We start from the raw sequence: 57,671 nt of genomic DNA on the forward strand, positions 1-57,671 counted from the left end.
TGTGTGACTTCGCCCACGCCCGCGCGGGGGACAAAGGCGACATGCTGAGCGTGGCGGTGTTCGCCTTCGACCCGAACCACTATGCCTGGCTGGTCAGCGAGCTGACCGCCGAGCGCGTGGCCGGCTGCCTGGCCCACCGGCGCATCGGCAGGGTGCGCCGTTACGAGCTGTCGAACCTGGGCGGCCTCAATTTCGTGGTGGAAAACGCCCTGGAAGGTGGGGTGAACGCCAGCCCAGGTATCGACCGACACGGCAAGAGCCTCAGCTATGCGCTGCTCGACCTGAGGCTGCCGGCCCCGTCATAGTGCCCACGCTGCCAGCCCCGCGACTCCAACAATAATAAAACCGGAGAGATCGTCATGATCACCGCCCTCGGCTTCACCCTGATGTTCACCATCGTCATCCTCATTCTGATGCGCCGCATCACCCCGCTGGTCGCTTTCGTCACCCTGCCGGTCATTGCCTGCGTGATGGCCGGCTTCGGCCTCGGCGAAATCGGCAAATTCATCAGCGAAGGCCTCAAGGCGGTCGCCCCCACGGCCACGCTGTTCATCTTTGCCATCCTGTATTTCGGCGTGATGCGCGAGCGTGGGCTGTTCGCCCCGTTGGTGACCTTTCTGCTCAAGAGCACTCGCGGTCGCCCGCTGGCGGTGGCGATGGTCACCGTGGCGGTGACCGCCGTCACCCACCTGGACGGCATCGGCGCGGCAACCTTCCTGCTGGTGATTCCCGCCCTGCTGCCGCTGTACCTGCGCCTGGGCATGAGCCGGCAGATGTTGCTGTGCCTGGTGGTGCTCAGCGCCGGGGTGATGAACATGGTGCCCTGGGGCGGTACCACCGCACGCGCATCGGCGGTGACCGGCATCGAAGCCTCGCAGCTGTGGATCTCGCTGATTCCCATCCAGGTGGTCGGTCTGGTGCTGGTCATGGCCCTGGCGGTGTTCCTGGGCCTGCGCGCCCAGCGCCAGCATGCCACCCAGGGTGTACTGGCCGGCCAGGCGCCAGCCGACGAATCACCTGCCGACGACAGCGGCCTGCAGCTGAGCCCCGGCGACTGGCGCTACTGGGCCAACCTGGCGCTGACCCTGGCCATTCTGGTCTGCCTGTTCACCGGTGCCTTTCCGCTGTTCGCCTGTTTCATGGTCGGCCTGGGCGTGGCCCTGGTCGTCAACTACCCGAATCTGGAACAGCAGAACAAGGCGGTGCTGCGCCATGCCAGCGACGCCATGCAGATGGCCCTGGTGATGCTCGCGGCCGGCATCCTGCTCGGCGTACTGTCGGGTGCCGGCATGTCCGACGGCATGGCGCACTGGATGATCAACATCCTGCCCGAGGGCTCGGCCAACTGGCTGCACGTGATCATCGGCGCCTTTGGCGTACCGCTGGGCATGCTGTTCTCGCCGGACGCCTACTATTTCGCCCTGCTGCCAGTGATCCGCGACGTCGCCGTGGCGGCCGGTGTCGACCCGGCGTCGGTGGCCAATGCCATGCTGATCGGCGAGAACACCGGTTTCGGCGTAAGCCCGGTAGTGCCCAGCGTTTACCTGGCGATCGGCCTGGCCGGCGTCGAGCTGTACAAGCACATCCGCTACACCGTGCTGTGGGCCTGGGGCATCAGCCTGATCATGCTCGCAGCCGCGGTGCTGCTCGGCGTGGTGACGGTCTGATAGCACTCGTGGGCTGAAACGAAAAAAGGATCGCCGAGGCGATCCTTTTTTCTTAACGACGCTTATCCACGAGCTTGCGAGCTAGAGCCATGCAAGGCGACCCCAGGCGAAAAGCGGTCGGAGTCGCGGGCGACTGTACTGCAGTACATGAGCACTTTGAGCCTGGGGTCAACGCAGCAGGGCCGACGCGCAGCTGCTCGCTGCCATCAAACAACCTGGTCCCAGGGACGATCACCGTGCTCATCTTTGATACGCGTCGGCAGGCCCATCACGTCCAGCGCCTTGAGGAACGGCTCGGCCGGCAACTCTTCGACGTTGACCATGCGCTTGGCATCCCACTCGCCACGGGCCACCAGCAGCGCAGCGGCGACTGGCGGCACGCCGGCGGTGTAGGAGATGCCCTGGCTGTCGGTCTCCGCAAAGGCTTCTTCGTGGTCGGCCACGTTGTAGATGAACACTTCGCGGGGCTTGCCGTCCCTGGTGCCCTTGACCAGGTCACCGATGCAGGTCTTGCCGGTGTAGCCCGGGGCCAGGGAAGCCGGATCGGGCAGCACGGCCTTGACCACTTTCAGCGGCACCACCTGCAGACCTTCTGCTGTGGTTACCGGTTGCTCGGAGAGCAGGCCGAGGTTGTTCAGCACGGTGAATACGTTGATGTAGTGCTCGCCAAAGCTCATCCAGAAGCGCACGTTGGGCACGTCCAGGTTCTTGGAAATCGAGTGCACTTCATCGTGGCCGGTCAGGTACAGGTTCTGCGAGCCGACCACCGGCAGGTCATCGGTGCGCTTGACCTCGAACATGCGGTTGCTGGTCCACTGGGCGTTCTGCCAGCTGTAGACGGTGCCGGTGAACTCGCGGAAATTGATTTCCGGATCGAAATTGGTCGCGAAATACTTGCCATGGCTGCCGGCATTGACGTCGAGGATGTCGATCGACTCGATCTTGTCGAAATGCTGTTGCTGGGCCAGGGCCGCATAGGCGTTGACCACACCCGGGTCGAAACCGACGCCGAGAATGGCCGTGATGTTCTTCTGCTGGCATTCCTCGAGGTGTTTCCACTCGTAGTTGCCATACCAGGGCGGGGTTTCGCAGATCTTGCCCGGTTCTTCGTGAATGGCGGTGTCCAGGTAGGCCACGCCGGTATCGATGCAGGCACGCAGCACCGACATGTTGAGGAAGGCGGAACCGACGTTGATGACGATCTGCGATTGGGTCTCGCGGATCAGCGCCTTGGTCGCCTCGATATCCAGTGCATTGAGCGAGAAGGCCTGGATGTCGGCGGGTACCTTGAGGCTACCCTTGGCCTTGACGCTGTCGATGATGGCCTGGCATTTGGAGATGTTCCGTGACGCGATGGCAATACGACCGAGTTCGTCGTTGTGCTGCGCGCACTTGTGGGCCACCACCTTGGCGACACCTCCTGCACCAATGATAAGGACGTTCTTCTTCAATTGTTTCACCCCCAGGGTACTGCGCTCGTTGAGAAAGGTGCTGCGGTATCACTACACGTGACTTGTAGGGTGGACGTCGCTCCATCCGTCCACCACACGGTGGACAAAAAGCGTTGTCCACCCTACATCCACATTCCAGCTATTACGACAGGCTCGACAGGTAATCGTCGAAGCCGAATTCACGAACCACCTCGACGCTGCCGTCGAGCTGCTTGACCACGATGGCGGGCATCTTCAGGCCGTTGAACCAGTTCTTCTTGACCATGGTGTAACCGGCAGCGTCGACGAACGACAGGCGGTCGCCGATCTGCAGCGGTTTCTCGAACCGGTACTCGCCGAAGATATCGCCGGCCAGGCAGGATTTGCCGCACACCATGTAGCTGTGTTCACCCTCGCTGGGCGCCAGCTTGGCGTTGAGGCGGTAGATCAGCAGGTCGAGCATGTGCGCTTCGATGGAGCTGTCCACCACCGCCAGGTGCTTGCCGTTATAGAGGGTGTCGAGCACGGTGACTTCCAGGGAGGCGCTGCCGGTGATCGCCGCTTCGCCCGGCTCCAGGTAGACCTGCACGCCGTACTTCTCGGAGAAGTTCTTCAGGCGCGCGCAGAAGGCGTCCAGCGCATAGCCTTCGCCGGTGAAATGGATGCCGCCACCGAGGCTGACCCACTCGACCTTGTGCAGCAGATGACCGAAGCGCTCTTCGATGTGCGTGAGCATCTTGTCGAACAGGCCGAAGTCGCCGTTCTCGCAGTTGTTGTGGAACATGAAGCCGGAGATCTGATCGATCACCGCTTCGATCTTGGCCGGGTCCCACTCGCCCAGGCGGCTGAACGGGCGCGCCGGGTCGGCCAGCAGGTAGTCGGAGCTGCTCACCTGCGGGTTGACGCGCAGGCCGCGCACCTTGCCCGCGGACTGCTCGGCGAAACGCTCGAGCTGGCCAATGGAGTTGAAGATGATCTTGTCGCAGTTGGCGAGCATCTCCTCGATCTCGTCGTCGGCCCAGGCCACGCTGTAGGCATGGGTTTCGCCGGCGAACTTCTGGCGGCCGAGCTTGAGCTCGTACAGCGAGCTGGAGGTGGTGCCGTCCATGTACTCTTGCATCAGGTCGAAGACCGACCAGGTGGCGAAGCACTTGAGGGCCAGCAGCGCCTTGGCACCGGAGTGTTCGCGCACATAGGCGATCTTCTCCATGTTGCCCAACAGCTTCTGTTTGTCGATGAGGTAGTACGGCGTTTTGATCATTGCGCAGTCCGTAATAAAGGTCGGCCAACAGGAGCCCGCCAGCCTCCTGAAAAAAGCGGACGCGAATTGTGCCGACAACGGCCACAGATCGAAAGGCCGTTGAGCATATTTTGTCCATTTACGGATATTTCATGGCGTACTGCGCACCATGAGCCGGTGATCTACCGCCGAGCATGCCGCCCGCCAATGACGCCTGCGTGACAATGCAGGGGCGGGTCGGTTTCCCGTACAATCGGCGTTTTTTCCCAAGCGAGCGACCGTCCCGCGATGATCGACCCCAAACGCGTATTGCGCGCCCTCGCCGAGCACTGGGCCCTGCTCGAACCGCTCGGTGAACGCTTCGACGCCGGCACCCTGAGCCTGGTGGAGCTGCGCAACCAGCTGACCGCTCAGCTGCCGCCGCAAAGCACGGCGGTGGATGTTACCGCCCTGCTCGACCAGTGGATCCGCCTGGACATCCTGGTGCCGGTGGCCAAGAGCCCCAACCGCTTCGAGCTCAACGCGCAGATCCACGACTTCCTGTCCTACCTGCGCCGCGAGCACCGCCTGGGCCTGTGCCTGGAGATCGAAGCCTACCTGCGCCACCTCGAGCGCCTGGCCGGCTACATCCAGGACGCCTTCGAGATCCGCGACGGCAACGACCTGGCCCGCCAGCTGCGCCTGCTCGACATGCGTGTGCGCGACGTCCTCAAGAAACTCAACAACGACGAACAGGCGCTGATTGGCGTGGCCGAACGGGCCAAGACCAGCGACCGGCAGATCCCCCTGCGTCAGCGTTACGCCGAGGTGTTGGCCACCTGGGACGAATACGTCGAGCCGATGATCCAGCTGGTTGCCGCCGACGGCGCCTTCGAACAGGGCGTGCGCCGTGTCGAGCAGGTGCTGCTCAAGCTGCTCGGCGAACAGCAGCGCCTCGGCCAACTGGTGGACGACGACCTGCTGCTGCGCACCCACGCACGCATCCTGGAAATGCAGACCAGCGCCCAGCTGACCCTGCGCAAGGCCCGCGAACTGCTGCTGCCACTGCGCGAGGAAGCGCGCCGCCACAACGCCGTGACCCGCGGTGCGGCGCTGGCCCTGTCAGTGATCCGCAAGAAAGGCATCGACGCTGTGCCGCAAGCCGCCTTGCCGCTGTTCACCCGGCCGCAAAGCAACTTCCTCGGCAGCGCCTCCCAGGTCGAAGCCTACGTTTATGCCCTGGCGCGCTTCGAGGCCAAGCCCAACCACTTCCCGAAAGCCAGCGGCAAGCGCAAGGGCGACAACCCGCGCGCACCGAAAACCGCCCGGGAAATGATCGACCGTTGCGAACAGTCGCTACCCCTGCCGGACCTGATGACCTGGCTGCTGGAGCAGGAGCCCGAAGGCGCCACCGATGAGCTGCTCTACTGGTTCTCGCGCCTGTCACGCGAAGGCCGCTTCCAGCGCGACCGCCTGGAGCGCCAGACCTACCTGACCCGCGAGCATGAGATCAGCATCAGCTCCTATGCCCTGGTGGGCCGTCCCAGTGCCTGATTACAGCGTAGGGTGGACAACGCGAAGCTTGTCCACCATTGGCCACATCCTATTTTCGGCTGCAGCAACGGTTACAGCTGCCAACGAGCATCCGCTATGAATATCGACCTGAAAGAAATGACCCAGCTCGCGGCCGCGTTCCGCGACCTGTTCAAGGGCTACCATATCTCGCGCAGCGAGCCGGAGTGCTACGCCCAGCTGTCCAGCATGCAGGATCAGTATCGCGCGCTGTTCCGCGCCCTGGGCTTCGAGCTGGTCTGCGATCCGCGCGGCTTCTACTACTTCGTGCCCGAGCAGGCTGCGCCCCAGGTCAACAAGACCGCCCAGCGCCTGGCGCTGTTCACCTTCATCCTGGTCGAGCATTTGGCCGACCAGGGTCGTGACCCACTCTCCGTGCTCGACGGCGGCACCATCGGCCGCGACGAGCTGCCGGCACTGCTCGACAAGTACCGCGACCTGTTCCTGCAGGCCGAAGTCACCACCCATGAAGAGCTCGAAGACAAGGTCATCCGCCGCCTGACCCAGCTCGGCTTCGCCGAGGACAGTAACGGCGTGTACCGCTTCCTGCCGCCGATGCACCGCTTCCTCGACGTGTGCCTGGCGGTGCAACACGACCGCGACCTGGCCGCCAGCCTGCACAGCACCGACCTGCCGCTGCCGGCCCCGGTGCTGATCGACGACGACAGCGGTGACCCGATCATCAGCCTCGACGACGCCGAAGAATCCGAAGAAGACGCCATGGCCCGCGCCATGGCCGAAGAGCGCGCCGCACAGGAGCAAGACGCATGACCCAGGAACGCTACGGCATCCGCCGCTTCGCGCTGCTCAACACCGCCGGCTACAGCCTCGGCCTGTTCCCGCTGGAAAACCCGCTCTCGGTGTACGGCGCCAACAACCTCGGCAAGTCGGCGTCGATCAACGCCCTGCAGTTCCCGATCCTGGCGCGCATGTCGGACATGAGCTTCGGCAAGTACAGCCTCGAGCAGTCGCGCAAGTTCTACTTCGCCACCGACACCAGCTACATCCTCGTCGAAGTCGCCCTGCCCCATGGCCCCCACGTGATCGGCGTAGCCGGTCGCGGTCCGGGGGGCGGCTTCGGCCACCAGTTCTTCGCCTACCAGGGCGAGCTGGACCTGGATCACTACCAGCAAAACGGCACCTGCCTGCGCCAACGCGAGCTGTTCAAGAATCTCGGTCAGGCCGGCATCATCGCCTATGAACTCAAGCCCGACGAGCTGCGTCGCCTGCTGGTGGGCGGGCATACCAGTATCCCCCTGGACCTGACCCTGATCCCGCTGCGCTCGACCAGCGAACAGAGCCTGAAGACCTTTCGCGCGCTGTTCATCAACCTCCTGCATATGCGCGAGATCACCGCGGCGAAGCTCAAGCAGCTGTTCCTCGATGCCTTCGAGCACAGCCTGCGCTCGGGCAGCGTCGACTACATCGCCGCCACCGAGGAAGCCTTCCGCGACGTGCGCCGCATGGAACAGGACTACCAGGCCCTGGTGACCGCCGGCCCGCTGATCGAAGCCCTGGCATCCGGCGTCACCCAGCGTGAGCAACTGCGCGGCAAGCTGCATCGCCTCTCGCCCTTGCTCGATAACCTGCTGGGCACCTGGCACGACTACGCCGATGCCCGCAAGGAGGAACTGGTCATCCAGGCCGAGCACTACCGGGGCGAGCAGGACAGCCTGCAGAACGATCAGCGCGGCGGCACCCAGGAGCTGATGCGCATGGAGCGCGAGATCAGCGAGATCCAGCGCTGGCTCGGCGAGCTGGCGGTACTGAAGAACCGCTTCGCCCTGGTCGACGACGCCAAGGTACTGGAAGCCCAGTTGCTGGCCGCCAAGGATGCCCACGACGAGCTGGCCGGTGCCCTGGCGCAGTCCCGTCAGTTCTCCAGCGAAGACCTGGACGAGCGCCTGCGCGACCTGGAAAAACGCCTCAAGTCGGTCAAGCAGCAGCTCGACCATGCCGACAACAACAGCTACTCGCGCCTGCGTGAAGAGTTCTCCCAGGCCGATGTTGATCGCCTGATGCGTCTGTTCAACGGCCAGCTGTTCAGCCTGCCCCTGGGCGACAAAGGCATCCAGCTCGACGACGGCGATCTGTGGGTGAAATCCCTGGAGGCCATTCTCGACGGCTTCAAGGGCGAGCGCTTCCAGGTGCCTGGCCTGGATATCGACCTGTCGAACATCGAGCCGCCGGCCCTTCAGGCCCTGGCCGACCGCGCCGCCCTGCGCGACCAGAAGGATCGCCTCGACCGCGAGCTCAAGCAGCTCAAGACCCAGCAATCGGTGGCGGCCGACCGCGCCGCCAGCAAGGCCCAGGCCGAGCAGCTGTACCAGGCGGTGCTGGATGCCCAGAAGGCCCTGGAAGACTTCCGCAAGAGCCAGACGCTGAGCGCCGAGGAGCCGCACAAGCTGGAGAAACTCGCGCAACTGGAAGCCGCCCAGGACGAACTCAAGCGTGCCAGCGATGCGTTCACCGAGCGGGTCCAGCAGCTGTCCGCCAAACTGCAACTGGTTGGTCGGCAGATCGCCGACCTGGAAGCCAAGGAGCGCACCCTGGAAGACGCCCTGCGCCGTCGCCAGTTGTTGCCCGCCGACCTGCCGTTCGGCACGCCCTACATGGAGCCGGTCGACGACTCCCTGGACAACCTGCTGCCGCTGCTCAACGACTACCAGGACACCTGGCAGGGCCTGCAGCGTGTGGACGGGCAGATCGAGGCGCTGTACGCCCAGGTGCGGCTCAAGGGCGTCGCCAAGTTCGACAGCGAAGACGACATGGAGCGCCGCCTGCAGCTGCTGGTCAACGCCTATGCCCACCGCCAGGACGAAGCCCTGACGCTGGCCAAGGCGCGCCGTGCGGCGGTCACCGACATCGCCCGGACCCTGCGCAACATCCGCAGCGACTACGACAACCTCGAGCACCAGCTGGCGCTGTTCAACCGCGAGATCAACAAGCGTCAGGTCTCCAACCTGCAGAGCTTCCGCATCGTGCTGGCCCCCAACAAGGATGCCCTGCGGCATATCGACCAGATCATCCACAGCGCCGGCCAGTACGAGGAAGGCGAAACCCTGTCGGTGTTCGACCTGACCCAGAATGCCGAGCAGGACGCCAGGAACGAAGAAGCCAAGGACTACCTGTCGCGCCTGGTCGCCGCCAACGGCAACCAGCTGGGCCTCAAGGACCTGTTCGAGCTGGCCTTCGAGATCACCAAGGTGCACGGCCAGCCGGTGATCCACACCGACATCGACGGTGCGGCTTCCAACGGCACCACGATGACCATCAAGGCGCTGACCAACATGTACCTGCTGCTGCACCTGATGGACCGAGACCTGGCCGGCCGGGTACGCCTGCCCTACTACCTCGACGAGGCGGCGGACATCGACGAGCGCAACCAGCAGGCGCTGATCGAAACCAGCCTGCAGCTCGGCTTCGTGCCGATCCTGGCTTCGGTAAAGCCCCAGGTGTCGGCCACCGTGGCCATCGACCTGGAAGGCGGCAGCGGCCCCAACGGCATCTACATCGACGAAGCGGACTGGAAGTACATCAAGCGCCGCGAGCAGGCCGCAACGCCTGTCAGCAGCGAGCAGGATGCGGCCGAGCTGGCGTGATCCTGCCCCGGTAACGCAAAAGGCCCGCGGAGTACGCGGGCCTTTTCATTTCACATTATTTGAAGGCTTGCGAGCTAGAGCCTGCAAGGCCTAGCCGGCCGCAAACAACAGGCGAGGAAGCGGCCAGGGTCGCGGGCGACTGTACTTTTGTACATGAGCATGACTCGCTTCGCTCACCCTTCGGGCCACGCTAAAGCGCGTTAGCCGCAAGCGGCTGCCCGACCGGGCTGGCGATCCAGTCTGTTTTTAACGCCCCAGGGCCGACGCGCAGCTGCCTTCATTTGGGCAAAGCGATTTTCGGCGCCCATTGCAGCCACTCCGGCTGCGCCTCGTCGAACAGCGCAAAGGTCTGGCCCGGCCTTGCCGCATTGCCGGTCGGTTCAGGCGTAGCGAAGGCCACCCCACCGGCGACCAGGGTCTCCACCGACTCGGTGCGCACCTGTACGCCCTTGAACAAGCCGAAATCGACGCCGAACCCGGAGCTGTTCCAGAAGCGGCTGCCGGTATGCACCAGCCCGGCATAACGGGGCTCGATCAGGATATGGATCAGCACCCGGTCGGCCGTGGCGCCCAGCTCGTAGCCGGTGACCCTGCCGACCTGCACCTCGCGGTAGCTCACTGGCGAGCCGGCCTTCAGCGAGCCGCGCCGTGGCGTGCTGAGGACCAGACGCAAGCCCGCTTCCTCGACCGCCTGCTCGGGCGCCTGCTTGAGCGCCACGAAATCGGTCTGTCGACCGTTGCCTTGGCTCGACGGCTGCACCTCGATGTACTGCCCGCCAATCAGGGTATCCAGGTTGGAGGCACCGGTCAGGCCGATCTCGGGCTTGACCACCCAGAAGCGCGAGCCGGGGCGCAGCACCTGCTGCGCCGCGGTGGTGATGCGCCCATGCAGCATCACCGCCTGCAGGTCGCCAGTCAGTTCGACCCGCTCGATCTTGCCGACCTGCAGACCCTTGTAGCGAATCTCGGTGCCTGGCGACAGCCCGTCGCCGCGCTCCACCCGGATGCTCAGCGCATCGCCGTTTTTCAACGAGGCTTCGCGATCGGCGTAGAGGTCGAAGCGCTGCACACGCTTGGCCTCGGCGGGCGCCTTGAGGTCATCGGTCTCGAAGGCGATGCCACCGGACATCAGGGTCTGCAGTGACTCGCTCTTCACCTCGATGCCGGACAGCCCGCCCTTGAGGGTGATACCGCTGACATTCCAGAAGCGCGTGGTGCGGTTTACCAGCCCGGCATACTCGGGCTCGATATGTACCCCCAGCACCACCTGCTTGTTGTCGCGCGAAAGCTGGAAGCTCTGCACCGAACCGACCTTCATCTGCCGGTAGAGAATCGGGCTGCCCACGTCGACCGACCCCAGGGTGTCGCTGAACAGCACCAGGTGCAGGCCCTCGGCACCGAGATCCAGCGGCGGTGCCTTGGCACGGGCGACGAAATCGCGGCGTGGTGGCCCACCCAGTTCACCTGGGCGAATGGCAATGTAGTTACCCTTGACCAGCGCCTCCAGCCCGGTGATGCCGGCCAGGGAAATCGACGGCTTGACCACCCAGAACTGACTGCCTTCGACCAGGTAGTCCTCGGCCAGCGGGTCCATGGCCAGTTCGGCGGTGGCGCTCTTCAGGTCCGGATCGACCTTGAGGGTCTTCAACAGACCGGCCTGGATGCCCTTGTACATCACCGGTGTGCGGCCGGCCTGCAGCCCTTCGAAATCGGTGAGCTTGACCACCGCCTTGATGCCGGCCTGGGCCGCGTCGAAGTCCTCGTACAAACGGAAGGGTTTGCTGGGGTCGGTAGGCGGGCTGTCCTTGCGGTGCTCCGGCGTGGCGAAGGCGATACCGCCGGCGACGATGCTGGCCAGCGACTCGCTACGGAACTTGACCCCCGAGAAGTTGGCGTCGACGCTGATCCCACTGGCGTTCCAGAATCGCGTGTGCTTGCGCACCAGATGGGCATAGGCAGGCTCGATGAACACCTTCACTTCCACCGAGGCCTGGTCTGCAGCGAGCTCGTAATCCTTCACCCGCCCTACCTGGATCTGCTTGAAGAACACCGGGCTGTCACGGTTCAGCGAGCCCAGTCGCTCGGCCTTGAGGGTCAGGTGCAGGCCAGGCTGTTCGTCGGACAGCGGCGGGGCCTGGGCCAGGGCCTGGAAGTCGTAGGCCGGCTCACCGGTGCCTGGGCTGAAGGCGATGTAGTTACCGGATACCAGGGTTTCCAGGCCGGTGATACCGGCCAGGCTCACGCTGGGTTTCACCAGCCAGAAACGGGTGCCGGTACGCAGCTGATGCTCGATGTCCTTGTTCATCTCCAGGGTGGCGATGACCCCGCGCTGCTTGTCGCTCTTGTCCAGGGTCAGGCTGGTGACCTTGCCCACCGACATGCCCTTGAAGACCACCTCGGTCTTGCCGGCCTCGATACCTTCGCCGCTGGCGAACACCACCTGGATCTGGATGCCGGCTTCGCTATAGGCACGCCAGGCCAGCCAGCCGCCGATCAGCAGCGCGATCAGCGGCAATACCCATATGGCGGACCAGTTGGAGGCCGGACGCGTCCTGGCGGTGGGCAGATCATTCATGGTCGTCATCCGATTCCGTGTTATCCCAAATCAACCTTGGGTCGAAGGTCAGTGCTGCCAGCATGGTCAGGATCACCACACTGGCGAAGGCCACCGCTCCCACACCCGGCTCGACGCTGGCCAGGCTGCCGAACCGCACCACCGCCACGAGAATGGCGATGACGAAGATATCCAGCATGGACCAGCGTCCGATCCATTCGATGAAGCGGTACATCAAGATACGTTGCCGGGCCGACATCGGCTGATGCCGCTGCACCGAATACAGCAAAAGACCGATGCCGACCAGCTTGAAGGTCGGCACCAGAATGCTGGCGACGAACACCACGATGGCGATCGGCAGCATGCCGTTATCGACCAGGGTGATGACGCCGGACATGATGGTGTCGGGTGCCCCCTTGCCGAGGGAATTGACCGTCATGATCGGCAGCACGTTCGCGGGAATATAGAGAATCGCTGCGGTGATCAGCAGCGCCCAGGTACGGGCCAGGCTGTTGGGCTGGCGTTCGTGGATCCGCCCGCCGCAACGCGAGCAGAACTGCCGCTTCAGCTCCGGCTGGTGGCGATTGAGCTGGTGGCACTCGTGGCAGATGATCAGGCCGGCATCAATGGCGCGCATGGGCGTCCTCTCCGGCGAGGGCTTCCCAGATCTGGTGGGGCGACATGGTCACCTCCAGCCACACCTGCACGAGCAACAGCGCAATGAAACAGAACAGCCCAAAGCCAATGGACAGCTCGGCGATATCCGCCAGCTTGACGATGGAGACCAGGATGCCGATCAGGTAGACCTCGAGCATGCCCCATTCACGCATATGATGGTAAATGCGGTACAGCAGCAATCCATAGCCACGGCCGACCTTGGAACAGATGCTCAGGAGCACCAGCAGCTGGCACAGCAGCTTGAGCAGCGGAACCGCCATGCTGCACAGGAACACCACCACGGCGATGCTCTGCATGCCGGCGTCATACAGCCCCAGCACCCCGCTCCATACCGTGTCATGGGAGGTCTGCCCGAGCATGGTCATCTGCATGATCGGCTGGAAGTTGGCAGGGATATAAAGAAGGAGCGCAGCCAGCACCAGGGCCAGGCTGCGCCGTATCACCTGGGGGCGGTGGCTATACAGCTCATAGCCACAGCGCGGGCACTCGACGCGTTCGCCGTCGGCTATCTCGGGCCGACGCATCAGCAGATCGCATTCGTGGCAGGCGACCAGCTCCGTCAGAGGAACTTCAGCTAACGACTGTTGAGCAGCCGATTCGGGCATGGATAGAGCTCTCGAAAATACCGACCATTCTAAATGAGACCCTGAAAGCAACACACCGTTATACCGATTATCCATGCGGCATACATTACCCCAGTGTTACGCCGCCCGACTCGGCCGTGCTTCGATATGCTGCCGGCTCGTCTTGGCCCTTAGGGTGGAAGACGCTTCACACTTCCACCAGCAACTCTGCGACCGTGGAGCCTTTACGTCTATTTCTTCCGTAGCCTGCGGTTGAGCGATGCGATACCCAGGTCAGCTTGCCCTGCATCTTCCTGTTTTTATGAGCCGAAAAGACGAAACCCCAGATCTCTGTCGAGACCTGGGGTTTCTTATAGAAGCTTGACGATGACCTACTCTCACATGGAGAAGCTCCACACTACCATCGGCGATGCATCGTTTCACTACTGAGTTCGGGATGGGATCAGGTGGTTCCAACGCTCTATGGTCGTCAAGCAAACTGGTTGCTGCTTCGGGGTTTAGCCGCTGCAGCGAATTGGGTATGTGATGTCGGTTGGTAGTGCGTGTTCTCGCAAATCTTCGGCATTACTGTCGACTTCAACCGTCCAACAGCCAAATTGTTTGGGTGTTATATGGTCAAGCCTCACGGGCAATTAGTACTGGTTAGCTCAACGCCTCACAACGCTTACACACCCAGCCTATCAACGTCGTAGTCTTCGACGGCCCTTTAGGGAACTCAAGGTTCCAGTGAGATCTCATCTTGAGGCAAGTTTCCCGCTTAGATGCTTTCAGCGGTTATCTTTCCCGAACATAGCTACCCGGCAATGCCACTGGCGTGACAACCGGAACACCAGAGGTTCGTCCACTCCGGTCCTCTCGTACTAGGAGCAGCCCCTCTCAAATCTCAAACGTCCACGGCAGATAGGGACCGAACTGTCTCACGACGTTCTAAACCCAGCTCGCGTACCACTTTAAATGGCGAACAGCCATACCCTTGGGACCGGCTTCAGCCCCAGGATGTGATGAGCCGACATCGAGGTGCCAAACACCGCCGTCGATATGAACTCTTGGGCGGTATCAGCCTGTTATCCCCGGAGTACCTTTTATCCGTTGAGCGATGGCCCTTCCATACAGAACCACCGGATCACTAAGACCTACTTTCGTACCTGCTCGACGTGTCTGTCTCGCAGTCAAGCGCGCTTTTGCCTTTATACTCTGCGACCGATTTCCGACCGGTCTGAGCGCACCTTCGTACTCCTCCGTTACTCTTTAGGAGGAGACCGCCCCAGTCAAACTACCCACCATACACTGTCCTCGATCCGGATAACGGACCAGAGTTAGAACCTCAAGGTTGCCAGGGTGGTATTTCAAGGATGGCTCCATGAGAACTGGCGTCCCCACTTCAAAGCCTCCCACCTATCCTACACAAGCAAGCTCAAAGTCCAGTGCAAAGCTATAGTAAAGGTTCACGGGGTCTTTCCGTCTAGCCGCGGATACACTGCATCTTCACAGCGATTTCAATTTCACTGAGTCTCGGGTGGAGACAGCGCCGCCATCGTTACGCCATTCGTGCAGGTCGGAACTTACCCGACAAGGAATTTCGCTACCTTAGGACCGTTATAGTTACGGCCGCCGTTTACCGGGGCTTCGATCAAGAGCTTCGCGTTAGCTAACCCCATCAATTAACCTTCCGGCACCGGGCAGGCGTCACACCCTATACGTCCACTTTCGTGTTTGCAGAGTGCTGTGTTTTTAATAAACAGTCGCAGCGGCCTGGTATCTTCGACCGGCATGTGCTTACGGGGTAAACCCTTCACACTCACCGGCGCACCTTCTCCCGAAGTTACGGTGCCATTTTGCCTAGTTCCTTCACCCGAGTTCTCTCAAGCGCCTTGGTATTCTCTACCTAACCACCTGTGTCGGTTTGGGGTACGGTTCCTAATTACCTGAAGCTTAGAAGCTTTTCCTGGAAGCATGGCATCAACCACTTCATCGTCCTAAAGGACAACTCGTCATCAGCTCTCGGCCTTGATTTCCCGGATTTACCTAAGAAACCAGCCTACCACCTTAAACACGGACAACCAACGCCGTGCTGGCCTAGCCTTCTCCGTCCCTCCATCGCAGTAATTAGAAGTACGGGAATATTAACCCGTTTCCCATCGACTACGCATTTCTGCCTCGCCTTAGGGGCCGACTCACCCTGCGTCGATTAACGTTGCGCAGGAAACCTTGGTCTTTCGGCGTGCGAGTTTTTCACTCGCATTGTCGTTACTCATGTCAGCATTCGCACTTCTGATACCTCCAGCAAGCTTCTCAACTCACCTTCACAGGCTTACAGAACGCTCCTCTACCGCTCAACTTACGTTGAACCCGTAGCTTCGGTGTATGGTTTGAGCCCCGTTACATCTTCCGCGCAGGCCGACTCGACTAGTGAGCTATTACGCTTTCTTTAAAGGGTGGCTGCTTCTAAGCCAACCTCCTAGCTGTCTAAGCCTTCCCACATCGTTTCCCACTTAACCATAACTTTGGGACCTTAGCTGACGGTCTGGGTTGTTTCCCTTTTCACGACGGACGTTAGCACCCGCCGTGTGTCTCCCGTGCTGACACTTGCTGGTATTCGGAGTTTGCATCGGTTTGGTAAGTCGGGATGACCCCCTAGCCGAAACAGTGCTCTACCCCCAGCAGTGATACACGAGGCGCTACCTAAATAGCTTTCGAGGAGAACCAGCTATCTCCGAGCTTGATTAGCCTTTCACTCCGATCCACAGGTCATCCGCTAACTTTTCAACGGTAGTCGGTTCGGTCCTCCAGTCAGTGTTACCTAACCTTCAACCTGCCCATGGATAGATCGCCCGGTTTCGGGTCTATACCCAGCGACTAAACGCCCTATTAAGACTCGCTTTCGCTACGCCTCCCCTATTCGGTTAAGCTCGCCACTGAATATAAGTCGCTGACCCATTATACAAAAGGTACGCAGTCACCCAACAAAGTAGGCTCCCACTGCTTGTACGCATACGGTTTCAGGTTCTATTTCACTCCCCTCTCCGGGGTTCTTTTCGCCTTTCCCTCACGGTACTGGTTCACTATCGGTCAGTCAGTAGTATTTAGCCTTGGAGGATGGTCCCCCCATATTCAGACAAAGTTTCTCGTGCTCCGTCCTACTCGATTTCATTGATAAGAGCATTTCGTGTACGGGGCTATCACCCACTACGGCGGCACTTTCCAGAGCCTTCCACTACACTCTAATCAACTTAAGGGCTAGTCCCCGTTCGCTCGCCACTACTAAGGGAATCTCGGTTGATTTCTTTTCCTCAGGGTACTTAGATGTTTCAGTTCCCCTGGTTCGCCTCATGCACCTATGTATTCAGTGCATGATACCCAGCTTATGCTAGGTGGGTTCCCCCATTCAGAGATCTCTGGATCACAGTCTGTTTGCCGACTCCCCAAAGCTTATCGCAGGCTACAACGTCTTTCATCGCCTCTGACTGCCAAGGCATCCACCGTATGCGCTTCTTCACTTGACCATATAACCCCAAGCAATCTGGTTACTGTCTATAACGTGAAGACGACATTCGCCGAAAATTTGCACTTGAGAACAACGCAAATTTTACCTTGACCAGATCAACTGCCAGTGAAAGCAGCCAATCAGTCACTTCTATCACATACCCAAATTTTTAAAGAACGATGTATCGACTGGTCAAAGACCAGAAATCAACATTCTCTCTGCCACCGGCAGGAATGCTCATTTCTGAACTCTCAACGTAACGACTGTAACCCGAAAGTGGTGGAGCCAAGCGGGATCGAACCGCTGACCTCCTGCGTGCAAGGCAGGCGCTCTCCCAGCTGAGCTATGGCCCCGTATCATCTGCACCTGAATTGGTAGGTCTGGGCAGATTTGAACTGCCGACCTCACCCTTATCAGGGGTGCGCTCTAACCAACTGAGCTACAGACCTATAACAGGGCGGCACCAAGCCGACCTCACCCTACTCTCTACAACAGCGTGGGGTGCGCTCCAACCAACTGAGCACCGGCCTAGGCAAGGCGTTACAGCATCGTCTTCTACAATGAATCAAGCAATTCGTGTGGGAGCTTATGAATAAGCTGCGATCTTCGATTAAGGAGGTGATCCAGCCGCAGGTTCCCCTACGGCTACCTTGTTACGACTTCACCCCAGTCATGAATCACACCGTGGTAACCGTCCTCCCGAAGGTTAGACTAGCTACTTCTGGTGCAACCCACTCCCATGGTGTGACGGGCGGTGTGTACAAGGCCCGGGAACGTATTCACCGTGACATTCTGATTCACGATTACTAGCGATTCCGACTTCACGCAGTCGAGTTGCAGACTGCGATCCGGACTACGATCGGTTTTATGGGATTAGCTCCACCTCGCGGCTTGGCAACCCTTTGTACCGACCATTGTAGCACGTGTGTAGCCCTGGCCGTAAGGGCCATGATGACTTGACGTCATCCCCACCTTCCTCCGGTTTGTCACCGGCAGTCTCCTTAGAGTTCCCACCCGAGGTGCTGGTAACTAAGGACAAGGGTTGCGCTCGTTACGGGACTTAACCCAACATCTCACGACACGAGCTGACGACAGCCATGCAGCACCTGTGTCTGAGTTCCCGAAGGCACCAATCCATCTCTGGAAAGTTCTCAGCATGTCAAGGCCAGGTAAGGTTCTTCGCGTTGCTTCGAATTAAACCACATGCTCCACCGCTTGTGCGGGCCCCCGTCAATTCATTTGAGTTTTAACCTTGCGGCCGTACTCCCCAGGCGGTCAACTTAATGCGTTAGCTGCGCCACTAAAATCTCAAGGATTCCAACGGCTAGTTGACATCGTTTACGGCGTGGACTACCAGGGTATCTAATCCTGTTTGCTCCCCACGCTTTCGCACCTCAGTGTCAGTATCAGTCCAGGTGGTCGCCTTCGCCACTGGTGTTCCTTCCTATATCTACGCATTTCACCGCTACACAGGAAATTCCACCACCCTCTACCGTACTCTAGCTTGCCAGTTTTGGATGCAGTTCCCAGGTTGAGCCCGGGGCTTTCACATCCAACTTAACAAACCACCTACGCGCGCTTTACGCCCAGTAATTCCGATTAACGCTTGCACCCTCTGTATTACCGCGGCTGCTGGCACAGAGTTAGCCGGTGCTTATTCTGTCGGTAACGTCAAAATTGCAGAGTATTAATCTACAACCCTTCCTCCCAACTTAAAGTGCTTTACAATCCGAAGACCTTCTTCACACACGCGGCATGGCTGGATCAGGCTTTCGCCCATTGTCCAATATTCCCCACTGCTGCCTCCCGTAGGAGTCTGGACCGTGTCTCAGTTCCAGTGTGACTGATCATCCTCTCAGACCAGTTACGGATCGTCGCCTTGGTGAGCCTTTACCCCACCAACTAGCTAATCCGACCTAGGCTCATCTATTAGCGCAAGGCCCGAAGGTCCCCTGCTTTCTCCCGTAGGACGTATGCGGTATTAGCGTTCCTTTCGAAACGTTGTCCCCCACTAATAGGCAGATTCCTAGGCATTACTCACCCGTCCGCCGCTGAATCAGGGAGCAAGCTCCCTTCAACCGCTCGACTTGCATGTGTTAGGCCTGCCGCCAGCGTTCAATCTGAGCCATGATCAAACTCTTCAGTTCAATACTGCTTGGGTTTTGAGAAAACCCTAAACTTGGCTCAGCAATCGCAAACCTCTCTATCGCTAGAGAGTTAACTCTCGAATTAACGAGTGTTTACTTGTGATGCTGATAATCTTGCGATCAGTCAGTCTTAACCCACAAGCACCCACACGAATTGCTTGATTCAGTTGTTAAAGAACGGTTGGCTGAGGCTTTCGTCTCAACCGAGGCGCGCATCTTACAGCACCCTCATTTGCTGTCAAGCTGTTTTTGAAGAACTTTTTCTTTCTTCTCAACACCTTGCAGCGCCCGACCAGATCATCTTCTCTCCAGCGGGAGGCGCATTCTACAGCGTTACAAACCGCTGTCAACACCCTCTTTTACCGCCTTCGATCAAACCTGATCGAACCATCAACAGCGCCACTCAAACCGCCCTGTCGATGCCGGCGCATTCTACTCGAATTCGCCGCCCGTGCAACCTTTATTTTCATCTAACTCTTTGTATTCAAAGGAGTTTTCAGATCAGGCTGCGCCGGAAGTGGTGCGCATTATAGGCCCCCAGAAACTCAGGTCAACCCTTTATTTCATTTTGGCTGAACTTTCCCCCCTGCCCCGACCATCCGCGGGATTCTGCGCATAAGCGCAGGGATACGCAGCAATAGAAGCACGGCGCCGACACCTGCATAGATAGCCCATTCCTTCAGATCCGCCCGGACGATCCACAGCATATGCAGCAATCCCAGCGGCAGGACCAGGTAGATAAGGCGATGCAGCTTCTTCCAGGATTTGCCCAGGCGGCGCTGGCTGTAGCGATTGGAGGTCACGGCCAGCAGCAGCAAGCCGAACAGCGCGATGGCACCAACGATAATGTACGGGCGCTTGCGCAGCTCGACGGCCAGCTGTGACCACTCCAGCCCTAGAATGAATACTCCATAAGCGGCCAGGTGCAGAAACCCGTAGGCAAAACACCACAGGCCGAGCTGGCGGCGCACCGCCATCCAGCCCGACCAACCGCTGAGCTTCTGCAAAGGGGTCATGCTCAGGGTGATCAGCAGGAGGATGAGCGCGCCCAGCCCCAGCCGCTCGACCAAAACCTTGCCGGGATCCGGCCCCAGCGCGAAGGACCAGGCCTGGTACAGCCAGTACAACGGCCATACCGCGACAAGCACGAAAACGCCAAGACGCCAGAACGGATGCCGCATCAATAGTTCTTCCGCAGATCGAGGTTGCTATAAAGGCTGGCGACCTCATCGGCGTAGCCGTTGAACATCTGGGTCTCGCGCACGTTGGGGCTGAACAGCCCGCTGGGCAGACGCCGTTCGCGCGCCTGGCTCCAGCGGGGGTGGTCGACGGTCGGGTTCACGTTGGCATAGAAGCCGTACTCCTGCGCGGCGATGTTCTGCCAGGTCGTTTGCGGTTGCTCACTCACCAGACTGATGCGCACGATCGACTTGATGCTCTTGAAGCCATATTTCCAGGGCACCACCAGTCGCAATGGCGCGCCATTCTGATTGGGCAGTTCACGGCCATACATACCGACGGCCAGAATGGCCAATGGATGCATGGCTTCATCCAGACGCAGCCCCTCTACATAAGGCCAGTCGATCAGGCCGAAGCTGGAGCGCTGACCTGGCATGCTCTCGGGATCCTTGAGGGTTTCGAAACGGATGTACTTGGCCGCCGAAGTCGGCTCCACCTTATTGAGCAGGGCCGAGATGGGAAAACCGATCCATGGGATCACCATCGACCAGGCCTCGACACAGCGCAACCGGTAGATGCGTTCTTCCAACTGGTAGGGCTTGAGGAAATCTTCCAGGGCGTAGCGGCCCGGCTTGCCGACTTCACCGTCGATCACCACCGACCAGGGCTCGGTCTTCAGGCTGCCTGCGTTCGCGGCGGGATCGGATTTGTCGGCGCCGAACTCATAGAAGTTGTTGTAGTGGGTGGCGTCGTGGAAGGGCGTGATCGCCTCGTCCTTGACGGTGACCGCATTCCATTGGGTATCCGCGATGCGTTGGGCCAACCAGGCCGGTGCCTTGCTGGGTTCGACGTCGGCATAGCGCTCGCCCGCGGCAGATTGCGCCCAGGCTGGCACGCTGCTCAGTGCCACCCCGGCTGCGGCAGCCGACATGAAGGTGCGGCGGGAGAGATAGATGGATTCGGGGGTAACATCCGATTCGTTGCATTCGGACGACTGACGCAGCTTGATCAGCATGGTGACTCCGCAGTATCGGGACAGGCCTGCCCAATAGACTACGGAGTCTGCAGGAAATTACATCACTCCACTGGCTTGCGACGACGCAGGCGCAGCAGATATTGAATCGGGCCGGAAGCGGCATAGGCCAGGAAAATCAACAGCAGGATGCGCGGCGGATCGCTGAACACCACGGCGAACACCAGCACCACCGCCAGAATCGCCACGAAGGGCACACGGCCTTTCAGATCCAGGTTCTTGAAGCTGTTGTACTTGATGTTGCTGACCATCAGCATGCCGGCAGCAGCCACCAGGACGGCGACCACGAACGACATGTTCGAGCCCTGGATACCGAAGTCGCTGAAGGCCCATACGGTACCGGCCACCACGCCAGCAGCTGCCGGGCTGGCCAGGCCGATGAAGTAGCGCTTGTCGACGCTGCCGATCTGGGTATTGAAGCGCGCCAGGCGCAATGCAGCGCCCGCTACATAGATGAAGGCGACCATCCAGCCGACCTTGCCCATGCTGCCCAGTGCCCACTCGAACGCCAGGAGCGCCGGCGCCACGCCGAAGGCGACCATGTCGGACAGCGAGTCGTACTCGGCGCCAAAGGCGCTCTGGGTGTTGGTCAGGCGTGCAACGCGCCCATCCAGGCCGTCCAGCACCATGGCCACGAACACCGTGGCAGCCGCCACGTAGAAGTTGCCGTTCATGGCATTGATGATGGAATAGAAGCCGGCGAACAGGTTCGCGGTGGTGAACAGATTGGGCAGCAGGTAGATGCCGCGATGGCGCACCTTGCGCCCCTCGTCGTCATGCCCTTCCTCAATATGCTCGTCGATGGGCAGTAAGCTGTCATCGTCCCGGGACGACTTGGGCTCTTGCGGACGCTCGCTCATGAACAACACCTTGCATCGGATTTGAATTTTCGACCGAGCCGCCGGAAAAGCGTTCGCCTTAACGGCGGCCTGGATACCCGGGCTTTATACCAGAAGCCCGCCGTCGGCTCTTCCAAAAGTACCTGCGCTCGGCGCTGCGGCACAAAAATCGGTTCGGCAAGCCGCTTGCAGCTAACGCGCTTTAGCGCGGCCCGAAGGGCGAGCGAAGCGGGTACTGCCCATTTACCGATCGCAAATTGAGCGCCCTTCCCGCCTTTTACCTTGCCTGACCTCGGCTCGGACTTTTCGTACAGCACCTGAAACGAAAAAACGCGGCCATGGCCGCGTTTTTTCAGAGATCGGATCGACTCAGTTCTTGGCTTTGTCGACAATCTTGTTGGCAGCGATCCACGGCATCATGGAGCGCAGTTGCTCACCGATCACTTCGATACCGTGAGCTGCGTTGTTACGACGCTTGGCGGTCATCGACGGGTAACCGGTGGCGCCTTCGCTGATGAACATCTTGGCGTATTCGCCGTCCTGGATGCGCTTGAGTGCATTGCGCATGGCCTGGCGGGATTCGGCGTTGATGACTTCCGGGCCGGTCACATACTCGCCGTATTCGGCGTTGTTGGAGATCGAGTAGTTCATGTTGGCGATACCGCCTTCGTACATGAGGTCGACGATCAGCTTCAGTTCGTGCAGGCACTCGAAGTAGGCCATTTCCGGCGCGTAGCCCGCTTCGACCAGGGTTTCGAAGCCGGCCTTGACCAGCTCGACGGTGCCGCCACAGAGAACGGCCTGCTCGCCGAACAGGTCGGTTTCGGTCTCGTCCTTGAAGGTGGTTTCGATGATGCCGGTACGGCCACCGCCAACGCCCGAGGCGTAGGACAGGGCGACGTTCTTGGCATTGCCGGAAGCGTCCTGGTAAACGGCGATCAGGTCAGGAATGCCGCCGCCTTTGACGAACTCGGTGCGCACGGTGTGACCCGGGGCCTTTGGCGCGATCATGATCACGTCGAGGTCGGCACGCGGAACCACCTGGTTGTAGTGGATCGAGAAGCCATGGGAGAACGCCAGCGTAGCGCCCTGCTTGATGTTCGGCTCGATCTCGTTCTTGTACAGAGCGCCCTGGAATTCGTCCGGGGTCAGGATCATCACCAGGTCGGCAGCGGCGACGGCGGAGGCCACATCGGCCACTTTCAGGCCATGGGCCTCGGCCTTGGCAACGGTAGCGGAGCCTTTACGCAGACCGACGGTGACGTCGACGCCGGAATCCTTCAGGTTGCACGCTTGCGCGTGGCCCTGGGAGCCGTAGCCGATGATGGCCACTTTCTTGCCCTGGATGATCGAGAGGTCACAGTCTTTGTCGTAATAAACTTTCATGTTCTTGGCTCTTGTATAGCGAAAGGGATGAGGTGCCGAGCACCGCTACGGGAGTTACCTTAAGTGATCCATACCATTGCGTAAAATGATATATTCGCAACACAGCATGCCAATTTATGAAATATAAATGGACAGCCACGCCCTCAGCCTCTTTCTCTCCCTCGCCGACAACCTGCATTTCGGCAAGACCAGTCGCGAGCAGCACGTCAGCCCATCCGCGCTGAGCCGCAGCATCAAGCAACTCGAGGATGAAGTCGGTGCGCCACTGTTCGTGCGCGACAACCGCTCGGTGCGCCTGACCCGCGAGGGTCAACGGTTTCGCGAATACGCCAGCGACGTCATGAACGGCTGGCAGGCCATCCGCCAAACCTTCAAGCAGGATCAACTGATTCTGCACGGTGAGCTGTCGCTGTACTGCTCGGTGACGGCGAGCTACAGCTTTCTGTACGAGATACTCAGCAGTTTCCGCCAGGACTACCCGCGCATCGAAATGAAGCTGCACACCGGCGACCCGGCCAAGGCCGTGGAGCGGGTGCAGCAGGGATTGGAAGACCTGGCCATTGGCGCCCGCCCGGACAGCCTGCCAGCCGGCGTCGAATTCCAGTCGATCACCCGCTCGGCGCTGCGCTTTATCGGCCCGCAATCGCCGCAGTTGCTCGGCGAGGAACAGCTGAAGAATCCCGGCGCCGACACTTGGCAGGACGTCCCGCTGATTCTCTCCGAAGAAGGCCTGGCGCGCACCCGCACCGACCGCTGGCTGAAGCACCACAACATCAAGCCGCGCATCTACGCCCAGGTCAGTGGCAACGAGGCCATCGTCAGCATGGTCAGCCTCGGCTTCGGCATCGGCGTGGTGCCGCAGATCGTGCTGGACAACAGCCTGCTGGCCGCACGCATCCGCCTCTACGACATCCAGCCGCCGCTGACCGACTACGACATTGGCCTGTTCGCCCTGCACAAGCGCCTCAAGGACCCGCTGATCGCCGCCTTCTGGAACCGCCAGTAACAGGCATGAAAAACCCCGCACTTGGCGGGGTTCTCTATTTCAGCCCTGCGATCAGATGCTCAGCACCTTGTCGCCGCGAGCGATACCGGTGACACCGCTGCGTACGGTCTCCAGGATCAGCGCGGTGCCGATGGCCTGAATGAAGCTGTCCAGCTTGTCGCTGGTACCGGCCAGCTGGATGGTGTACACGCTCGGCGTCACATCGACGATCTGCCCACGGAAGATGTCGGTGGTGCGCTTGACCTCGGCACGCTGGGCACCGGTGGCCTTGACCTTGACCAGCATCAGCTCGCGCTCGATGTGGGCGTTCTCCGAGAGGTCCACCAGCTTGACCACCTCGATCAGCTTGTTGAGGTTCTTGGTGATCTGCTCGATGGTGTCGTCATGACCGATGGTGGTCAGCGTCAGACGCGACAGGGTCGGGTCTTCGGTCGGCGCCACGGTCAGGCTTTCGATGTTGTAGTTGCGCTGAGAGAACAGGCCGACCACACGCGACAGGGCTCCCGGTTCGTTTTCCAGCAGCAGGGAAATGATATGACGCATGTCAGGTACGCTCCGTCTTGCTCAGCCACATGTCGCGCATCGCGCCACCCCGAATCTGCATTGGGTAGACGTGCTCGCTGGTATCCACGGCGATATCGAGGAACACCAGACGGTCCTTGATCGCGAACGCCTCTTCCATCTTCGCCTTGAGGTCCTTGAGGTCGGTGATGCGCATGCCCACGTGCCCGTAGGACTCGGCCAGCTTGACGAAATCGGGCAGCGATTCCATGTAGGAGTGCGAGTATCGGCTGCTGTACTGCATGTCCTGCCACTGGCGAACCATGCCCAGCGCGCCATTGTTGAGGTTGATGATCTTCACCGGCAGGTCGTACTGCAGGCAGGTCGACAGCTCCTGGATGTTCATCTGGATGCTGCCTTCGCCGGTCACGCAGGCGACATCGGCGTCCGGGAAGTTCAGCTTGACGCCCATGGCGGCCGGGAAGCCGAAGCCCATGGTGCCCAGGCCACCGGAGTTGATCCAGCGGTTGGGCTTGTTGAAGCGATAGTACTGGGCCGCGAACATCTGGTGCTGACCCACGTCGGAGCTGACGTAGGCCTCGCCCCTGGTGACTTCGCACAGCGTCTCGATCACGGTCTGCGGCTTGATGATCGAACCGTCGCCCTCGTTATAGGGGAACAGGCGACCATTGCCGCGCCACTCGTCGATCTGCTTCCACCAGGTGGTTTGGGAATCCTTGTCCGGCGCCTGCTCGATTTCCTTGAGGGCGGCGACCATCTCGGTCAGCACGCTGTCCACCGGGCCGACGATAGGAATGTCGGCCTTGACGGTCTTGGAGATCGACGCCGGGTCGATGTCGATATGGATGATCTTGGCGTTCGGGCAGAACTTGGCAGCGGTCTCGCCATTGATGACCCGGTCATCGAAGCGCGCACCAACGGCGAGGATCACGTCGGCGTGGTGCATCGCCAGGTTGGCAGTGTAGCTGCCGTGCATGCCGAGCATGCCGACGAACTGACGGTCGCCGCCCGGGTAGGCGCCCAGACCCATCAGGGTATTGGTGACCGGCACGTTCAGGGCGCGGGCCAGCTCGGTCAGTTGCGCCGAAGCGCCGCCGAGGATCACGCCGCCACCGGAATAGATGATCGGCCGCTTGGCTGCAACGAGCATTTCCGCCGCCTTGCGAATCTGCCCCGAGTGCCCACGGGCAGCCGGGCTGTAGGAGCGCAGCTTGACCTTCTTCGGGTAGCTGTATTCGAACTTCTGGGTCGGATCGCCCATGTCCTTGGGGATATCGACGACCACCGGGCCCGGACGCCCCGATTCGGCCAGGTAGAAGGCCTTCTTGATCACTTCGGGGATTTCCGAAGGATGCTTGATGATGAAGCTGTGCTTCACGATCGGACGGGAGATGCCGACCATGTCGACTTCCTGGAAGGCATCGGTGCCGACCACGGTGCTGGCCACCTGACCGGAGATGATCACCATCGGGATCGAATCCATGTAGGCGGTGGCGATGCCGGTCACGGCGTTGGTCGCGCCCGGGCCGGAGGTCACCAGCACCACGCCGGCCTTGCCGGTGGCACGGGCATAGCCGTCCGCCATGTGGGTGGCCGCCTGCTCGTGACGAACCAGGATATGGGTCACTTCCGGCTCTTTGAACAGGGCATCATAGATGTGCAGGAGGGCACCACCCGGATACCCATAGATGTACTTAACGCCTTCGTCACGCAACGAGCGGACGACCATTTCAGCGCCGGATAAAAGCTCCACGTTGTTCACCTCTATTACGCCAGAAAACCGCCCTTTTGCAGGGCCGGCCCGAGTAGGTTTACTGCCAGCAGAGCATGAGCGACTGTGGTCGCCGACTACGTCAGCTACAACTGAGCAAGTACTGGGACTGCCCCAGATCTGTTGCGGGGCTTTCCCACCCAGCGCGAGGTAACGCGTTGCGGGTGTAACGAAAGGTCGGCGCGGGTAGCGCCTCATGTCTACTGAGCTGAAGCCAGCTTGCGGCTGGCCCCACTACAGCGAGCAACCGATTGTTGATATTCGCTGGCGGCAAGTCAAGCGACGCGTGACGGAATAGGCAATATCCGGCGACAAGGCCGTTCCCCCTGGCATGCAGCGCCGATGTGAAACAGACCCGCCTGCGCCGAGTGCCGATTGGTTATAGTGACAGCCTGCGTTGCAACTTCCGGTTGCCAGCACTTCAATCCGCCGATGGACCATGCATAAGGAACCTCCATGCGCCGCACGATTCTCACCAGCAGCCTGCTGCTCGCCCTGAGTGCGAGCGCCATGGCCGGGCAGATCTACAAATGGGTCGATGCCCAGGGCGTTACCCATTTCGGTGAGCAGCCGCCCCAGGGCCAGCAATCCACCACGGTCAATCCCTCGGCTGCGCCGCCACCCTCCACTACCCCTGAAGCGAAACCGGCGCCGACCTTCGAGGCCATCGCCGACCCCGAGCAGGCCGCCGCCGATGCCAAGGTGAAGAAGGAAGTGGCCGCCCAGGAAGCCGAGCGCAGGAAATATTGCGACATCCAGCGCAACAACCTGGCGCAGCTGGAGAACAACCCGCGGGTGCGTGTGGAAGAAGGTGGGGAAATGCGTCGCCTGGGTGAAGACGAGCGCCAGAAGCGCATCGCCGACAGCAAGCAGGCGATCAAGGAGAACTGCCAGTAGTGGCAGCAGACGCGGGCCGTTAACGGCCCGCAGCGATCAGCCGGTCGAAATCACCCAGCGCCTTGAGCAGCGCCGCGGCTTCGTGGCTGTCGGCACCATAGACCTGCTCGGCCATGGGCAGGATGCCGGACACCGCCGGCAGCTCGGCGCCCGCCTCGATGATGGCCTTCATGCGCGGCAGGAAGATCCACTGCAGCCACTGGGAAAAATCCAGGGTATCCACACAGAACGGCTGCTCACTGGACAGCGCCTCCACGCTAGGCGCCGAAGCTTCCCACAGGCCCTGCACCCGCAATGCCCGCTCGACCAGCAGCAGCTGGTCGGCGATCAGGGCCACCGAGGTGGCACTCACAGGTTGACCCGAGCCCGCTCGCGGGCCTGGGCTGCGCCGGCGGCGTCGCCCTGCTGCTCACGGGACTTGGCGATCAGATCCCACAGGCTGGCCTGCAGGGCCGGCCGACCATTGGCGTAGCTCAGGCCGCGGCGCGCGAACTGTTCGGCCTGGGCGGCATCACCCTGGGCCAGGCGCACTTCAGCCAGGCGGTACAGCACCTGCGGCTCACGGGGGGCAATACGCTGGGCCCGCTCCAGGCTGGAAGCGGCGCCATTGAGATCGCCACCGGTCTGCTGTTGCTGGGCGCTGGTCAGCAGCGCCAATACCGGGCCATCGAGCTGCTCGTCTGCGGCCAGGCCACCGCCGCCATTGCCACTGGGAATGCCACTGGGCGTCGAAGGTTGCGACGGTGCCGAAGTGCCGTAGCTCGGCGAACCCAGGGGCTCGCTGCTCAGCGGCGGTTCGTCGAAGGTCAGACCGCCGCTGTTGGCAGGTGCACCTGCCGGCGCCGCGTAGGTGTCGATCGGTGCGGACGGCGCACCGCCACCCGGCACCATCACCACCACGCCGGAATCCTCGGGCATGGACTGGGGCTGCTGCGCCTGTGCAGGGGCATTGTTGTAACCACCGCCAGGGCGGTCGTCCTGCTCGTAGGCCGAACTACCGGAATCCACAACCGGGATGGAACCACGCGGAACGCTGGCACAACCACCCAGAACCACCGAGGCGGTCAAAACGGGAATCAACCACTTGCTCACGGCAAACCTCTCTTATTCCAACCAGCCTTTCACCCAGTCCATCACCGAGTCGACGGGCGCCTGAATACCACAACCTGCACCCGGAGCCGGCTCGCTGCCGCGAATATACGGCATCTGCACGGCACCCGGACAATTCTGCGCCGAGCCCTGCCCGGTCGCTGCATCCACCCAGGCCATCACCACGTTATCGGGCATCGGCATGTCCAGCGGCAGCGGGTCGGCACGGCGCATGAAGCCCGTCCAGGCCTGCAGCGCACCGGTCGCGCCGGTGAACGGCGTAGGCCCGTTATCGTCACGGCCCATCCACACCACGGTCAGCAGATCCTGACTGAACCCGGCGAACCAGCTGTCACGCGAGTCGTTACTGGTGCCGGTCTTGCCTGCCAGGGTCAGCGAACCGGGCAACTGGTTGTAGACCGAACGGCCGGTGCCTTCACGCATGGTGCGCTGCATGGCGTTCTGCAGCAGGTAGATGGCGCCGGCGTCGAAACGTTGTTGAATCTGGTACGGATAACGCTTGAGCGGCTCGCCCTCGGCGGTCAGCACGCTGCGGATACCACGCAGCGGAGTGTTGAAGCCGCCACTGGCGATGGTCTGGTACATGCCGGTGACCTCCATCGGCGTCAGTGCACCGGCGCCCAGCAACATCGACGGATAGGCCGGCCACTGGCGCGACACGCCCAGGCGCTCGAGGGTTTTGAGCACATTCGGCACGCCCAGTTCCAGGCCCAGCTTGGCGGTGGACAGGTTGTAGGAATGCGCCAGCCCCTGGTACAGGTAAATGCTGCCATGGGCCTTGCGGTCGTAGTTCTGCGGCTTCCACACCTGGCCGTCCTGGCCCTTCACCGAGAAGGGTTCGTCCTGTACCCGGGTGGTCAGGGTGTACTGGCTCGGACGCTCCAGCGCCGTGAGGTAGATGGCCGGTTTGATCAGCGAGCCGATCGGGCGCACGGCGTCCAGCGCACGGTTGAAGCCGGCGAAGCGTGGCTGACGGCTGCCGATCAGGGCCTGGATCTCGCCGGTTTCCGGGTTGGTCACCACCATGCCGGCCTCGACCTCGTCGGAGCCCTTGCGGCCAGCCTGGCGCTTGAAGGTTTCCGCCAGCGCTTCCTCGGCCTTGAGCTGCAGGATCGGGTCGAAGCTGGTGAAGATGCGCAGGCCTTCTTCGGTCAAGTCCTCGTCACGGTAGTCCTGGCGCAACTGGCGCTTGACCAGATCCAGGAAGGCCGGGAACGAGCCGTTGGCCATGCTGCCACGCTGGGTCACGCCCAGTGGGCGGGCCTTGGCGGCGGCGGCCTCTTCCGGCGACACCACGCCCTGCTCGGCCAGCAGGTCGAGGATCATGTTGCGGCGGTTCAGTGCCCGCTCCGGATTGCGGCGCGGGTTGTAGTAGGTGGGGCCCTTGACCATGCCGACCAGCAGGGCCACCTGATCGAGCTTGAGCTCGGACAGTGGCTGGCTGAAGAAGTACTGGCTGGCCAGACCGAAGCCATGCACCGCACGCTGGCCGTCCTGACCGAGGAACACCTCGTTGAGGTAGGCCTCGAGGATTTCACGCTTGTCGTAATGCAGCTCCAGCAGCACCGCCATCATCGCTTCGGTGATCTTGCGGGTCAGGCTGCGTTCGTTGGTCAGGTAGAAGTTCTTCACCAGCTGCTGGGTCAGGGTACTGCCGCCCTGGCGCAACTGGCCGGCAGAGGCGTTGATCCACACGGCGCGGGCGATGCCCTTGGGCGAGACACCGAAGTGGTCGAAGAAATCGCGATCCTCGACCGCTACCAGGGTTTCCACCAGGTAGGCCGGCACCTGATCGAGCTTGATCAGCACCCGGTCTTCCTGGTGCGCGGGGTACAAACCACCGATCAGCATCGGCTCGAGCCGGGCCACGGCCAGGTCCTTGCCATCGGCCTTGGTCAGCGAGGCGACATAGTCCCCGGAGAAGCGCACGTTGACCTGCTGGGCCTGCTCGGCGCTTTCATAGAACTGGAAGCCACGCGAATGCAGGGACACGCTGTTGCCGGAAACCGCTACGGCGCCGGGACCATTGGCCACGCTCTCGCGACGATAGCCGAGGGCGTCCATCTCCTTGAGCAGGTCGTCCTTGGCCAGCTTCTGGCCGACAAACAGCTCCAGCGGCCTGGCATAGACCTTGGCCGGAACGGTCCAGCGCTTGCCGGAGAACTTCTCCTGGACGATGGCATCGAGGTAAACCGCAAAACCGGCGAACAGCACCAGGCCTACCAAGCCAAGCTTTACAGCCCAGCCCAGCAAGGGGCGCATGCCACGGGGGCGGCGTTTGGAACGGGAGCGGGAAGATCGGGTACGAGTCATGGCGCGGCATTATACGCACTTTGCGAAGCGCCGGCAGCGACCACCAGCGGTTTGCAGTGCGCCGGCGAGGGGCCATAATGCGCGCCTGTTCCCACTTCTGAATGCCAAGGATCGTCCGTGAGCCAAGCCCTGATTACCGCCTTGCAGAACCCGGCCCTTTATCCGCACCCGGTAGACGGTTTCAGGGTCATCGAGACCCATATTTCCTGGGTCGTGCTGACCGGGCCCTATGCGTACAAGATCAAGAAACCGGTGGACTTCGGCTTTCTCGACTTCACCTCGCTGGCCGCGCGCAAGCATTTCTGCGAGGAGGAGCTGCGCCTCAACCAGCGCCTGACCGAGGATTTGTATCTGCAGGTGTTGCCGATCGGCGGCAGCCCCGAGGCGCCGCAGATCGGCAGCGACGCCGCGGTGTTCGAATACGCGCTGAAGATGCGCCAGTTCCCCCAGGAGCAATTGCTGGCCCAGGTGCAGGCCCGCGGCGAACTCAATGAAGGGCATATCGACGCCCTGGCCAAGCAGATCGCCGACTTCCACCGCGACACCCCCGTGGTCGCGGCCGACCATGCGCTGTGCAACGCCACCGCCATCGTCGCCCCGCTGCGGCAGAACTTCGAGCAGATCCGCCCGATGCTCAGCGACCAGGCCGACCTGCAGCAGCTCGATGCCCTGCAAGCCTGGACCGAAACCAGCCTGGAGCGCCTGTGGCCCGATCTGGAAGCACGGGCCCGTGATGGGTTCATCCGCGAGTGCCATGGCGACATTCACCTGGGCAACGCAACCTTGCTGGACGGTCGCGCCACGCTGTTCGACTGCATCGAATTCAACGAGCCCTTCCGCTTCACCGATATCGCCCTGGACACCGCCTTCCTGGTCATGGACCTGGAGGACCGCGGTCTCAAATGCCTGGCGCGCCGCCTGCTCAACCGCTGGCTGGAACACACCGGCGATTACGGCTCGCTCAAGCTGTTCAACCTCTACAAGACGCACCGCGCCCTGGTTCGTGCCAAGGTCGCGCTGTTCCGCCTCGGCCAGGAGCAGGATGCCGTGCAGCGCGCGGTGATCCTGCGCCAATACCGCGCCTACGCCACCCTGGCCGAGAGCTACAGCGCCATCCCCGCGCGCCTGCTGGCGATCACCCGCGGCGTGTCCGCGGTCGGCAAGAGCCAGGTCGCGCTGCGCCTGGTGGAGGCCCTGGGGGCGATTCGCATCCGCTCCGACGTCGAGCGCAAGCGCCTGCTGGGCCAGCAGACCGGCGCCGAGGTGAATGCCGGCATCTACAGCCAGGACGCCAGCGACGCGGTCTACCAGCGCCTGAACGCCCTGGCCGATCTGGCGTTGCACGCCGGCTACCCGGTGGTGCTGGACGCCACCTTCCTCAAGCGCCCGCAGCGCCAGGCCGCCCAGCGTGTCGCCGACGAAACCGGCGTGCCCTTCCTGATCATCGACTGCCATGCGCCGGACGCGGTGCTCGCCAGCTGGCTGCAGCAGCGTCAGCAGCAAGGCAGCGACCCATCCGACGCGACCCTGGCGGTAATCGAGGCGCAACGCGCCGGCCAGGATCCGCTGGAGGAAGCCGAGCTGCCCTACTGCAAGCGGGTGGACACCCCGGACGCCGCGAGTCTGGCCGAGCTGGTCAGCGCGGTACGCCAGCGTTTCCCCAGCCTCTGACGGCCGGCCAGCGGCGCGGCAAAGCTCTTCTATACTGGCAGTAAGCCTCCCCCGGACGACTGCCACCATGAGCCAACCGCGCCAGCTGGACACCCCGCTCTATCGACTGCTGCACAATGACGACGTCGCTGCCTTCAACCAGCAGCGGCCCCAGGGCGAACCCATCGACCTGCGCGGCGGCGACTTTCGCGGGCTAGACCTGCGCAGCCTGGATGCCGAGGGCATCGACTTCACCGACGCCTATTTTCGCGGCGCCGACCTGCGCGGCGTGGACTTTCGCAGCGCCCAGCTCGAGGGCGCCAGCATCGCCCATGCGCAGATATCGGGCGCCTATTTCCCGGTCGAGCTCAGCGCGGACGAAATCCTCATGTCGATGAACTTCGGTACTCGCCTGCGCTATCGCACCCACCCCAATCACCGGTAGCAGCCTGTAACGCGACGCCCCGCCAGCGCCGCCAGTCAGCACTACACTGTCTGACGGAGGCCACGGGCATCGCTGCACCAGCGGCAGCAGGAGGAGATGGCGTGAACGACGAACTGCAGACCCTCAAGAACCTCGGCAAAACCTCGTCGCAGTGGCTGCACGCGGTGGGCATCCACAGTGCCAGCGATTTGCGCAGGCACGGTGCCGTCGAGGCCTATCGAGCGGTACGGGCCCGCGGGTTCAGGGCATCCAAGGTACTGCTCTACTCCATCGAAGGTGCGCTGCTCGACGTCCACTGGAGCGAGCTCCCGCAGACGCGCAAGGAGAGCCTGAACCTGCAACTGGAGGCCGCCGCCAACGCTGGCTGAGTCCGGCGCTTGATCGCCGCCTCGCCAGCGGCGCCGTGGGCCAGGCAAGCGCCGGAACAGGCGCTGGTTCACAAGCCCCGACGAGACCGATTTACCTGGAGCGCGGCGAGTACTATCGTTTCAGGGATTTTCGTGCGCATCCAGCATGAGCAGCCCAAGGAACCACCATGTATCTACTCGGGGAACAACCGGCCTACGCCGACCAACTGATCAGCCGCTTGCAGAGCATCCCCGGGAAACTACTCGACGGGCTCGACCCCTGCGGTGAGCCACTGCAGATCGAGCGCAGCGAAAACCTGGCGGGCGACCTGCCCAGCAACCAGCTGTTCATCATCGACAACGGCCTGCTGCACGCGCTGGTCGACGAACGCCCGCTGTTCTACCTGCAGGAAGGCGATCTGGTCGGGCTGCGCCAGGGCATCGACCTGCCGAGCTGCCGCTACACCAGCGACGAGCCGCTGACCCTGATCCCCTACTCGCGCAGCGACGTGTTCAAGCACATCTATGCCAGCGAACCGCGCCAGGAGCTGTTCATCCAGTACCTGGTGGGGCATACCGCACTGCTGTCCGATGCCCTGGCGCGCATCAAGCAGCCCGAGATCCGCCCTTCCACCGGCTTCAAGCATTTCGCCAAGGGCGATGCGCTGATCAACCAGGGCGACGAGGCCGACCACGTGTTCATCATCATCGACGGCCACGCCGAGGCGTTCGTCGATGGCGTGAAGGTCGGCGACGTGCAGAAGGACGAAATCTTCGGCGCCATGGCCGTGTTCACCCACGAGAAGCGCAGCGCCACGGTGCTGGCCAGCCAGGCCTGTACGGTGATGGTGATTCCCAAGGACCAGTTCCTCAGCCTGATGGAAAGCAACCCGCGCATCGCCCACAGCCTGGTGGAGAGCATGGCCAGGCGCATCGACCTGCTCAACAAGGAAATCACCGGTCTGCGCCAGCCTGGCTGACAGGACGCAGTGTCACCGAGAACCCGGCCCCGTGCCGGGTTCTGCGTTTCAGGAGGCCGCAAATTGCTATGGCGACGATCGGTGAAAATAATTTCCAATCGCTGGTTGACTATGTAATGAGAATTGCTATTATTTGCATCAGCTGATCGCGAGATCGGTCGATAAGCTCAAGAGCCCTAGGTCGGACTCTTCAGGTTATCTCCTCATCAGGCTAATCACGGTTATTGACCCGGCACTTTGCCGGGTCTTTTTTTGCACTGGTGAAAAGTGCGGCACCTCGCTCACTCCATCGAGCGGCGTCATGGCCAGCTGAGCCTCAGCCGCTCGGGTGGCCAGCGCGACGCTCCGCCCAGCGAGTGAAGCGTGAGGCCCCCGCTGCCAGCACGCCGCAGCTGAAGATGACCAGGGCCATGGGTACGGCGCTGCCATCATGCAGCATCCCGACCATGGAGGCCGCGCTCGCCGCGATGGTGAACTGCAGGCTACCCATCAGCGCCGATGCGCTGCCGGCGTGGCGCCCCTGGCCGGCCATCGCGCACGCAGAGGTGTTGGGCAGCAGAATGCCCAGCGAGGCGATGCAGCCGAACAACGGCACCATCAACGGCCACAGGGCCCGTGGCCCTGCCCACGCCAGCACCAGCAGCCCGGTTCCACAAGCCAGATAGAACCAGACGATGCGCCTGGCCCAGTAGGCGGGTCCGTGCCGTGACACCAGCCAGGCATTGACCTGGGCGGCAAGAATGAAGCCGGCGGCATTGGTGCCGAACAGCCAGCCATAGTGCTCGGCCGGTACACCGTAGAGTTCGATGAACACGAAGGGCGAGCCGGCGATGTAGGCGAACATGCCGGCAATCGCCAGGCCGCCGGTCAGGGCATGGCCGATGAAAGGCAGATCGCTGAACAGGCGCCGGTACTCCCTCAGGGCGCCGCTCAAGGGCGGCGGCTGAATGGCCGGATTCAGGGTTTCCGGCAGCCACCGGGCGAGAGCGAACAGGCAGGCGGCGCTGAACAGCGTCAGGCAGACGAAGATCGACGGCCAGCCGAACAGGTTCAGCAGCAAGCCGCCGCCTACGGGCGCGAGAATCGGCGCCAGGCCCATCACCAGCATCAGTTGCGAGAACACCTTGGCAGAACTGATCGGGTCGCACAGGTCGCGTACCACGGCGCGGGAGATCACCATGCCGGCGCAGCCACCCAGGGCCTGGACGAAACGGGCAGCGATCAGCCATTCCAGGCTCGGCGCCACGGCGCAGGCCAGGGACGCCAGGGTAAACAGCGAGACCCCGACCAGCAGCGGCATGCGCCGGCCGAAGCGGTCGGCCAGGGGCCCGTAGACCAGTTGCCCGATGGCCAGGCCGGCGAAATAGGAGGCCAGCGAAAGCTGTACGTGTTCGGTGTCGGTAGCGAACGCCAGCGCCAGCGCGGGAAAGCTGGGCAGGTAGAAATCGATGGCCAGGGGGCCGAAGGCGCTGAGGGCGCCGAGGATCAGTAGCAGGCGAAGCGGCATTGGCAGGATACTCGACAGGTGTCCCCCGCGGGCGGGAACGAGGGTGAGGCCTTGAAAGAAGTGGGCGCTGCCAATTACATACAAGTTCGTCTGTAAAACAAACATCCACTATGAAAAATAATTACACTCGCAGCTTCCTGAACCGATCGATCCCTGTCGTATGCGCCGAACCAAAGAACAAGCGGAACAGACCCGCACCTCCATCCTGGCATCTGCCGAGATCCTGTTTCTGGAGAAAGGGGTTGCCCATACCAGCCTTGAGCACATCGCCAAGCACGCCGGCGTGACCCGCGGCGCGGTGTACTGGCACTTCCAGAACAAGGCCCACCTGTTCCACGACATGCTCAGCCAGGTCCGCCTGCCGCCCGAGCAACTGGCCAGCCGGCTGCTCGAAGACGCCCAGGGGAACGGCCTGCAATCACTGCACACGCTGTGCGTGGAGGGGATCGCCGGGATCGCCGAGGACGAGCAGAAGCGGCGAATCTTCACCATCCTGCTGCACCGCTGCGAATTCACCGAGGAACTGCGCGAGGCCGAAGAACGCCACGAGGCGTTCATCAACCAGTTCATCGCCCTGTGCGAGACGATTTTCGCTCAGCCAGCCACCCAGTCACGCTTGCGCCCCGGTATGACCCCGCGCCTGGCCGCCCGTACCCTGCACGCGCTGATCGTCGGCATGCTCAGCGACTGGCTGCGCGACAACAGCCTGTTCGACCCGAAGCATGACGGGCCGGTCATGATCGACGGCCTGTTCCGCGGCCTGATCAGTGACTGGTCTTAGCCGCCGGCACGGCCTCGGCCTTGTAACCCTCGTTGATAATCGCCTCGAGCACCTGATCCACCGGGTGGGTGGTCTGCACCTTCACCTCACCCGCCGTTAGATCGACCTGCACCTGCGCCGAGGCATCGATCGCCTGTACGGCCCCGGTGATCGCCCGTTCGCAATGCGCACACGTCATGCCGTCCACCTTGAATACCTGCATCGTCATCTCCTCTGCCCATGGGCATCGATTGGGGTGTGGGTGAGTATCGAGCTTGCCAGCGGGGCAAGGTCAACAGGGTGCTTGTTGAACCCGCGAACCTCAGCCAAGCTCAGATCACTCAACCTTCCTATGGTCTGACCATGACGCGCCTGCTGTTCTCACTGTTTCTCGCCCTGCCCTTGCCGGCGCTTGCCCAGGTGCTGCCGTCGCACACCACCCTGGGCGATGGCTACGCCGTGCTGATCATTTCCCGTGAACGCCTGGAGGTGGCCTCGCCGTGCGAGTTCGGCGTGTACCTGCAGGATCAGCTCGCCGCCCGCCTGTTCCAGGGGCAGTCGGTATCGTTCAACCTGCCGCCCGGCGACGTATCGGTTCGCCTGGGCATGATCGGCACGGAGAGCTGCCAGGCCGGTATCACGCCCCTCGACAGCCAGCGCTTGAGCCTGACTGCCGGCGAGATCCGCCGCTACCGCATCGGCCTGAGCCCTTCCGGGCCCTACCTGACCCCCGCGCCCTCCAGCCAGTGATCCCGATAGAGCGCCCCGGGGCTTGACCTTGCCCATGTGGCAAGGTTGATCCTGTGGGCGTCTGACTGGAATCACGGAGACAAGCATGCCCACTTTCGATCTACCGATCAGCGGCATGACCTGCGCCAGCTGCGCCGGCAGGGTCGAACGCGCCCTGCGCGGCGTGGTGCAGGTCAGCGACGCCCACGTCAACCTGGCCAGCGAGCAGGCCCGGGTGCAGGCGCCTGCCGAGCAACTGCCGGCGCTGGTGGCCGCGGTGCAGAAGGCCGGTTATGAAGTGCCGGGGCAACCCCTGGCCCTGGCCATCGCCGGCATGACCTGCGCCAGCTGCGTGGGCCGCGTCGAGCGCGCCCTGGGCAGACAGCCCGGGGTGCTCTCGGTCAGCGTCAATCTGGCGACGGAGCGCGCCCGGCTGCAGGTGCTGCCCGGTACCGACACCCAGACCCTGCTAGAGGCGGTCGAGGCGGCGGGCTACTCGGCCAGCCCTGTGGCAGCCACTGCCGTGCAGGATGAGAGCCCTCTGGCTACCGAGCGCTGGCGCCTGGCGCTGGCCTTGCTGCTGGCAGCCCCACTGGTGCTGCCGATGCTGCTGGCCCCCTTTGGCGTGCACCTGATGCTGCCGGCCTGGGCGCAGTTCCTGCTGGCCACCCCGGTGCAGTTCGTGCTCGGCGCGCGCTTCTACCGCGCGGCCTGGCGGGCGCTGCGCAGCGGCGCCGGCAATATGGACCAATTGGTCGCCCTGGGTACCAGCGCCGGTTATGGTCTGAGCCTCTACCAATGGGCAATCACCCCGGCCGGGCACACGCCGCACCTGTACTTCGAGGCCTCGGCGGTGATCATCGCCCTGATCCTGCTCGGCAAGTACCTGGAGAGCCGCGCCAAGCGCCAGACCACCGGCGCCATTCGCGCCTTGCAGGCGCTGCGCCCCGAGCAAGCGACGCGCTTGCACGAGGGTGTCGAACGGCAGGTGGCGGTCAACGCGCTGAACATCGGCGATCGGATCGTGGTCAGGCCCGGCGAGCGCTTCACGGTCGACGGCAAGGTGCTGGAAGGCAGCAGTCACGCCGACGAGGCGCTGATCAGCGGCGAGAGCCTGCCCCAGGCCAAGGCACCGGGTGATCGGGTGACCGCCGGGGCGATCAATGGCGAAGGCCGCCTGCTGATCGAGACCACGGCCCTGGGTGCGGAAACCGTGCTGTCGCGCATCATCCGCCTGGTCGAGGATGCCCAGGCAGCCAAGGCGCCGATCCAGAAACTGGTGGACCGGGTCAGCCAGGTGTTCGTGCCGGTGGTGTTGCTGATCGCCCTGCTGACCCTGATCACCTGGCTGGCCCTGGGTGCCGGTATCGAGCAGGCACTGCTCAACGCCGTGGCCGTACTGGTGATCGCCTGCCCCTGTGCCCTCGGCCTAGCCACGCCCACGGCGATCATGGCCGGTACCGGCGTGGCCGCCCGGCACGGCATCCTGATCAAGGATGCCGAAGCCCTGGAAGTCGCCCACGGCGTCCGCGTGGTGGCCTTCGACAAGACCGGCACCCTGACCTCCGGCACACCACGGATCGTCCATCTGCACAGCGTCGAGATCGCTGATCGCGAAGCGCTGCGCCTGGCCGGCACGCTGCAGCAAGGCAGCGAGCATCCCCTGGCCAAGGCAGTGCTGCTGGGCTGCCAGGAGGCCGGCCTGGCCCTGGCCCCGCTCGGCGCCAGCCAGGCCCTGGCCGGTCGCGGCATCGCCGGGCAGGTGGAGGGGCGCACCCTGCAGCTCGGCAATCGTCGTCTACTGGCAGAAAGCGGCGCCGCCGAACCCGCCGAGCTGGCCGCGGCAGCCCGCAACTGGGAGGCCGAGGGCCGCACCCTGTCCTGGTTGATCGAACCGGGCGAAATGCCCCGGGTGCTGGCACTGTTCGCCTTTGGCGACACCCTGAAGGATGGCGCCCGCGCAGCCATTGCCGCCCTCGCGGCGCGGCAGATCGACAGCCATCTGATCAGTGGCGACAATCCGGGCAGCGCGCAGGCCGTCGCCCGCCACCTGGCCATCCACTCGGTGCATGCCCAGGTGCTGCCGGCGGACAAGGCGCGTATCGTCAGCGAGCTGAAAGAACAGGGCGTGGTGGCCATGGTCGGCGACGGCATCAACGACGCCCCGGCCCTGGCCGCAGCGGATGTCGGCATCGCCATGGGCGGCGGTACCGACGTGGCCATGCAGGCGGCGGGTATCACGCTGATGCGCGGCGACCCGCGGCTGGTGCCCGCAGCCCTGGATATCGCCCGGCGTACCTACGCGAAGATCCGCCAGAACCTGTTCTGGGCGTTCATCTACAACCTGGTGGGTATTCCCCTGGCGGCCTCTGGGCTGCTCGACCCGATACTCGCCGGCGCCGCCATGGCGCTGTCGAGCGTCAGCGTGGTGAGCAACGCCCTGCTGCTGAAAACCTGGCGCCCCTGCCATTTCGAGGAATAACGCGATGAATATCGGTCAGGCCGCCAAGCACACCGGGCTCAGCGCCAAGATGATCCGCTACTACGAAGCCATCGGCCTGCTGCCCAGCGCCGGACGCAGCGAAAGCGGCTATCGCCAGTACGGCGAGGATGACCTGCAACGCCTGCGCTTCATTCGCCGCGCCCGCGACCTGGGCTTTTCGCTCGCCGAGTCGGGCCGCCTGCTGGCGCTGTGGCACGACCGCGAGCGCGCCAGCGCCGATGTGAAGGCCCTGGCGGTGGAGCATATCGAGGCGCTCAACGGCAAGATCGCCGAGCTCGAAGCCCTGCGCGATACCCTGCAGACCCTGGTCGACCACTGCCAGGGCGACCACCGCCCCGACTGCCCGATCCTCGAGGATCTGCAGGCCGGCAGCAATTGCTGTCAGCCCGCGGCGACCCCCAGGGCCAGCCGCTGAAGGGCCGCACAATCGGCGACGAAATGATCGCTCAGCTCCGGCCAGGGATTGCTCGGCAGGTTGACCAGCACCGTGGCGGTACCGGCCGCACGGCCACAGGCCAGGTCGTGGCGGTGGTCACCGACCATCACCATGTCCCGGGTTGCGACCTGCCAGCGATCGGCCAGGTGCAGCAGGCCACCGGGGTCGGGTTTGGGCGGCGCCTCGTCGCGGCCGAGGATGTCGTCCGGCACGAAGCAATCGTCGAGGCCGATGGCCTGCAGGGTCAGCAGCGCCAGCTCCCGGGCATTGCGGGTGAGGATACCGAGGCGCAGGCCACGGGCGTGCAGGCCACGCACCAGGGCCACGGCGCCAGCAGCCGGGCGTGAGGCGATGGCCAGCTCGCGTTCGTGCTCGAGCAACCAGGCGTGCTTGGCCTCAGACACCTCCGGTGGCAAGGCGGCCAGGTGATGGAGGATGTCGTCGTCGGGCGGGATGTCCAGCGCCACGCGAATGGCGGCGAAATCGTGCACGGCAATGGTCAGGGTGCCGTCCATGTCGAAAACCCAATGGGTGTAGCGCTGCAGGCTCATCGCCCCTCCGGCAAGCATGGAATCGAGGCCGCAGCATAACTGCTCGCTAGCGGCTGATCACGGCCCCACCTCAGCGCCAGTCCTCGCGCAAACGGATCAACCCTTCCTGGGCCACCGAGGCGACCAGCTGGCCCTGGCGGTTGAATACGCTGCCGCGCGAGAAGCCGCGGGCGTTGCCGGCCCAGGGGCTGTCCATGGCGTAGAGCAGCCAGTCGTCCATGCGCAGGTTGCCGTGGAACCAGATGGAGTGATCGAGGCTGGCCACCTGCATGAACTTCTGCCACACCGACACGCCGTGGGGCAGCATCGAGGTGGTCAGCAGGTTGAAATCCGAGGCGTAGCCCAGCAGGTACTTGTGGATGGCCGGTGTGTCGGGCAGCTCGCCATCGGCGCGGAACCACACGTACTTGGCCGGCTCGCTGACCTGGGGCGCGAACGGGTTGTCGACGGTGACCGGACGAATCTCGATGGGTTTGTCGAACAGCACACGCTCGCGCACCCGCGGTGGCAGAGAGTCGGCCACCAGGCTGGCCAGTTCGGTTTCCGAACGCAGCCCTTCGGGGCCCGGCACGTCGGGCATCTGCACCTGGTGGTGGAAGCCCTCTTCCTGATACTGGAACGAGGCGCTGCAGGTAAAGATCGCCTTGCCCTTCTGCACCGCCGTTACCCGGCGGGTGCTGAAGCTGCCGCCGTCACGCACCCGGTCGACCTGATAGACCACCGGCAAGGCGGCGTCGCCTGGGCGCAAAAAGTAGCCGTGCAGCGAATGCACATGGCGGTCGGCCTCGACCGTCTGGGTGGCCGCCGACACGCACTGGCCAAGCACCTGACCACCAAAGAGCTGGCGAAAGCCCAGATCCTGGCTGACGCCACGGAACAGGTTTTCCTCGATGGCTTCCAGACTCAGCAGTGCCACCAACTCTTGCAGGACTTGACTCATAACGGTTCTCCACGAGCCCTACCCAGGGCAATGCTGCGAACCGCGCGGGCTGCGCGGACGGTGAATGGTAATGCCTTTGCCGGCGCTCAGGAATCGCGCCGTGGTGTCACTGACGACAGGTCAGCCCTGCTTCGGCCATTTGCCACGGGGCATCTCGTACAGCAGGTGTCGGCGCAGCGGATGCCCAGGGGCCAGCGCCGGATGCTCGAACTCGCCGGCCGGCTGCATGCCGAGGGCCTGCATCACCCGCTGCGACGGTGCATTGCTCAGCGTGGTGAAGGCCACCACGCGATCCACCCCCAGGCGCGTAAAGGCAAAATCCAGTGAGGCCCGCGCCGCTTCCCTGGCAAGGCCCAGCCCCCAGAATGCCGGCGACAGGCGCCAGCCGATCTCCACTGCCGGCGTGAAGCTCGCCTCGAACCCGACCTGGGCCAGCCCGGTCATGCCGACGAAGCGACCATCCTCGCGGTGCCACAGTGACCAGAAGGTGAAGCCGTGCTGTGCGAAGTGCGCTTGCAGGCGGGTGAGCAACGCCTGGCTCTGCTGGCGGCTCAGGGGCGCCGGGAAATGGCGCATCACTGCCGGATCCGCACACAGCGTGGCCAGCTCGTCCAGGTCCTGGTCACGCCAGGCGCGCAGATGCAGGCGCGGCGTCTGCAGCTCTGCTCCTCCTTTCTCGCTTCTCATGCATACTGCCTCAGGTTCACCCAATGGCCGCCATTGTATGCCCCTGCCGCTGATCTACCACGACGACTACAGCCCACCGTTTCCCAACGGCCACCGCTTCCCGATGGAGAAATTCCGCCTGCTGCGCGACCACCTGGTGGCCAGCGGGTTGACCCGGGATGAGGATTTGCTGCGCCCGCAGATCTGCCCGGCGGACATTCTCGCCCTCTGCCACTGCCCCGCCTATATCGAGCGCTACCTGAGCGGCGCGCTGAGCCATGAAGACGGGCGCCGCCTCGGCCTGCCCTGGAGCCCGGCGCTGGCACAGCGCACCGTACGTGCCGTTGGCGGTTCGCTGCTGGCCACCGAGCAGGCGTTGCAATACGGCCTGGCCGGCCACCTGGCCGGCGGCACCCACCATGCCCATTACGATTACCCGGCCGGCTTCTGCATCTTCAACGACCTGGCGGTGATCGCCCGCTACCTGCTGGAAAGCGGCAAGGCCGGACGCGTGCTGATCTTCGACTGCGACGTGCACCAGGGCGATGGCACCGCGCGACTGCTGGAGGACGTACCCGACGCGGTCACCGTCTCCCTGCACTGCGAGCAGAACTACCCGGCACGCAAGGCCACCAGCGACTGGGACATCCCGCTGCCCCGTGGCATGGGCGACGCCGATTACCTCAAGGTGGTCGACGATACCCTGGCTTACCTGCTGGCGTTGTACCAGCCGGACATCGTGCTCTACGACGCCGGCGTCGACGTGCACCAGGACGACGCCCTGGGTTACCTGCAGCTCACCGATGCCGGCGTAGCGGCTCGCGACGAGGCCGTGCTCAACCACTGCCTGGGCCGCGACATTCCTGTGGTCGGCGTTATCGGCGGCGGTTACAGCCAGGACCGCCACGCCCTGGCCCGCCGCCACGGCATCCTCCACCACAGTGCCGCGCGGGTATGGCAGCAGCGAGGGCTCGGGTAAACTTCGCCCTTTGCCCTGCCGATGCCGCCATGACCGACTCTTTCCCGCCCACCGCCCACTCGGTCGCCATCATCGGCGGCGGCCCTGCCGGCCTGATGGCCGCCGAAACCCTGGCGCTCGCCGGGGTGCGGGTCGACCTCTTCGACGCCATGCCTTCGCTGGGCCGCAAGTTTCTGCTGGCCGGCGTCGGCGGCATGAACATCACCCATTCCGAGGCCTACCCGGCCTTCGTCGGCCGCTATGGCGAGCGCGAGCGGGAAATCCATGCCCTGCTGCAAAGCTTGGATGCCGATGCGCTGCGCCAATGGATCCACGGTCTGGGCATCGACACCTTCGTCGGCACCTCGGGCCGCGTCTTCCCAATCGACATGAAAGCCGCTCCGCTGCTGCGCGCCTGGCTCAAGCGCCTGCGCGAGGCCGGCGTGCAGCTGCATACCCGGCACCGCTGGCTGGGCTGGAACGGAGACAGCAGTCTGCGCGTGGCCAGCCCCGAGGGTGAGCGTGCGGTGCGCGCCGATGCGGTGCTGCTGGCCCTGGGCGGTGGCAGCTGGCCGCGGCTCGGCTCCGACGGCAGCTGGGTAGCGCACTTGCAGCAGGCTGGCGTGCCCGTCGCGCCACTGCAACCGAGCAACTGCGGTTTCGATGTCGAGGCGTGGAGCCCGTTGCTGCGCGAGAAATTCGCCGGCGCGCCGCTGAAGAACGTGGCGCTACGTTTGCCGGGCGAAGCGCCGCGCCCAGGCGAGTTCGTGCTCACCGCCACCGGCATCGAGGGCAGCCTGGTGTACGCCCTGTCCGCGGGGATTCGCCAGCGCATCGCCCGCGACGGCAGCTGCACGGTGCATCTCGACCTGCTGCCGCAACGCAGTGAAGACGTATTGAGCAAGGCCTTGAGCAAACCCCGTGGCGCGCACTCCATGGCCAAGCACTTGCATCGTCAGGCCGGCCTGGACGGCGTGAAGGCGGCGCTGCTGCGCGAGCTGACACCTGCCGAGCAGTTCGCCGATCCTCAGCGTTTGGCGGCCGCCATCAAGGCGTTGCCCATCACCCTGTGCCAGCCACGCCCCGTCGAAGAGGCGATCAGCAGCGCCGGCGGCGTGCCTTTCGAAGCCCTCGACGCCAACCTGATGCTGACCGCCCTGCCCGGCACCTTTTGCGCCGGCGAGATGCTCGACTGGGAAGCGCCCACCGGCGGCTACCTGCTCACCGCCTGCTTCGCCAGCGGCCGCGTGGCCGGCCTGGGCATATTGCGCTGGCTGCGGGCCAGAACCCGATAATCCAAGGAACAGGAAATCCCATGCTCACCAGCTTGCAACTCAAGACCTTCGTTCCCGCCAGGGATTATCCACTGAGCCAGGCCTTCTACACCGCCCTGGGTTTCAAGGCGGCGTGGCACACGGATGAAATGAGCTACTTCAGCCACGGCGAGCACTGCGCCTTTGTGCTGCAGAACTTCTACGTGAAGGAGCAGGCGGAGAATTTCGTCATGCACCTGATGGTCGATGACGTGCAGGCCTGGTGGGCTCATGTGCAGGAGGAGAACATCGGCAAGCGCTTCGGCGTGCGCACCATCGCCCCCGAAGACCAGCCCTGGGGCATTCGCGAGTTCATCGTCTTCGACCCGAGCGGCGTGCTGTGGAAGATCGGGCAGAGCATCTGAAGCCCTCAGGCTATGAGCCGGAAGGTTTGGGCCTCCAATCCTCGCCCGGCATGATCCTGCACATATACTGATCGAACATCGGTACGGTAAATGCTGTATCGCCGTGGGTAGGGCTCCAGATCATGCCCTTGCCAATGAGGGCACTACGGACAGGCCCGAGTGACTGGCTCGTACGTCCCAGGGCGGCGGCTATGTCACCTGAGCGATGTGGCCCTTCTCCAAGCGAAGCCATGGCACGTAAATAAATCTTCTCGGCCAAGGTCATTCGGTCAAATCGTACTCGGAAAAAACTTTCATCGAGGGCGGCAACCGCATAGAGCGAAGCACTCTCGACATCAGCCAAGCTGATGTGATCGTCACTCGCCGCATCCCAGGCGCTACTGCCCCACTCCTGAATGAAGTACGGGTAGCCGCGCGTGACCTGAACGACCTTATCGGCAGCATCGGGATCAACCACAACGCCTTCATCCCGCGCAGGCTTTACAAAAGCCAACCGCGCTTGTGGCGGCTCTAGCGGGCCGATTTCCGGATAATCGAAAAGCCGCTCGGCGTAAGACTTGGCATTGCCAGCACGACCTCGAAGCTGGGGCAAGCCAGCGCCAACAAGGGTAACCGGCAAGGCTAGCTGAGAAACCCGATGCAGCCCAGTGATCAATGCTGCGAGCTGATCCTCCGCAACGTACTGCAGCTCATCCACAAAAATAACCAGTGCGGTACCCGCCGCTTTGGCCACCCTACCAAGCTGTACCAGCAGAGCAGTCAGGTCCCCCTCAAGGTCGCCGTTGTCCGCAAGACCTGCTTCAGGCTCATAGTCGATACCCACTTCAATATCGCCGAACTTCACCTTCAGGGCGCTGGCAAAACCTGCAAGCGCACGTAGCCCGGTAATGGCAGCATCCTTGGCAGCCTCCACACGGCTCAGTCGCAACAAAGCTATCCGTAACTGAGGGGCAAGTATCGCTGGCAGAGAGCGAGATTCAGGGGCTTCGACATAGACGGTATGAATGCTCTCTGCTTCAGCATCGCGCAGCATCTGGTTCAGCAGTACCGTCTTACCGACGCCGCGCAGCCCAACCATAATCACGCTTTTAGCGGGCCGGCCAACGCGAATTCGCGCAATGGCTACCCGCACTTGTTCGCGGAGCGCATCACGGCCGGCAAGCTCGGGAGGACGAGTACCTGCACCTGGTGAGTAAGGGTTGCGAACGGCGTCCATAAGAATCTCTAGCTAATTTAGGCAAATTATCAATAAAACATAATATAGCAATAATTAACTACATATCTTCTATCAGCATAGCTATCAGCCCTTTTAACGCCCGCCCTTCGGCTTGCCACCAAAGCTCGGTACCTTGCGGACGGCCTTGACCCGCGGTGCGGCAGGCTCGTCGCTTTCCATCCAGCGGCCCAGGCCGCCGGCTTTGCCACCGCCGACCACCTTGGGCTTTTTCGGCTTCTTGGGTTTTTTCACCACCAGCCCGCCGGCGACCGTCTGCGGCACGCGGTGGTCGGGGATGAAGTCCGGTTCGTCGACGCGCTGCAGGATCTGCTGGGTCAGCGCTTCGATGGCCGACAGCAGTTGCACCTCGTCGGCGCAGACCAGCGACACCGCCTGGCCCGTGGCGCCGGCGCGACCGGTACGGCCGATGCGGTGCACGTAATCCTCGGCGACCATGGGCAGGTCGAAGTTGACCACCAGCGGCAGGTCGTCGATATCCAGGCCGCGGGCGGCCACATCGGTAGCCACCAGCACGTCGACTTCGCCGGCCTTGAAGCGCTGCAGGGCGCGCAGGCGCGTGGGCTGCGGCTTGTCGCCATGGATCGAGTCGGCACGAATGCCTTCGGCGAGCAGCGCCTGCTCCAGTTCGTCGACACCCTTGCGGGTCTTGGCGAACACCAGCACCTGGGACCATTCCCTGCTGTGGTAAAGGTGCAGAAACAGCTCGGCCTTGCGCTTCTTGTCGACCGGAATCAGCCACTGCCTGACCGACTTGGCGGCGGCATTGCGCGGGCTGACTTCGATGCTCAGCGGGTCGCGCAGCATCTCCTTGGCCAGGGTACGGATGGCCTCGGAAAAGGTCGCCGAGAACAGCAGGGTCTGGCGCTTCTTCGGCAGGGCGGCGAACAGGTCGTCCAGCTCGCGGGCAAAGCCCAGGTCGAGCATGCGGTCGGCTTCGTCGAGCACCAGCACCTGCAACTGGGAAAACTTCACCGCGTTCTGGCGGTACAGATCGAGCAGCCGGCCGGGGGTGGCGACCAGCACGTCGAGGCCCTTGCGCAGCTTCATCATCTGCGGATTGATGCTCACCCCGCCATACACCGCATAGCTGCGCAGCGGCAGGAACTGCGAGTAGGTCTGCACGCTCTGCTGCACCTGCTCGGCCAGCTCGCGGGTCGGCACCAGCACCAGGGCACGCACCGAATTGCTGGCCACCACCGGGCCTTCCATCATCAGGCGCTGCAGGATCGGCAGGGTGAAGGCGGCAGTCTTGCCGGTGCCGGTCTGCGCCGCGGCCATGATGTCGCGACCCCTGATGATCGGGCCGATGGCCTCGGCCTGGACGGGCGTCGGGGTCTTGTAGTCGAGGCCGTCTAGGCAGCGCAGCAGGGGTTCGATCAGGCCGAGGGAAGCGAAGGTCATGGCGGGCAACGTGGTGGGCAGTGGAGATGCCGCGCAGTTTAGCGCGTCCGGGTAGCAATCGCGCAGCCGTTGCAGCGCAGCGGACACCCGGCCCGGCTCGACGTCGAGCTACGCGGCGAGCAAGGCGCGCACCTTGGCGGCGGACAGGCCCTGCAGCTGGCGCAGGAAATCATGATCCACGGCGCTGCGGCCGTGCTGCTCGCGCAGCACCCTGCACAGGTGCAGGGTCAGGTTGGCGGCCATTTCCGCATCGGCCAGCGCCCGGTGCGCCTTGCCGGTATCGGGCAGCCGCGCCCAGCGATTGAGGTTGCCGAGTTTGTGGCTCGGCGCCCCCGGCAGCAGGCGACGCGACAGCAGCAGCGAGCAGGCGAAATGCTGCACCCGGGTCCGACCGATCAGGCCCAGTTCGGCGTCCCAGAACTTCTGGTCGAAAGACGCGTTGTGCGCCAGCATCGGGATGTCGCCGACGAACTCGGCGACCTCGTGCATCACCTCGGCGGCGGGCGGCGCGCTGCGTACCATGGCATTGCTGATGCCGGTCAGCTGCTCGATGAAGGGGGGCACCCAGGCGCCGCCGTTCATCAGGCTCTGGTAGCGGGCGGTGATCTGCCCGCCCTCGATGATCACCACGCCAATCTCGGTGGCGCGCGCCTGCTGGGCCGGCGACATGCCGGTGGTTTCGAAGTCGATGACAGCGATGGGTTTCACGTAACGCCTCAGTGTTTGAGCAACAGATGGCCCTCGATGGGCACATAACGAGTGGCCGCGCGCACCAGTGACTGCGCGGTAAGCCCGGGCACGCCGTAGGCCACGGCCTCGACGCCGTGGCGCTGACGAATGCGCTCGAGCAGCTGGTCGAAATCGCCGTCACCGGAGGCCAGCACCACGCTGTCGACGTCCGCCGCGGCGTCCATCACGTCGAGGGTGATGCCCACGTCCCAGTCACCCTTGGCCGAGCCGTCGCTGCGCTGGATGTAGGGCTTGAGCTTCACCGTAAAGCCGAGGTTACGCAGGATCTGCTGGAACTGCTGCTGCTTGGGGTCGCCGCGGTCGATGGCATAGGCATAGGCCGCGACGATCTCGCCACCCGCCGCCAGCTCGTTCCACAACGCCGTGTAGTTGAAGTGGCAGCCATAGGCCTGGCGCACGGTGTAGTAGAGATTCTGTACGTCGGCGAACACGGCAATTTTCTTCACCGGACATCCTCACAAGGGCTCGCGCGGGTTGCACGGCGGCCAGTATGCCAGCCCAGCCCCCGCAGGTCGAAGGCAGCGCCCCGGCGGCGACGAACGTCATCGCTGGTGGCGGGCCAGTCACGCTCGTATCATGGCGGCCTGTTTTTTCTGGCTGCGACCCCCCATGAGTCCCCTCGACGCCCTGCGTGACGCCTGGTTCTTCTTCCGGCAGAACCTGTTGCAGATCCTCCTCCTTTGCCTGCCCTTGCTGCTGCTCGAAGCCTTCGTGAGCCTGCAGCTCGAAGTGCTGGTCGCCGCCGCCAAGGTGCCACTTTATGAGGTGCTGCTCGGCCTGTTCTTCTACCCGCTGTACAGCGCGGCGCTGATCCTGTTCATCGACGCCCGCAGCCGAGGCGAGCAACCCGGCAAGGGCGCGCTGCTGGCCATGAGCCTGAGCCTGTGGCCGCGCTTCGTGCTGCTGGCGGGCATCGGCACCCTGGCGATCATGCTTGGCATCTCGCTGTTCGTCCTGCCGGGGCTATGGCTGATGGTCCGGCTGGTGTTCGCCGACTACCTGCTGGTGCTGCGCGGCCTCACCCCGCTGCAGGCCCTGCACCAAAGCCTGCAGCTGACCCATGGGCACTTCTGGCCGATCTTCACCTGCGTGATGCTGGTTATGCTGCCGCCCTGGCTGGCCGGCCTATGGACCGCCGATATCGCCAGCGAACCGGCCGGGCGCCTGCTGCTGGACGTGTTGTTCGGCCTCTGCCAGTTGTTCACCACCGTGGTGGTGTTCCGTCTGTATATGCTGCGTGCCGACGACAACGCCGCGCGGCTGCCGTAACCTTCGGCTCTTTCACTGCATTCCACATCGAGACCAGCCCGTGGCAAGAAAATCGCGCAGAGAACTGGCCAAAGACCGCGGTGACCTCGCCGACTTGCCGGTGACGGTCAAGGACGTGGCGCTCAAGGCCGGCGTGTCGCCGATCACCGTGTCGCGGGCCATTCAGCGCCCGGAACTGGTCAGCGACGCCACCCGCCAACACGTGCTCGAAGTGGTGCGCGCCATGGGCTACGTGCCCAACCTGATGGCCGGCGCCCTGGCCACCAGCAAGAGCCGCCTGGTGGCCATCGTGCTGCCGACCATCGCCAACTCGATCTACGCCAGCGTGGTGCAGGCGATCATGGATCGCCTCGCCGAGGCCGGCTACCACACTCTGGTCGGTCCCAGCGGCTATGTGCCGGAGCAGGAAGAAGCCTTGCTGGCCGCCATCCTTGGTCGCCGCCCGGATGGCATCGTGCTGACCGGCACCTTCCATACCCGGGCCAGCCGCGAGCGCCTGGCCTGCGCCGGCATCCCGGTGGTCGAGGCCTGGGACCTGAGCGACGACGGCCTGGACATGCAGGTGGGGTTTTCCCACGAACAGGTCGGCGCCGCCGTGGCCGAGCACTTCTTTGCTCGCGGCTACAAACGCTGGGCGGTGATCGGCGTCGACGACCCCCGCGCGCTACGTCGCTGCAACGCGGTGATCCAGCGCCTCGATATGCTCGGTGTAGATGCCGTGGCGGTGCAGACGCTGCCGCTACCGGCGACCTGGGAAGTGGGCCGCAAGGGCCTGGCCAACCTGCTCGATGCCGGCGAGCGACCCGACCTGATCTTCTGCAGTTCGGACACCGTCGCCCTCGGCGTGCTGGCCGAAGCAGCTACCCGCGGCCTGAACGTGCCGGGCGACCTCGCCGTACTCGGTTTTGGCGACACCCTCAACGGCCAGTTCGCCAATCCGGCCCTTTCCACCGTCAGCGTCAATGCCACCGAAATGGGCAATCAGGTCGCCGAAGCCCTGCTACGCCGCTTCCGCGGCCAGCCCGCCGAGCCAAGCGTGGATACCGGCTTCGCGATCATCGAGCGCGCCAGCACCGTCTAAGGCAAAACCGCCTCTCGTAGCCTGCGGTTGAGCGAAGCGATACCCAGGGTTGCAATGTCCGGGCCGCCATGCCCCAGGTGTCGCTGCGCTCGACCCGGGCTACGAACTGTGGAGTAGGCGGAGACGCCTGTCCATGCCCGCGGAAGCGTTGCGAACCCCATAAAACCATTGATGGGTTGCACCTGCGCGGCCCGACCCATCCTACGTCTATGAGCACATGGGCATGCATCGCACCTTAAATTTCCGCTTGAATGATAACGTTATCTGAATATCATGATAACGTTATCTTAGGTACTGCGCCGCGAGGCAGCCATACCAACCGCAACGCCAACAACGGCAAAGGAACCACGCGATGAACAATAACAACACCCATGCAGGTACCCCGGTCATCACCACCCTCGAGGTCATTCCGGTGGCCGGCCATGACAGCCTGCTGCTCAACCTGAGCGGCGGCCATGCACCTTTCTTCACCCGCAACCTGCTGATCCTGCGCGACAACGCCGGCCATGTCGGCGTCGGTGAAGTGCCAGGTGGCGAAGCCATCCGCCAGACCCTGGAAGACGCCCGCCAGCTGCTGGTCGGCCAACCAATCGGCCACTACCAGAAACTCCTCGGCCAGGTACGCCAGGCCTTCGCCGACCGCGACGCCGGGGGCCGCGGCCTGCAGACCTTCGACCTGCGCATCACCATCCACGCCGTCACCGCCGTGGAGGCCGCCCTGCTCGACCTGCTCGGCCAGTATCTGGATGTGCCGGTTGCCGCCCTGCTCGGCGAAGGCCAGCAGCGCGATGCCGTGGAGATGCTCGGCTACCTGTTCTACATCGGCGATCGCCAGAAGACCGACCTGCCCTATCGCCAGGAAGCCAATGCCGACAACGCCTGGTTCCAGGCACGCAACGAGGAAGCGCTGGACGCCAGGGGCGTGGTGCGCCTCGCCGAAGCCGCCTACGAGCGTTACGGCTTCAAGGACTTCAAACTCAAGGGCGGCGTGCTGCGTGGCGACGAGGAAATCGAGGCGGTCACCGCCCTGGCCGAGCGTTTTCCGGAGGCACGTATCACCCTCGACCCCAACGGTGCCTGGTCACTGGCCGAAGCCATCCGCCTGTGCCGCGACCAGCACCACGTGCTCGCCTACGCCGAAGACCCCTGTGGCGCCGAGAACGGCTACTCGGGCCGCGAGGTGATGGCCGAGTTCCGCCGTGCCACCGGCCTGCCCACCGCGACCAACATGATCGCCACCGACTGGCGGCAGATGGGCCATGCGATCCAGTTGCAATCGGTGGACATTCCCCTGGCCGATCCGCACTTCTGGACCATGCAGGGTTCGGTGCGCGTGGCGCAGATGTGCAACGACTGGGGCCTGACCTGGGGCTCGCATTCGAACAACCACTTCGACGTGTCCCTGGCCATGTTCACCCACGTGGCAGCCGCCGCGCCGGGCAAGATCACCGCCATCGACACCCACTGGATCTGGCAGGACGGCCAGCACCTGACCAAGGAGCCGCTGCGTATCGAGGGCGGCCTGGTGCAGGTGCCGAAAAAGCCGGGCCTGGGTGTGGAGCTGGACATGGACGCCGTGGCCAAGGCTCACGAGTGCTACAAGGGCATGGGCCTGGGCGCGCGCAACGATGCGGTGGCCATGCAGTACCTGATCAGCGGCTGGACCTTCGATAACAAGAAGCCTTGCCTGGTGCGCTGAGCGGGGATGCATTGCGCTCAGATGGTGGGCTGAAGCGGATCGCCGCCCGGCCCACCCTACGGCCGAACGCAGGCCCCTGTGGGAGGGCGCCATGCGCCCGAATCGCGGGCATGGACCAGGGGTCCCCGCCCGCTCCCACGGATATGGGGCAGGGCCTGCTGTAATGTTTGCTATCGCCCGTCGCCCTGGTGGCCCTAGCCATGATTGAGCTGCGCCTTGAGGCGATCACGAAAGCTCTGGATCAGCGGCTCGCGTGAGCGGCCGCGGCGCAGCGCCAGGGTAAAGGGGGCCTGGTAGCCGAAGGTGGTGGGCAGCAGCACCTTCAGGCGCTTCTGCTCCGCCCACTGCTGGGCGTAATGTTCGGGCAGATAACCGATATAGGCGCCGGACAGCACCAGAATCAGCTGGGCCTCCATCGATTCCACCGTTGCCGCGCTGTGCTTGAAGCCGTGGCGCGCCAGCTCGGTCTGACTCCAGTAGCCGCGGCCGACCATGCGCTGCTGGGTGATCACTTCTGCCGGAATCTGCCGCTGGGTATACAGCGGGTGCCGGTCGCTGCAATACAGCCAGTGCTGCTCGCGGTACAGCGCCTGGTAGATCAGCCCGTTGGTGCGCACCGAGAAGGCGCCGATGGCCAGGTCCAGGCGATTCTCCAGCACGCCGAGTTGCAACTCGGCCGGGCTGAGCACCGCCAGGTGCAGGTGCACGGCCGGGTGTTCCTGGCTGTAGGCACCGATCACCTCGGCCAGCGGCAGGGAAGGATCGCTGACCGTCGAATCCAGCACGCCAAGGTTCAGGGTGCCGCGCAGCTCGCCCTTGAGCGCTGCCCAATAACGCTCGAAGCCTTCCAGTTCGGCCAGCAGCCGCAGGGCTTCCTGGTGGAACAGCTCGCCCTTGCTGGTCAGGCTGAACCCACCGCGCCCGCGGTGGCAGAGCACGAAACCCAGCTGCGCCTCCAGTTGGCTCATGTAGGTGCTGATCGCCGAGGTGGACAGGTTCAGCTCCTGCTGCGCCGCGGCAAAGCCCTGGTGGCGCACGACGCAGGCGAACAGGCGCAGCAGCTTGAGATCAGGCATCGGAAAACCATGACGGTGGCGGAAGCGGACACATGCTAAAGCCTGGCGTTTAGTTTAGGAATTTCTGAACTGATTATTTGCCACGGCGGATTCTTCCCGCCGCCAACCCTGACCAGAATCGGGCCACGACAACCACAAGAACTGCGAGGCCCCCGTGGACAACTCCCTCCACCAGCCCCTGGGCGGCAACGAAATGCCCCGTTTCGGCGGGATCGCCACCATGCTGCGCCTGCCCCACGTGCAGGCAACCGAGGAGCTGGACAAGCTCGACGCCGCCTTTGTCGGCATTCCCCTGGATATCGGCACCTCCCTGCGCTCCGGCACCCGCTTCGGGCCACGGCAGATCCGCGCCGAATCGGTGATGATCCGCCCCTACAACATGGCCACCGGCGCTGCGCCCTTCGACTCCCTCAACGTGGCCGACATCGGCGACGTGGCGATCAACACCTTCAACCTGCTCGACGCCGTGCGCCTCATCGAGGCGCACTACGACCGCGTGCTCGAGCACGACATCATCCCGCTGACCCTGGGAGGCGACCACACCCTGACCCTGCCGATCCTGCGCGCCATGCACAGGAAGTACGGCAAGGTCGGCCTGGTACACGTCGATGCCCACGCGGATGTGAACGACCACATGTTCGGCGAGAAGATCGCCCACGGCACCACCTTCCGCCGCGCCCAGGAAGAAGGCCTGCTCGACAGCCAGCGCGTGGTGCAGATCGGCCTGCGCGCCCAGGGTTACACCGCCGACGATTTCAACTGGAGCCGCCGCCAGGGCTTTCGCGTGGTGCAGGCCGAAGAGTGCTGGCACAAATCCCTCGCCCCGTTGATGGAAGAGGTGCGCGCCAAGGTCGACGGCGGCCCGGTGTATCTGTCTTTCGATATCGACGGCATCGACCCGGCCTGGGCGCCCGGCACCGGCACCCCGGAAGTCGGCGGCCTGACCACCATCCAGGCGCTGGAAATCATCCGCGGCTGCCACGGCCTGAAGCTGATCGGCTGCGACCTGGTCGAGGTCTCTCCACCCTACGACACCACCGGCAACACCTCGCTGCTCGGCGCCAACCTGCTCTACGAAATGCTCTGCGTACTGCCGGGCGTGGTGCGCAAATGAGCCACGCGCTCGCCCGGTAGCCCCGGTTTCACATCACCGAACAACCCGAGCGGGCCAGCAGAAGCCCGCCGTGGCGCGTTACCCGTTCGCGGGTCATGGAGCGCACTTCGCTCCGCGCGGCCCTGCCGCACTGCCCAAGCACCACTACCCGACGGCTGTCGGGGGTGAATAACAAGGTCGGCGCCATGGCGCCACCCTGACAAGAATCGTGACAGGCGCTGGAGAAACACATGATCCTGGATATATCCGTAGTGCTGATTTACGCCGCCGGCATGCTGCTGCTCGGCTGGTATGGCATGCGCCGCGCGCGCAGCCAGGAAGATTACCTGGTGGCCGGCCGCAACCTCGGCCCGGCCTTCTACATGGGCACCATGGCCGCCACCGTGCTGGGCGGCGCCGCCACCGTCGGCACCGTGCGCCTGGGCTACGTGCATGGCATTTCCGGGTTGTGGCTGTGCGCCGCCCTGGGCGCCGGCATCATCGTGCTCAACCTGTTTCTGGCCAAGCCGCTGCTCAAGCTGCGCATCTTCACCGTCACCCAGATCCTCGAGCGGCGCTATACGCCGGCGGCGCGCCAGGCCAGCGCGGTGGTGATGTTCGCCTACGCGCTGATGATCGCCGTGGTTTCGGTGCTGGCCAGCGGCACCGTGCTACAGGTGCTGTTCGACCTGCCGTTCTGGGTGGCCATCCTGATCGCCGGCGGCGTGGTGGTGACCTACTCGAGCATCGGCGGCATGTGGTCGCTCACGCTGACCGACATCGTGCAGTTCGCGATCAAGACGGTCGGCCTGATGTTCGTGCTGCTGCCCATCTGCCTGTACCGCGTCGGCGGCTGGGACGACCTGGTAGCCAAGCTGCCGGCGAGCGCCTTCAGCCTGACCACCATCGGCTACGACACCATCCTCACCTACTTCCTGATCTACTTCTTCGGCATCCTTATCGGCCAGGACATCTGGCAACGGGTGTTCACCGCTCGTAGTGAAAAGGTGGCCCGGGTGGCCGGCAGCCTGGCCGGGGTGTATTGCGTGCTCTACGGGCTGGTCGGCGCGCTGATCGGCATGTGCGCCAAGGTGCTGCTGCCTGACCTGGCCAATGCCAACAACGCCTTCGCCGCGATCGTGCAGAGCGCCCTGCCGGACGGCATTCGCGGCCTGGTGATCGCCGCCGCCCTGGCCGCGATGATGTCCACCGCCAGCGCCGGCCTGCTTGCCGCCTCGACCACGGTGACCGAAGACCTGCTGCCCAAGCTGCGCGGCGGTCGCCCGTCGAGCCTGGGCACGGCCCGCCTGTTCACCCTGCTCACCGGCCTGGTGGTGCTGGCGATCTCCCTGGTGGTCAATGACGTGATCGGTGCACTGACCCTGGCCTATAACCTGCTGGTGGGCGGCATCCTGATCCCCATCCTCGGCGCCATCTACTGGAAGCGCGCCACCACCAGCGGCGCCATCGCCAGCATGACCCTGGGCTGCGCGACGGCCCTGGCATTCATGTTCAAGGATGGCCTGGAAGCCAATACGCCGATCTACTACAGCCTGGCGGTCGGCCTGCTGGCCTTCGTCATCGGCAGCCTGCTGAGCCGCCCCCAGGCGCGGGCCGCCAGCCTCGCCTGAGCCAACCCCCTTGCAGGTGCCGGCGCTGCTGCCGGCACCGTCAGATCCATCACCTAGGAGCCAGCATGACCACCTGCGGTGAATTTCTCGTCAAGCAGTTGCAGGCCTGGGGCGTCGACACCCTGTTCGGCATTCCCGGCGTGCACACCATCGAGCTGTATCGCGGCCTGCCGGGCAGCGGCATCCGCCACGTCACGCCGCGCCACGAGCAGGGCGCCGGCTTTATGGCCGACGGCTATGCACGGGTGAGCGGCAAGCCCGGCGTGTGCTTCATCATCACCGGGCCGGGCATGACCAATATCGCCACGGCCATGGGCCAGGCCTACGCCGACTCGATCCCGATGCTGGTGATCTCCAGCGTCAACGAACGTGAACGCCTTGGCCGCGGCAACGGCTACCTGCATGAGCTGCCAGACCAACGTGCTTTGGTAGCCGGTGTCTGTGCGTTCAGCCATACGCTGATGAACGTCGACGAGTTGCCCGAGGTGCTGGCCCGCGCCTTTACGGTATTCGATGGCCAGCGGCCACGACCGGTGCATATCGAACTGCCGCTGGACGTGATCACCGCCCCGCCGACCACCTGCGCGTGCAACCACGGCTGGTCGCCCAACGCCCAGCGCCACAAGCCCAATTGATCAAACAGGCGGCCCAGCGACTACGCCAGGCCCGGCACCCACTGTTGCTGATCGGCGGCGGCTGCATCGCCCAGCCCGAGGCGGTGCGCCGGCTGGCCGAGGCGCTGGATGCGCCGACCGCGCTGACCATCAACGCCAAGGGCCTGCTGCCGGCAGCCCACCCGCTGCTGATCGGCAGCAACCAGTCGCTGCCGCCGGTACGCCGACTGGCGCTGGACGCTGACCTGGTACTGGCCATCGGCACCGAGCTGGGCGAGACCGATTACGACGTGGTGTTCGACGGCAACTTCAGGATCGGCGGCGAGCTGATCCGTATCGATATCGATGCCGAGCAATTGCAGCGCAATCACCCGCCTACATTGGCCATCCACAGCGATGCCGGTCTGGCCATCGAGGCGCTGCTGGGCCAGTTGCCGCAACGCGCCCGGGATGGCCAGAGCCCAGGGGCTGAACGGGCCAGCCTGGTTCGCCAACAACTGGCCGAGGAATTCAGCGGCTGGGCCCACTATCGCCGCCTGTTCGACTGCATTCTCGAGGTGCTGCCCGAGGCGCGCTTCGTCGGCGACTCGACGCAGACCGTGTACAGCGGTAACCACCTGGTCGAGCTGGACGGCCCGCGCCGCTGGTTCAACGCCTCCACCGGCTACGGCACCCTG

47 protein-coding genes, 2 tRNA genes, 3 rRNA genes and 1 pseudogene (2 of these 53 running past the window's edge) are annotated in these 57,671 nt (G+C 63.4%); 24 read left to right on the plus strand and 29 right to left on the minus strand.

What is annotated here, in order from left to right; all coding sequences use genetic code 11:
• Nucleotides 1–305, plus strand: the 3' portion of a protein-coding gene (locus SA190iCDA_RS21225; protein WP_070887674.1) for a hypothetical protein. 16 nt of this gene lie to the left of the window's left edge; only the last 305 of its 321 coding nucleotides appear in the window; its start codon lies beyond the left edge, outside the window; the stop codon is at nt 303–305.
• A 54-nt stretch (nt 306–359) separates the two neighbouring features.
• The gene (locus SA190iCDA_RS21230; protein WP_070887675.1) at nt 360–1,667 is read left to right on the plus strand and encodes a CitMHS family transporter; all 1,308 of its coding nucleotides are present in this window, start codon (nt 360–362) and stop codon (nt 1,665–1,667) included.
• Between the two features lie 206 nt (nt 1,668–1,873).
• Here the strand turns inward: SA190iCDA_RS21230 and SA190iCDA_RS21235 are convergent, their stop codons facing one another.
• On the minus strand, nt 1,874–3,118 hold the full coding sequence (locus tag SA190iCDA_RS21235; protein ID WP_070887676.1) for a saccharopine dehydrogenase family protein: 1,245 nt from the start codon (nt 3,116–3,118) through the stop codon (nt 1,874–1,876).
• 142 nt (nt 3,119–3,260) lie between these two features.
• Nucleotides 3,261–4,358: a carboxynorspermidine decarboxylase gene (locus SA190iCDA_RS21240; RefSeq protein ID WP_070887677.1), complete on the minus strand. Its 1,098-nt coding sequence runs from the start codon at nt 4,356–4,358 to the stop codon at nt 3,261–3,263.
• A gap of 267 nt (nt 4,359–4,625) precedes the next feature.
• On the opposite strand from SA190iCDA_RS21240, the gene mksB reads away from it, so the two are divergent.
• The 3 genes from mksB to mksF all read left to right on the plus strand — a co-directional run bounded on the left by mksB (nt 4,626) and on the right by mksF (nt 9,490).
• Nucleotides 4,626–5,870 (plus strand): Mks condensin complex protein MksB, encoded by a 1,245-nt coding sequence (gene mksB, locus SA190iCDA_RS21245; RefSeq protein WP_070887678.1) that lies wholly within the window; start codon nt 4,626–4,628, stop codon nt 5,868–5,870.
• 96 nt (nt 5,871–5,966) lie between these two features.
• A complete protein-coding gene (gene mksE, locus SA190iCDA_RS21250) occupies nt 5,967–6,659 on the plus strand; it encodes an Mks condensin complex protein MksE (RefSeq protein WP_070887679.1) in 693 nt (230 codons plus the stop codon).
• Entirely contained in the window at nt 6,656–9,490 is a 2,835-nt protein-coding gene (gene mksF, locus SA190iCDA_RS21255; RefSeq protein WP_070887680.1) for an Mks condensin complex protein MksF, read from the plus strand. Before mksE ends, mksF begins: the two co-directional genes overlap by 4 nt.
• Before the next feature lie 277 nt (nt 9,491–9,767).
• Here mksF and SA190iCDA_RS21260 read toward each other — a convergent pair whose 3' ends face one another.
• The 12 genes from SA190iCDA_RS21260 to ilvC form a co-directional block, all read right to left on the minus strand.
• The gene (locus tag SA190iCDA_RS21260; RefSeq protein ID WP_070887681.1) at nt 9,768–12,065 is read right to left on the minus strand and encodes a PqiB family protein; all 2,298 of its coding nucleotides are present in this window, start codon (nt 12,063–12,065) and stop codon (nt 9,768–9,770) included.
• The gene (locus tag SA190iCDA_RS21265; RefSeq protein WP_070887682.1) at nt 12,058–12,681 is read right to left on the minus strand and encodes a paraquat-inducible protein A; all 624 of its coding nucleotides are present in this window, start codon (nt 12,679–12,681) and stop codon (nt 12,058–12,060) included. The genes SA190iCDA_RS21260 and SA190iCDA_RS21265 overlap by 8 nt, the downstream gene beginning before the upstream one ends.
• On the minus strand, nt 12,668–13,327 hold the full coding sequence (locus tag SA190iCDA_RS21270) for a paraquat-inducible protein A (RefSeq protein ID WP_070887683.1): 660 nt from the start codon (nt 13,325–13,327) through the stop codon (nt 12,668–12,670). The genes SA190iCDA_RS21265 and SA190iCDA_RS21270 overlap by 14 nt, the downstream gene beginning before the upstream one ends.
• 337 nt (nt 13,328–13,664) lie before the next feature.
• Nucleotides 13,665–13,780: ribosomal RNA gene (gene rrf / locus SA190iCDA_RS21275) — 5S ribosomal RNA — on the minus strand.
• A gap of 137 nt (nt 13,781–13,917) precedes the next feature.
• Nucleotides 13,918–16,809, minus strand: a 23S ribosomal RNA gene (locus SA190iCDA_RS21280).
• 258 nt (nt 16,810–17,067) lie between these two features.
• Nucleotides 17,068–17,143 (minus strand) — tRNA-Ala (locus SA190iCDA_RS21285).
• Nucleotides 17,144–17,162: 19 nt separating this feature from the next.
• Nucleotides 17,163–17,239, minus strand: a tRNA-Ile gene (locus tag SA190iCDA_RS21290).
• A gap of 162 nt (nt 17,240–17,401) precedes the next feature.
• A 16S ribosomal RNA gene (locus SA190iCDA_RS21295) occupies nt 17,402–18,937 on the minus strand.
• Together the 16S, 23S and 5S rRNA genes with 2 tRNA genes alongside form the textbook arrangement of a ribosomal RNA operon.
• A 563-nt stretch (nt 18,938–19,500) precedes the next feature.
• Nucleotides 19,501–20,118, minus strand: coding sequence for a protein-methionine-sulfoxide reductase heme-binding subunit MsrQ (gene msrQ, locus SA190iCDA_RS21300; RefSeq protein ID WP_070887310.1), 618 nt, complete (start codon nt 20,116–20,118; stop codon nt 19,501–19,503).
• Nucleotides 20,118–21,131 carry a protein-methionine-sulfoxide reductase catalytic subunit MsrP gene (gene msrP / locus SA190iCDA_RS21305; RefSeq protein WP_070887309.1) on the minus strand — a complete coding sequence of 338 codons (1,014 nt, stop codon included), beginning with the start codon at nt 21,129–21,131 and terminating at the stop codon, nt 20,118–20,120. Before msrP ends, msrQ begins: the two co-directional genes overlap by 1 nt.
• A gap of 62 nt (nt 21,132–21,193) precedes the next feature.
• On the minus strand, nt 21,194–22,009 hold the full coding sequence (gene pssA / locus SA190iCDA_RS21310) for a CDP-diacylglycerol--serine O-phosphatidyltransferase (protein ID WP_070887308.1): 816 nt from the start codon (nt 22,007–22,009) through the stop codon (nt 21,194–21,196).
• 348 nt (nt 22,010–22,357) lie between these two features.
• A complete protein-coding gene (gene ilvC / locus SA190iCDA_RS21315; RefSeq protein WP_070887307.1) occupies nt 22,358–23,374 on the minus strand; it encodes a ketol-acid reductoisomerase in 1,017 nt (338 codons plus the stop codon).
• 127 nt (nt 23,375–23,501) lie between these two features.
• On the opposite strand from ilvC, the gene ilvY reads away from it, so the two are divergent.
• Nucleotides 23,502–24,380 (plus strand): HTH-type transcriptional activator IlvY, encoded by an 879-nt coding sequence (gene ilvY / locus SA190iCDA_RS21320; protein WP_070887306.1) that lies wholly within the window; start codon nt 23,502–23,504, stop codon nt 24,378–24,380.
• A 51-nt stretch (nt 24,381–24,431) separates the two neighbouring features.
• Here the strand turns inward: ilvY and ilvN are convergent, their stop codons facing one another.
• The gene (ilvN, locus tag SA190iCDA_RS21325; RefSeq protein WP_013789972.1) at nt 24,432–24,923 is read right to left on the minus strand and encodes an acetolactate synthase small subunit; all 492 of its coding nucleotides are present in this window, start codon (nt 24,921–24,923) and stop codon (nt 24,432–24,434) included.
• Between the two features lies 1 nt (nt 24,924).
• Nucleotides 24,925–26,655, minus strand: coding sequence for an acetolactate synthase 3 large subunit (locus SA190iCDA_RS21330; protein WP_070887316.1), 1,731 nt, complete (start codon nt 26,653–26,655; stop codon nt 24,925–24,927).
• A gap of 474 nt (nt 26,656–27,129) precedes the next feature.
• Here SA190iCDA_RS21330 and SA190iCDA_RS21335 point away from each other — a divergent pair, with 474 nt between their 5' ends.
• The gene (locus SA190iCDA_RS21335; RefSeq protein WP_070887305.1) at nt 27,130–27,570 is read left to right on the plus strand and encodes a DUF4124 domain-containing protein; all 441 of its coding nucleotides are present in this window, start codon (nt 27,130–27,132) and stop codon (nt 27,568–27,570) included.
• Between the two features lie 19 nt (nt 27,571–27,589).
• On the opposite strand, the gene SA190iCDA_RS21340 is transcribed toward SA190iCDA_RS21335, so the two are convergent.
• Genes SA190iCDA_RS21340 through mrcB form a run of 3 tightly spaced genes read right to left on the minus strand, consistent with a single transcriptional unit; the run spans nt 27,590 to nt 30,993 of the window.
• Nucleotides 27,590–27,922, minus strand: coding sequence for a YqcC family protein (locus SA190iCDA_RS21340; protein WP_070887304.1), 333 nt, complete (start codon nt 27,920–27,922; stop codon nt 27,590–27,592).
• A complete protein-coding gene (locus SA190iCDA_RS21345; protein WP_083329876.1) occupies nt 27,919–28,662 on the minus strand; it encodes a tetratricopeptide repeat protein in 744 nt (247 codons plus the stop codon). The genes SA190iCDA_RS21340 and SA190iCDA_RS21345 overlap by 4 nt, the downstream gene beginning before the upstream one ends.
• 12 nt (nt 28,663–28,674) lie before the next feature.
• Nucleotides 28,675–30,993, minus strand: coding sequence for a penicillin-binding protein 1B (mrcB, locus tag SA190iCDA_RS21350; protein ID WP_139159540.1), 2,319 nt, complete (start codon nt 30,991–30,993; stop codon nt 28,675–28,677).
• Between the two features lie 117 nt (nt 30,994–31,110).
• On the opposite strand from mrcB, the gene SA190iCDA_RS21355 reads away from it, so the two are divergent.
• The 4 genes from SA190iCDA_RS21355 (at nt 31,111) to SA190iCDA_RS21370 (ending at nt 34,415) form a co-directional block, all read left to right on the plus strand.
• A complete protein-coding gene (locus SA190iCDA_RS21355) occupies nt 31,111–32,664 on the plus strand; it encodes an AAA family ATPase (protein ID WP_070887301.1) in 1,554 nt (517 codons plus the stop codon).
• Nucleotides 32,665–32,731: 67 nt separating this feature from the next.
• Nucleotides 32,732–33,088: a pentapeptide repeat-containing protein gene (locus SA190iCDA_RS21360; RefSeq protein ID WP_070887300.1), complete on the plus strand. Its 357-nt coding sequence runs from the start codon at nt 32,732–32,734 to the stop codon at nt 33,086–33,088.
• A gap of 101 nt (nt 33,089–33,189) precedes the next feature.
• On the plus strand, nt 33,190–33,456 hold the full coding sequence (locus tag SA190iCDA_RS21365) for a TfoX/Sxy family protein (RefSeq protein ID WP_070887299.1): 267 nt from the start codon (nt 33,190–33,192) through the stop codon (nt 33,454–33,456).
• A gap of 167 nt (nt 33,457–33,623) precedes the next feature.
• Nucleotides 33,624–34,415 (plus strand): Crp/Fnr family transcriptional regulator, encoded by a 792-nt coding sequence (locus SA190iCDA_RS21370; protein ID WP_070887298.1) that lies wholly within the window; start codon nt 33,624–33,626, stop codon nt 34,413–34,415.
• 316 nt (nt 34,416–34,731) lie between these two features.
• Here the strand turns inward: SA190iCDA_RS21370 and SA190iCDA_RS21375 are convergent, their stop codons facing one another.
• Entirely contained in the window at nt 34,732–35,922 is a 1,191-nt protein-coding gene (locus SA190iCDA_RS21375) for a multidrug effflux MFS transporter (protein ID WP_070887297.1), read from the minus strand.
• 160 nt (nt 35,923–36,082) lie between these two features.
• Here SA190iCDA_RS21375 and SA190iCDA_RS21380 point away from each other — a divergent pair, with 160 nt between their 5' ends.
• On the plus strand, nt 36,083–36,703 hold the full coding sequence (locus tag SA190iCDA_RS21380; protein WP_070887296.1) for a TetR family transcriptional regulator: 621 nt from the start codon (nt 36,083–36,085) through the stop codon (nt 36,701–36,703).
• Here SA190iCDA_RS21380 and SA190iCDA_RS21385 read toward each other — a convergent pair.
• The gene (locus SA190iCDA_RS21385) at nt 36,687–36,905 is read right to left on the minus strand and encodes a heavy-metal-associated domain-containing protein (protein ID WP_070887295.1); all 219 of its coding nucleotides are present in this window, start codon (nt 36,903–36,905) and stop codon (nt 36,687–36,689) included. The genes SA190iCDA_RS21380 and SA190iCDA_RS21385 overlap by 17 nt on opposite strands.
• Nucleotides 36,906–37,045: 140 nt before the next feature.
• On the opposite strand from SA190iCDA_RS21385, the gene SA190iCDA_RS21390 reads away from it, so the two are divergent.
• The 3 genes from SA190iCDA_RS21390 to cueR all read left to right on the plus strand — a co-directional run bounded on the left by SA190iCDA_RS21390 (nt 37,046) and on the right by cueR (nt 40,329).
• A complete protein-coding gene (locus tag SA190iCDA_RS21390; protein ID WP_070887294.1) occupies nt 37,046–37,432 on the plus strand; it encodes a hypothetical protein in 387 nt (128 codons plus the stop codon).
• An 85-nt stretch (nt 37,433–37,517) separates the two neighbouring features.
• Complete coding sequence (locus SA190iCDA_RS21395) at nt 37,518–39,893, plus strand: heavy metal translocating P-type ATPase (protein WP_070887293.1); 2,376 nt, start codon at nt 37,518–37,520, stop codon at nt 39,891–39,893.
• 4 nt (nt 39,894–39,897) lie between these two features.
• Complete coding sequence (gene cueR, locus SA190iCDA_RS21400) at nt 39,898–40,329, plus strand: Cu(I)-responsive transcriptional regulator (protein ID WP_070887292.1); 432 nt, start codon at nt 39,898–39,900, stop codon at nt 40,327–40,329.
• Here the strand turns inward: cueR and SA190iCDA_RS21405 are convergent.
• The 3 genes from SA190iCDA_RS21405 to SA190iCDA_RS21415 form a co-directional block, all read right to left on the minus strand.
• Nucleotides 40,296–40,901, minus strand: coding sequence for an HAD family hydrolase (locus tag SA190iCDA_RS21405; RefSeq protein WP_070887291.1), 606 nt, complete (start codon nt 40,899–40,901; stop codon nt 40,296–40,298). The two genes, cueR and SA190iCDA_RS21405, sit on opposite strands and share 34 nt — an antisense overlap.
• 70 nt (nt 40,902–40,971) lie before the next feature.
• Nucleotides 40,972–41,841, minus strand: a complete 870-nt coding sequence (gene tesB, locus SA190iCDA_RS21410) for an acyl-CoA thioesterase II (protein WP_070887290.1) — start codon at nt 41,839–41,841, stop codon at nt 40,972–40,974.
• Nucleotides 41,842–41,961: 120 nt separating this feature from the next.
• Nucleotides 41,962–42,528, minus strand: coding sequence for a GNAT family N-acetyltransferase (locus SA190iCDA_RS21415; RefSeq protein WP_070887289.1), 567 nt, complete (start codon nt 42,526–42,528; stop codon nt 41,962–41,964).
• A 37-nt stretch (nt 42,529–42,565) separates the two neighbouring features.
• Here SA190iCDA_RS21415 and SA190iCDA_RS21420 point away from each other — a divergent pair, with 37 nt between their 5' ends.
• Genes SA190iCDA_RS21420 through SA190iCDA_RS21430 form a run of 3 tightly spaced genes read left to right on the plus strand, consistent with a single transcriptional unit; the run spans nt 42,566 to nt 45,143 of the window.
• Nucleotides 42,566–43,486 (plus strand): histone deacetylase, encoded by a 921-nt coding sequence (locus tag SA190iCDA_RS21420; protein WP_070887288.1) that lies wholly within the window; start codon nt 42,566–42,568, stop codon nt 43,484–43,486.
• A gap of 29 nt (nt 43,487–43,515) precedes the next feature.
• Nucleotides 43,516–44,760, plus strand: coding sequence for a TIGR03862 family flavoprotein (locus SA190iCDA_RS21425; RefSeq protein WP_070887287.1), 1,245 nt, complete (start codon nt 43,516–43,518; stop codon nt 44,758–44,760).
• 20 nt (nt 44,761–44,780) lie between these two features.
• A complete protein-coding gene (locus tag SA190iCDA_RS21430) occupies nt 44,781–45,143 on the plus strand; it encodes a VOC family protein (RefSeq protein ID WP_070887286.1) in 363 nt (120 codons plus the stop codon).
• A 10-nt stretch (nt 45,144–45,153) separates the two neighbouring features.
• Here the strand turns inward: SA190iCDA_RS21430 and SA190iCDA_RS21435 are convergent, their stop codons facing one another.
• The 4 genes from SA190iCDA_RS21435 to SA190iCDA_RS21450 form a co-directional block, all read right to left on the minus strand.
• A complete protein-coding gene (locus SA190iCDA_RS21435) occupies nt 45,154–46,359 on the minus strand; it encodes an ATP-binding protein (RefSeq protein ID WP_070887285.1) in 1,206 nt (401 codons plus the stop codon).
• 93 nt (nt 46,360–46,452) lie between these two features.
• Nucleotides 46,453–47,781: a DEAD/DEAH box helicase gene (locus tag SA190iCDA_RS21440; protein WP_070887284.1), complete on the minus strand. Its 1,329-nt coding sequence runs from the start codon at nt 47,779–47,781 to the stop codon at nt 46,453–46,455.
• Nucleotides 47,782–47,889: 108 nt separating this feature from the next.
• Nucleotides 47,890–48,489, minus strand: coding sequence for a PolC-type DNA polymerase III (locus SA190iCDA_RS21445; protein WP_070887283.1), 600 nt, complete (start codon nt 48,487–48,489; stop codon nt 47,890–47,892).
• 8 nt (nt 48,490–48,497) lie between these two features.
• A complete protein-coding gene (locus SA190iCDA_RS21450; protein WP_070887282.1) occupies nt 48,498–48,977 on the minus strand; it encodes an NYN domain-containing protein in 480 nt (159 codons plus the stop codon).
• A 163-nt stretch (nt 48,978–49,140) separates the two neighbouring features.
• Here SA190iCDA_RS21450 and SA190iCDA_RS21455 point away from each other — a divergent pair, with 163 nt between their 5' ends.
• From SA190iCDA_RS21455 to gudD, 3 genes are all read left to right on the plus strand, one after another.
• Entirely contained in the window at nt 49,141–49,800 is a 660-nt protein-coding gene (locus SA190iCDA_RS21455) for a YciC family protein (protein WP_070887281.1), read from the plus strand.
• A gap of 40 nt (nt 49,801–49,840) precedes the next feature.
• On the plus strand, nt 49,841–50,881 hold the full coding sequence (locus SA190iCDA_RS21460) for a LacI family DNA-binding transcriptional regulator (protein WP_070887280.1): 1,041 nt from the start codon (nt 49,841–49,843) through the stop codon (nt 50,879–50,881).
• Between the two features lie 352 nt (nt 50,882–51,233).
• Nucleotides 51,234–52,580: a glucarate dehydratase gene (gene gudD, locus SA190iCDA_RS21465; protein WP_070887279.1), complete on the plus strand. Its 1,347-nt coding sequence runs from the start codon at nt 51,234–51,236 to the stop codon at nt 52,578–52,580.
• Between the two features lie 194 nt (nt 52,581–52,774).
• On the opposite strand, the gene SA190iCDA_RS21470 is transcribed toward gudD, so the two are convergent.
• The gene (locus SA190iCDA_RS21470) at nt 52,775–53,656 is read right to left on the minus strand and encodes a LysR family transcriptional regulator (RefSeq protein ID WP_070887278.1); all 882 of its coding nucleotides are present in this window, start codon (nt 53,654–53,656) and stop codon (nt 52,775–52,777) included.
• A 154-nt stretch (nt 53,657–53,810) separates the two neighbouring features.
• Here SA190iCDA_RS21470 and speB point away from each other — a divergent pair, with 154 nt between their 5' ends.
• The 3 genes and pseudogenes from speB to SA190iCDA_RS21485 form a co-directional block, all read left to right on the plus strand.
• Entirely contained in the window at nt 53,811–54,770 is a 960-nt protein-coding gene (speB, locus tag SA190iCDA_RS21475) for an agmatinase (RefSeq protein WP_070887277.1), read from the plus strand.
• A 230-nt stretch (nt 54,771–55,000) separates the two neighbouring features.
• Nucleotides 55,001–56,380, plus strand: a complete 1,380-nt coding sequence (locus tag SA190iCDA_RS21480; protein WP_070887276.1) for a sodium:solute symporter — start codon at nt 55,001–55,003, stop codon at nt 56,378–56,380.
• A 65-nt stretch (nt 56,381–56,445) separates the two neighbouring features.
• Nucleotides 56,446–57,671: pseudogene (locus SA190iCDA_RS21485) on the plus strand (5-guanidino-2-oxopentanoate decarboxylase) (it continues 375 nt past the right edge of the window).

Source organism: Pseudomonas argentinensis (genome assembly GCF_001839655.2).
Taxonomy (GTDB): Bacteria; Pseudomonadota; Gammaproteobacteria; order Pseudomonadales; family Pseudomonadaceae; genus Aquipseudomonas; species Aquipseudomonas argentinensis_B.

Excerpts from the sequence above, each read along its gene's own strand:
- SA190iCDA_RS21230 (WP_070887675.1), top strand. The coding sequence starts at position 360 with ATGATCACCGCCCTCGGCTTCACCCTGATGTTCACCATCGTCATCCTC.
- SA190iCDA_RS21240 (WP_070887677.1), bottom strand. The coding sequence starts at position 4,358 with ATGATCAAAACGCCGTACTACCTCATCGACAAACAGAAGCTGTTGGGC.
- mksB (WP_070887678.1), top strand. The coding sequence starts at position 4,626 with ATGATCGACCCCAAACGCGTATTGCGCGCCCTCGCCGAGCACTGGGCC.
- mksE (WP_070887679.1), top strand. The coding sequence starts at position 5,967 with ATGAATATCGACCTGAAAGAAATGACCCAGCTCGCGGCCGCGTTCCGC.
- mksF (WP_070887680.1), top strand. The coding sequence starts at position 6,656 with ATGACCCAGGAACGCTACGGCATCCGCCGCTTCGCGCTGCTCAACACC.
- SA190iCDA_RS21260 (WP_070887681.1), bottom strand. The coding sequence starts at position 12,065 with ATGAATGATCTGCCCACCGCCAGGACGCGTCCGGCCTCCAACTGGTCC.
- SA190iCDA_RS21265 (WP_070887682.1), bottom strand. The coding sequence starts at position 12,681 with ATGCGCGCCATTGATGCCGGCCTGATCATCTGCCACGAGTGCCACCAG.
- SA190iCDA_RS21270 (WP_070887683.1), bottom strand. The coding sequence starts at position 13,327 with ATGCCCGAATCGGCTGCTCAACAGTCGTTAGCTGAAGTTCCTCTGACG.
- msrQ (WP_070887310.1), bottom strand. The coding sequence starts at position 20,118 with ATGCGGCATCCGTTCTGGCGTCTTGGCGTTTTCGTGCTTGTCGCGGTA.
- msrP (WP_070887309.1), bottom strand. The coding sequence starts at position 21,131 with ATGCTGATCAAGCTGCGTCAGTCGTCCGAATGCAACGAATCGGATGTT.
- pssA (WP_070887308.1), bottom strand. The coding sequence starts at position 22,009 with ATGAGCGAGCGTCCGCAAGAGCCCAAGTCGTCCCGGGACGATGACAGC.
- ilvC (WP_070887307.1), bottom strand. The coding sequence starts at position 23,374 with ATGAAAGTTTATTACGACAAAGACTGTGACCTCTCGATCATCCAGGGC.
- ilvY (WP_070887306.1), top strand. The coding sequence starts at position 23,502 with ATGGACAGCCACGCCCTCAGCCTCTTTCTCTCCCTCGCCGACAACCTG.
- ilvN (WP_013789972.1), bottom strand. The coding sequence starts at position 24,923 with ATGCGTCATATCATTTCCCTGCTGCTGGAAAACGAACCGGGAGCCCTG.
- SA190iCDA_RS21335 (WP_070887305.1), top strand. The coding sequence starts at position 27,130 with ATGCGCCGCACGATTCTCACCAGCAGCCTGCTGCTCGCCCTGAGTGCG.
- mrcB (WP_139159540.1), bottom strand. The coding sequence starts at position 30,993 with ATGACTCGTACCCGATCTTCCCGCTCCCGTTCCAAACGCCGCCCCCGT.
- SA190iCDA_RS21360 (WP_070887300.1), top strand. The coding sequence starts at position 32,732 with ATGAGCCAACCGCGCCAGCTGGACACCCCGCTCTATCGACTGCTGCAC.
- SA190iCDA_RS21370 (WP_070887298.1), top strand. The coding sequence starts at position 33,624 with ATGTATCTACTCGGGGAACAACCGGCCTACGCCGACCAACTGATCAGC.
- SA190iCDA_RS21375 (WP_070887297.1), bottom strand. The coding sequence starts at position 35,922 with ATGCCGCTTCGCCTGCTACTGATCCTCGGCGCCCTCAGCGCCTTCGGC.
- SA190iCDA_RS21380 (WP_070887296.1), top strand. The coding sequence starts at position 36,083 with ATGCGCCGAACCAAAGAACAAGCGGAACAGACCCGCACCTCCATCCTG.
- SA190iCDA_RS21385 (WP_070887295.1), bottom strand. The coding sequence starts at position 36,905 with ATGCAGGTATTCAAGGTGGACGGCATGACGTGTGCGCATTGCGAACGG.
- SA190iCDA_RS21390 (WP_070887294.1), top strand. The coding sequence starts at position 37,046 with ATGACGCGCCTGCTGTTCTCACTGTTTCTCGCCCTGCCCTTGCCGGCG.
- SA190iCDA_RS21395 (WP_070887293.1), top strand. The coding sequence starts at position 37,518 with ATGCCCACTTTCGATCTACCGATCAGCGGCATGACCTGCGCCAGCTGC.
- cueR (WP_070887292.1), top strand. The coding sequence starts at position 39,898 with ATGAATATCGGTCAGGCCGCCAAGCACACCGGGCTCAGCGCCAAGATG.
- SA190iCDA_RS21405 (WP_070887291.1), bottom strand. The coding sequence starts at position 40,901 with ATGAGCCTGCAGCGCTACACCCATTGGGTTTTCGACATGGACGGCACC.
- tesB (WP_070887290.1), bottom strand. The coding sequence starts at position 41,841 with ATGAGTCAAGTCCTGCAAGAGTTGGTGGCACTGCTGAGTCTGGAAGCC.
- SA190iCDA_RS21415 (WP_070887289.1), bottom strand. The coding sequence starts at position 42,528 with ATGAGAAGCGAGAAAGGAGGAGCAGAGCTGCAGACGCCGCGCCTGCAT.
- SA190iCDA_RS21420 (WP_070887288.1), top strand. The coding sequence starts at position 42,566 with ATGCCCCTGCCGCTGATCTACCACGACGACTACAGCCCACCGTTTCCC.
- SA190iCDA_RS21425 (WP_070887287.1), top strand. The coding sequence starts at position 43,516 with ATGACCGACTCTTTCCCGCCCACCGCCCACTCGGTCGCCATCATCGGC.
- SA190iCDA_RS21430 (WP_070887286.1), top strand. The coding sequence starts at position 44,781 with ATGCTCACCAGCTTGCAACTCAAGACCTTCGTTCCCGCCAGGGATTAT.
- SA190iCDA_RS21435 (WP_070887285.1), bottom strand. The coding sequence starts at position 46,359 with ATGGACGCCGTTCGCAACCCTTACTCACCAGGTGCAGGTACTCGTCCT.
- SA190iCDA_RS21440 (WP_070887284.1), bottom strand. The coding sequence starts at position 47,781 with ATGACCTTCGCTTCCCTCGGCCTGATCGAACCCCTGCTGCGCTGCCTA.
- SA190iCDA_RS21455 (WP_070887281.1), top strand. The coding sequence starts at position 49,141 with ATGAGTCCCCTCGACGCCCTGCGTGACGCCTGGTTCTTCTTCCGGCAG.
- gudD (WP_070887279.1), top strand. The coding sequence starts at position 51,234 with ATGAACAATAACAACACCCATGCAGGTACCCCGGTCATCACCACCCTC.
- SA190iCDA_RS21470 (WP_070887278.1), bottom strand. The coding sequence starts at position 53,656 with ATGCCTGATCTCAAGCTGCTGCGCCTGTTCGCCTGCGTCGTGCGCCAC.
- SA190iCDA_RS21480 (WP_070887276.1), top strand. The coding sequence starts at position 55,001 with ATGATCCTGGATATATCCGTAGTGCTGATTTACGCCGCCGGCATGCTG.